The organism is Streptomyces sp. NPDC025793 (assembly GCF_055558375.1).
The window spans coordinates 1-47,853 of record NZ_JBVHMR010000046.1 but is presented as its reverse complement, the minus strand read 5'-3'; the positions used below and the strand labels follow the sequence as shown (position 1 = coordinate 47,853).

General features: G+C 68.2%; 47 protein-coding genes and 11 pseudogenes. 36 read left to right on the top strand and 22 right to left on the bottom strand.

The features are described from left to right. Positions 1–184, bottom strand: a 184-nt coding sequence (locus ACZ4MF_RS41785; protein WP_467498638.1) for a carbohydrate-binding protein, incomplete at its 3' end; no start/stop codon positions are given. A gap of 617 nt (positions 185–801) precedes the next feature. On the opposite strand from ACZ4MF_RS41785, the gene ACZ4MF_RS41780 reads away from it, so the two are divergent. Both ACZ4MF_RS41780 and ACZ4MF_RS41775 read left to right on the top strand, forming a co-directional pair. After that, positions 802–1,062, top strand: a complete 261-nt coding sequence (locus tag ACZ4MF_RS41780; RefSeq protein ID WP_467498636.1) for a hypothetical protein — start codon at positions 802–804, stop codon at positions 1,060–1,062. A 66-nt stretch (positions 1,063–1,128) separates the two neighbouring features. Beyond that, positions 1,129–1,575 (top strand): IS3 family transposase, encoded by a 447-nt coding sequence (locus ACZ4MF_RS41775; protein WP_467498634.1) that lies wholly within the window; start codon positions 1,129–1,131, stop codon positions 1,573–1,575. Between the two features lie 81 nt (positions 1,576–1,656). Here ACZ4MF_RS41775 and ACZ4MF_RS41770 read toward each other — a convergent pair. Together ACZ4MF_RS41770 and ACZ4MF_RS41765 are read right to left on the bottom strand one after the other, a co-directional pair. Beyond that, positions 1,657–2,043 (bottom strand): annotated as a pseudogene (locus ACZ4MF_RS41770) (winged helix-turn-helix domain-containing protein); the annotation flags it as partial. A gap of 12 nt (positions 2,044–2,055) precedes the next feature. Beyond that, on the bottom strand, positions 2,056–2,184 hold the full coding sequence (locus ACZ4MF_RS41765; protein WP_467498632.1) for a hypothetical protein: 129 nt from the start codon (positions 2,182–2,184) through the stop codon (positions 2,056–2,058). A gap of 1,157 nt (positions 2,185–3,341) precedes the next feature. On the opposite strand from ACZ4MF_RS41765, the gene ACZ4MF_RS41760 reads away from it, so the two are divergent. Beyond that, positions 3,342–4,814 (top strand): MFS transporter, encoded by a 1,473-nt coding sequence (locus ACZ4MF_RS41760; RefSeq protein ID WP_467498630.1) that lies wholly within the window; start codon positions 3,342–3,344, stop codon positions 4,812–4,814. An 86-nt stretch (positions 4,815–4,900) separates the two neighbouring features. Here the strand turns inward: ACZ4MF_RS41760 and ACZ4MF_RS41755 are convergent, their stop codons facing one another. Together ACZ4MF_RS41755 and ACZ4MF_RS41750 are read right to left on the bottom strand one after the other, a co-directional pair. Continuing rightward, entirely contained in the window at positions 4,901–5,554 is a 654-nt protein-coding gene (locus ACZ4MF_RS41755; RefSeq protein WP_467498642.1) for an IS3 family transposase, read from the bottom strand. Between the two features lie 253 nt (positions 5,555–5,807). Then, positions 5,808–6,143: a transposase gene (locus ACZ4MF_RS41750; protein ID WP_467498628.1), complete on the bottom strand. Its 336-nt coding sequence runs from the start codon at positions 6,141–6,143 to the stop codon at positions 5,808–5,810. A gap of 539 nt (positions 6,144–6,682) precedes the next feature. Here ACZ4MF_RS41750 and ACZ4MF_RS41745 point away from each other — a divergent pair. Beyond that, positions 6,683–6,883: a hypothetical protein gene (locus ACZ4MF_RS41745; RefSeq protein ID WP_467498626.1), complete on the top strand. Its 201-nt coding sequence runs from the start codon at positions 6,683–6,685 to the stop codon at positions 6,881–6,883. 127 nt (positions 6,884–7,010) lie between these two features. Continuing rightward, positions 7,011–7,424 (top strand): annotated as a pseudogene (locus ACZ4MF_RS41740) (RidA family protein); the annotation flags it as partial. 215 nt (positions 7,425–7,639) lie between these two features. Here ACZ4MF_RS41740 and ACZ4MF_RS41735 read toward each other — a convergent pair. After that, positions 7,640–7,816 (bottom strand): annotated as a pseudogene (locus ACZ4MF_RS41735) (transposase); the annotation flags it as partial. Between the two features lie 39 nt (positions 7,817–7,855). On the opposite strand from ACZ4MF_RS41735, the pseudogene ACZ4MF_RS41730 reads away from it, so the two are divergent. The 3 genes and pseudogenes from ACZ4MF_RS41730 to ACZ4MF_RS41720 form a co-directional block, all read left to right on the top strand. Next, positions 7,856–8,205: pseudogene (locus tag ACZ4MF_RS41730) on the top strand (transposase family protein); the annotation flags it as partial. A gap of 349 nt (positions 8,206–8,554) precedes the next feature. Then, positions 8,555–8,761 (top strand): hypothetical protein, encoded by a 207-nt coding sequence (locus ACZ4MF_RS41725; RefSeq protein WP_467498624.1) that lies wholly within the window; start codon positions 8,555–8,557, stop codon positions 8,759–8,761. Beyond that, positions 8,700–8,909, top strand: a pseudogene (locus ACZ4MF_RS41720) (IS110 family transposase); the annotation flags it as partial. The gene ACZ4MF_RS41725 and the pseudogene ACZ4MF_RS41720, both read left to right, overlap by 62 nt. 18 nt (positions 8,910–8,927) lie before the next feature. Here the strand turns inward: ACZ4MF_RS41720 and ACZ4MF_RS41715 are convergent. Continuing rightward, positions 8,928–9,275, bottom strand: a pseudogene (locus tag ACZ4MF_RS41715) (transposase); the annotation flags it as partial. Positions 9,276–9,479: 204 nt separating this feature from the next. Here ACZ4MF_RS41715 and ACZ4MF_RS41710 point away from each other — a divergent pair. Beyond that, a complete protein-coding gene (locus ACZ4MF_RS41710) occupies positions 9,480–10,274 on the top strand; it encodes an intradiol ring-cleavage dioxygenase (RefSeq protein ID WP_467498622.1) in 795 nt (264 codons plus the stop codon). A gap of 232 nt (positions 10,275–10,506) precedes the next feature. Here ACZ4MF_RS41710 and ACZ4MF_RS41705 read toward each other — a convergent pair whose 3' ends face one another. Both ACZ4MF_RS41705 and ACZ4MF_RS41700 read right to left on the bottom strand, forming a co-directional pair. Beyond that, positions 10,507–11,790 carry a cytochrome P450 gene (locus ACZ4MF_RS41705; protein WP_467498620.1) on the bottom strand — a complete coding sequence of 428 codons (1,284 nt, stop codon included), beginning with the start codon at positions 11,788–11,790 and terminating at the stop codon, positions 10,507–10,509. A 15-nt stretch (positions 11,791–11,805) separates the two neighbouring features. After that, positions 11,806–13,161, bottom strand: coding sequence for a glutamine synthetase family protein (locus ACZ4MF_RS41700; RefSeq protein WP_467498618.1), 1,356 nt, complete (start codon positions 13,159–13,161; stop codon positions 11,806–11,808). Positions 13,162–13,523: 362 nt separating this feature from the next. On the opposite strand from ACZ4MF_RS41700, the gene ACZ4MF_RS41695 reads away from it, so the two are divergent. The 7 genes from ACZ4MF_RS41695 (at position 13,524) to ACZ4MF_RS41665 (ending at position 19,804) form a co-directional block, all read left to right on the top strand. Continuing rightward, complete coding sequence (locus ACZ4MF_RS41695) at positions 13,524–13,712, top strand: ferredoxin (RefSeq protein ID WP_467498616.1); 189 nt, start codon at positions 13,524–13,526, stop codon at positions 13,710–13,712. Positions 13,713–13,717: 5 nt separating this feature from the next. Then, a complete protein-coding gene (locus tag ACZ4MF_RS41690) occupies positions 13,718–14,926 on the top strand; it encodes an NAD(P)/FAD-dependent oxidoreductase (protein WP_467498614.1) in 1,209 nt (402 codons plus the stop codon). A gap of 11 nt (positions 14,927–14,937) precedes the next feature. Next, positions 14,938–15,744, top strand: a complete 807-nt coding sequence (locus tag ACZ4MF_RS41685; RefSeq protein ID WP_467498612.1) for an acetoacetate decarboxylase family protein — start codon at positions 14,938–14,940, stop codon at positions 15,742–15,744. A 39-nt stretch (positions 15,745–15,783) separates the two neighbouring features. After that, positions 15,784–17,247 (top strand): aldehyde dehydrogenase, encoded by a 1,464-nt coding sequence (locus ACZ4MF_RS41680; RefSeq protein ID WP_467498610.1) that lies wholly within the window; start codon positions 15,784–15,786, stop codon positions 17,245–17,247. Further along, positions 17,240–18,169 carry a 3,4-dihydroxyphenylacetate 2,3-dioxygenase gene (locus tag ACZ4MF_RS41675; protein WP_467498608.1) on the top strand — a complete coding sequence of 310 codons (930 nt, stop codon included), beginning with the start codon at positions 17,240–17,242 and terminating at the stop codon, positions 18,167–18,169. Before ACZ4MF_RS41680 ends, ACZ4MF_RS41675 begins: the two co-directional genes overlap by 8 nt. A 20-nt stretch (positions 18,170–18,189) precedes the next feature. Further along, complete coding sequence (locus tag ACZ4MF_RS41670) at positions 18,190–19,035, top strand: fumarylacetoacetate hydrolase family protein (protein WP_467498606.1); 846 nt, start codon at positions 18,190–18,192, stop codon at positions 19,033–19,035. 142 nt (positions 19,036–19,177) lie between these two features. Beyond that, positions 19,178–19,804: a TetR/AcrR family transcriptional regulator gene (locus ACZ4MF_RS41665; RefSeq protein ID WP_467498604.1), complete on the top strand. Its 627-nt coding sequence runs from the start codon at positions 19,178–19,180 to the stop codon at positions 19,802–19,804. A gap of 85 nt (positions 19,805–19,889) precedes the next feature. Here the strand turns inward: ACZ4MF_RS41665 and ACZ4MF_RS41660 are convergent, their stop codons facing one another. The 3 genes and pseudogenes from ACZ4MF_RS41660 to ACZ4MF_RS41650 all read right to left on the bottom strand — a co-directional run. Continuing rightward, entirely contained in the window at positions 19,890–20,297 is a 408-nt protein-coding gene (locus ACZ4MF_RS41660) for a transposase (protein WP_467498602.1), read from the bottom strand. A 182-nt stretch (positions 20,298–20,479) separates the two neighbouring features. Then, positions 20,480–20,851 (bottom strand): annotated as a pseudogene (locus ACZ4MF_RS41655) (IS110 family transposase); the annotation flags it as partial. 277 nt (positions 20,852–21,128) lie between these two features. Then, positions 21,129–21,254: pseudogene (locus tag ACZ4MF_RS41650) on the bottom strand (IS630 family transposase); the annotation flags it as partial. Between the two features lie 88 nt (positions 21,255–21,342). Between ACZ4MF_RS41650 and ACZ4MF_RS41645 the strand changes: the two are divergent. Together ACZ4MF_RS41645 and ACZ4MF_RS41640 are read left to right on the top strand one after the other, a co-directional pair. Further along, on the top strand, positions 21,343–21,669 hold the full coding sequence (locus ACZ4MF_RS41645) for a hypothetical protein (protein ID WP_467498600.1): 327 nt from the start codon (positions 21,343–21,345) through the stop codon (positions 21,667–21,669). Beyond that, positions 21,669–22,631 (top strand): IS5 family transposase, encoded by a 963-nt coding sequence (locus tag ACZ4MF_RS41640; protein ID WP_467498598.1) that lies wholly within the window; start codon positions 21,669–21,671, stop codon positions 22,629–22,631. Before ACZ4MF_RS41645 ends, ACZ4MF_RS41640 begins: the two co-directional genes overlap by 1 nt. Here ACZ4MF_RS41640 and ACZ4MF_RS41635 read toward each other — a convergent pair. Together ACZ4MF_RS41635 and ACZ4MF_RS41630 are read right to left on the bottom strand one after the other, a co-directional pair. Then, complete coding sequence (locus tag ACZ4MF_RS41635) at positions 22,606–23,055, bottom strand: hypothetical protein (RefSeq protein ID WP_467498596.1); 450 nt, start codon at positions 23,053–23,055, stop codon at positions 22,606–22,608. The genes ACZ4MF_RS41640 and ACZ4MF_RS41635 overlap by 26 nt on opposite strands. Positions 23,056–23,148: 93 nt before the next feature. Continuing rightward, entirely contained in the window at positions 23,149–23,886 is a 738-nt protein-coding gene (locus ACZ4MF_RS41630) for a type 1 glutamine amidotransferase (RefSeq protein ID WP_467498595.1), read from the bottom strand. A gap of 117 nt (positions 23,887–24,003) precedes the next feature. Between ACZ4MF_RS41630 and ACZ4MF_RS41625 the strand changes: the two genes are divergently transcribed. Continuing rightward, the gene (locus tag ACZ4MF_RS41625) at positions 24,004–25,494 is read left to right on the top strand and encodes an aldehyde dehydrogenase (protein WP_467498593.1); all 1,491 of its coding nucleotides are present in this window, start codon (positions 24,004–24,006) and stop codon (positions 25,492–25,494) included. After that, positions 25,491–26,192 (top strand): gamma-glutamyl-gamma-aminobutyrate hydrolase family protein, encoded by a 702-nt coding sequence (locus ACZ4MF_RS41620; protein ID WP_467498592.1) that lies wholly within the window; start codon positions 25,491–25,493, stop codon positions 26,190–26,192. Before ACZ4MF_RS41625 ends, ACZ4MF_RS41620 begins: the two co-directional genes overlap by 4 nt. A 14-nt stretch (positions 26,193–26,206) precedes the next feature. Here ACZ4MF_RS41620 and ACZ4MF_RS41615 read toward each other — a convergent pair whose 3' ends face one another. Together ACZ4MF_RS41615 and ACZ4MF_RS41610 are read right to left on the bottom strand one after the other, a co-directional pair. After that, complete coding sequence (locus ACZ4MF_RS41615; RefSeq protein ID WP_467498591.1) at positions 26,207–26,779, bottom strand: MarR family winged helix-turn-helix transcriptional regulator; 573 nt, start codon at positions 26,777–26,779, stop codon at positions 26,207–26,209. Beyond that, positions 26,703–27,191, bottom strand: a complete 489-nt coding sequence (locus ACZ4MF_RS41610) for a hypothetical protein (protein WP_467498589.1) — start codon at positions 27,189–27,191, stop codon at positions 26,703–26,705. The genes ACZ4MF_RS41615 and ACZ4MF_RS41610 overlap by 77 nt, the downstream gene beginning before the upstream one ends. A gap of 262 nt (positions 27,192–27,453) precedes the next feature. Here ACZ4MF_RS41610 and ACZ4MF_RS41605 point away from each other — a divergent pair, with 262 nt between their 5' ends. Beyond that, positions 27,454–28,014: a helix-turn-helix transcriptional regulator gene (locus ACZ4MF_RS41605; protein WP_467498587.1), complete on the top strand. Its 561-nt coding sequence runs from the start codon at positions 27,454–27,456 to the stop codon at positions 28,012–28,014. A gap of 194 nt (positions 28,015–28,208) precedes the next feature. On the opposite strand, the gene ACZ4MF_RS41600 is transcribed toward ACZ4MF_RS41605, so the two are convergent. Next, complete coding sequence (locus ACZ4MF_RS41600; protein ID WP_467498585.1) at positions 28,209–29,051, bottom strand: transposase; 843 nt, start codon at positions 29,049–29,051, stop codon at positions 28,209–28,211. 827 nt (positions 29,052–29,878) lie between these two features. Beyond that, positions 29,879–30,043: a hypothetical protein gene (locus tag ACZ4MF_RS41595; protein ID WP_467498646.1), complete on the bottom strand. Its 165-nt coding sequence runs from the start codon at positions 30,041–30,043 to the stop codon at positions 29,879–29,881. Between ACZ4MF_RS41595 and ACZ4MF_RS41590 the strand changes: the two are divergent. The 10 genes and pseudogenes from ACZ4MF_RS41590 to istB all read left to right on the top strand — a co-directional run bounded on the left by ACZ4MF_RS41590 (position 29,984) and on the right by istB (position 39,548). Continuing rightward, positions 29,984–30,889, top strand: a pseudogene (locus ACZ4MF_RS41590) (DnaB helicase C-terminal domain-containing protein). The gene ACZ4MF_RS41595 and the pseudogene ACZ4MF_RS41590 sit on opposite strands and share 60 nt — an antisense overlap. 246 nt (positions 30,890–31,135) lie before the next feature. After that, a complete protein-coding gene (locus ACZ4MF_RS41585; protein ID WP_467498640.1) occupies positions 31,136–32,053 on the top strand; it encodes an NADP-dependent oxidoreductase in 918 nt (305 codons plus the stop codon). A 401-nt stretch (positions 32,054–32,454) separates the two neighbouring features. Continuing rightward, entirely contained in the window at positions 32,455–33,069 is a 615-nt protein-coding gene (locus ACZ4MF_RS41580; RefSeq protein WP_467498583.1) for a TetR/AcrR family transcriptional regulator, read from the top strand. Next, positions 33,069–33,635, top strand: a complete 567-nt coding sequence (locus ACZ4MF_RS41575) for an SRPBCC family protein (RefSeq protein WP_467498581.1) — start codon at positions 33,069–33,071, stop codon at positions 33,633–33,635. Before ACZ4MF_RS41580 ends, ACZ4MF_RS41575 begins: the two co-directional genes overlap by 1 nt. 358 nt (positions 33,636–33,993) lie before the next feature. Further along, positions 33,994–34,899 (top strand): ISL3 family transposase, encoded by a 906-nt coding sequence (locus ACZ4MF_RS41570; RefSeq protein ID WP_467498579.1) that lies wholly within the window; start codon positions 33,994–33,996, stop codon positions 34,897–34,899. After that, entirely contained in the window at positions 34,896–35,579 is a 684-nt protein-coding gene (locus ACZ4MF_RS41565) for a transposase (protein ID WP_467498577.1), read from the top strand. The genes ACZ4MF_RS41570 and ACZ4MF_RS41565 overlap by 4 nt, the downstream gene beginning before the upstream one ends. A 503-nt stretch (positions 35,580–36,082) precedes the next feature. Continuing rightward, positions 36,083–36,934 carry an alpha/beta fold hydrolase gene (locus ACZ4MF_RS41560; RefSeq protein ID WP_467498575.1) on the top strand — a complete coding sequence of 284 codons (852 nt, stop codon included), beginning with the start codon at positions 36,083–36,085 and terminating at the stop codon, positions 36,932–36,934. A gap of 305 nt (positions 36,935–37,239) precedes the next feature. Beyond that, positions 37,240–37,884 carry a hypothetical protein gene (locus ACZ4MF_RS41555; protein ID WP_467498573.1) on the top strand — a complete coding sequence of 215 codons (645 nt, stop codon included), beginning with the start codon at positions 37,240–37,242 and terminating at the stop codon, positions 37,882–37,884. Continuing rightward, the gene (locus ACZ4MF_RS41550; RefSeq protein WP_467498571.1) at positions 37,881–38,519 is read left to right on the top strand and encodes a Mu transposase domain-containing protein; all 639 of its coding nucleotides are present in this window, start codon (positions 37,881–37,883) and stop codon (positions 38,517–38,519) included. Before ACZ4MF_RS41555 ends, ACZ4MF_RS41550 begins: the two co-directional genes overlap by 4 nt. A gap of 231 nt (positions 38,520–38,750) precedes the next feature. Further along, complete coding sequence (gene istB / locus ACZ4MF_RS41545; protein ID WP_467498569.1) at positions 38,751–39,548, top strand: IS21-like element helper ATPase IstB; 798 nt, start codon at positions 38,751–38,753, stop codon at positions 39,546–39,548. A gap of 2 nt (positions 39,549–39,550) precedes the next feature. On the opposite strand, the gene ACZ4MF_RS41540 is transcribed toward istB, so the two are convergent. Together ACZ4MF_RS41540 and ACZ4MF_RS41535 are read right to left on the bottom strand one after the other, a co-directional pair. Continuing rightward, positions 39,551–40,336, bottom strand: a complete 786-nt coding sequence (locus ACZ4MF_RS41540; protein WP_467498567.1) for a GNAT family N-acetyltransferase — start codon at positions 40,334–40,336, stop codon at positions 39,551–39,553. Positions 40,337–40,555: 219 nt separating this feature from the next. Further along, complete coding sequence (locus ACZ4MF_RS41535) at positions 40,556–41,218, bottom strand: tetratricopeptide repeat protein (protein ID WP_467498565.1); 663 nt, start codon at positions 41,216–41,218, stop codon at positions 40,556–40,558. A 416-nt stretch (positions 41,219–41,634) separates the two neighbouring features. On the opposite strand from ACZ4MF_RS41535, the gene ACZ4MF_RS41530 reads away from it, so the two are divergent. After that, positions 41,635–42,009 (top strand): HTH domain-containing protein, encoded by a 375-nt coding sequence (locus ACZ4MF_RS41530; protein WP_467498644.1) that lies wholly within the window; start codon positions 41,635–41,637, stop codon positions 42,007–42,009. Continuing rightward, positions 41,894–42,377, top strand: a pseudogene (locus ACZ4MF_RS41525) (transposase). The gene ACZ4MF_RS41530 and the pseudogene ACZ4MF_RS41525 overlap by 116 nt, the downstream one beginning before the upstream one ends. 18 nt (positions 42,378–42,395) lie before the next feature. Here ACZ4MF_RS41525 and ACZ4MF_RS41520 read toward each other — a convergent pair. Next, positions 42,396–43,082: an NADPH-dependent F420 reductase gene (locus ACZ4MF_RS41520; protein WP_467498563.1), complete on the bottom strand. Its 687-nt coding sequence runs from the start codon at positions 43,080–43,082 to the stop codon at positions 42,396–42,398. A 74-nt stretch (positions 43,083–43,156) separates the two neighbouring features. On the opposite strand from ACZ4MF_RS41520, the gene ACZ4MF_RS41515 reads away from it, so the two are divergent. Together ACZ4MF_RS41515 and ACZ4MF_RS41510 are read left to right on the top strand one after the other, a co-directional pair. Further along, positions 43,157–43,537, top strand: a complete 381-nt coding sequence (locus ACZ4MF_RS41515; RefSeq protein WP_467498561.1) for a winged helix-turn-helix transcriptional regulator — start codon at positions 43,157–43,159, stop codon at positions 43,535–43,537. 373 nt (positions 43,538–43,910) lie between these two features. Beyond that, complete coding sequence (locus tag ACZ4MF_RS41510) at positions 43,911–45,023, top strand: ABC transporter substrate-binding protein (RefSeq protein WP_467498559.1); 1,113 nt, start codon at positions 43,911–43,913, stop codon at positions 45,021–45,023. Positions 45,024–46,022: 999 nt separating this feature from the next. Here the strand turns inward: ACZ4MF_RS41510 and ACZ4MF_RS41505 are convergent. Further along, positions 46,023–46,967 (bottom strand): annotated as a pseudogene (locus ACZ4MF_RS41505) (IS701 family transposase); the annotation flags it as partial. Positions 46,968–47,211: 244 nt separating this feature from the next. Between ACZ4MF_RS41505 and ACZ4MF_RS41500 the strand changes: the two are divergent. After that, positions 47,212–47,685 carry a hypothetical protein gene (locus ACZ4MF_RS41500; RefSeq protein WP_467498557.1) on the top strand — a complete coding sequence of 158 codons (474 nt, stop codon included), beginning with the start codon at positions 47,212–47,214 and terminating at the stop codon, positions 47,683–47,685. Positions 47,686–47,853: the final 168 nt, after the last annotated feature.

Genomic DNA, 47,853 nt, shown 5'->3' with positions numbered 1-47,853 from the left:
TCTCGCCCTGTGTCCACCACTTGGCCTGCCAATTGTCGCCGTTGTAGGAGGCGGTCATGCCGCCGGTGTAGACCGCGCCGGAGCTCCAGGCCGCGACACAGTCCGCCGCCGCCGCGGGGCTCGCGACGCCGAGGGCGGTGAACGCGCCGAGGAGGCCGGCCAGTACGGCCAGCAGTGCTGTCATGCGCCTGCCATAAGCGGGCTTGCGGGGCCTGCTAGGCATGGTTGTACTCATGCGCCACTCCCGAGGTGGGGGGTGAATGGTGATCCCGGCAAGCAAAGCGTGATTGGTCCAGACCAGTCAAGGGTCAGGTAAGGACTTCTGTGAGTGAACCTCTTTCATCCTGTCCCGGCCGGGTGAAATGGGCTGGTCAGGTGGGGGTGACGTGGCGAAGCCCCTCGTCGTTGGTGTGGTGTTCTCACTCAACACGCCATCGGCCGGGGGGCTTCGTTGGTTCCGTATCGTTCCATGCTCGACGTCGTGCACGAGCTGGTCGAGCACGTCTCGTGACTCATCTATGCCCGAAGGCGTGAACTCCGCTCGGTCTGGTGGAGGTTGAGCTGCTTCAAGCAGGCCCTGCTGGTTCTGGCACGCTCTGTCCTGCCCACCCCGCGCCCCGCTACACTCCACGCCACCAGGCCGCTGACCAGCCCAGATACCGAACTACGGCTGGAGTACTAGCTCTTCCTGCCCGTCTCGGCACCATTGGTGACCTTGCCGGGAAAGGTCTGGTCCGATCGGACCTGTCCTGTGGTGCGGCGCTGTTGGGCCTGACCGCGGTCCCGGCCGCTCATACGTGGATGGATCTCACCCGGGTCTATCTGATCGCCCGTGAGTATCTGGAACCTGCCGGGCGTGCGCGTGGGCGTGCATGGGGCCGCGACGCGTGGATCACCGCCGTGCTGGACATGTACCCCCGTGAGGAGTACATGTGTGCGGTGGCCGCACTCAACCATGCCAGTACCGACGACGCGCTGATGCTGGTGTACCAGGACCGCTACCTGGCGCGGTTGGCTCCGGATGCCGAGCGGCTTGCCCGCAGGGCTCTCGCCGGGGGTTGAGATTCCCCAGAGATGCGGAGCATGGTGACAGAGGGTCAGAGGGTTCCCATGAGAGGAGCATTGACCATGGCTGCGCCCAGGAAGTACTCGCTGGAGTTGCGTGAGCGTGCTGTGCGGATGTATCGCACTACGGCACCGAGGCCGCAGATCAAGAAGCTGGCCGTCGATCTCGGGGTGCATCCCGAGGCCCTGCGCGGCTGGATCCGTACTCGCCTGGTACGAGCGGGCGTTCAAGCACCGATGGGTTCCGTCGGGGACTCGTACGACAACGCCCTGGCGGAGAACTTGTGGATGCTGATCAAGACGGAGTGCGTACGTGGTCGCGTCTTCGCGACCAGGGCCGAGGCGCACCTTGCGCTCTTCGAGGACATCGACGGCTTCTTCAACAGCCGACGCATCCAGGAACGGCTCCGCTGGCTCAGTCCGATCGAGTTCGAGGAGAAGCACTACACCAAGCAGGCGGCGGCCGAACCGACGCACCTGAAACCCCGTCAACCCGCGCTGACCAGCTGATCAGCACCTCTCGCACAGCGGGGGAACCTCACAGCAGGGACACGCCCGATTCGTCGAAGAAGACGATCCGGGCACGTTTCTTCACCGCCCCTTTTTGATGCGGGGCCACTCGTGGGCGATCCACCGGGCGATCTCGGTGTCGTCCCGCTCGACGGCCCGGCGCTGGGGGCGCTGCAGGCTCCAGCCCAGCCGCCCGGTCAGGAGCCGCCACACCGAGGCCCGCGCCAGCTGCACCCCGGTCAGCCGTTCCACCACCACACCCACCCGCTCCAGAGTCCACAGATCGGCCTCGAACCCGTGCGCCTGGGCGCCCTGCACCAACGCCGTTTCCACCGCCGCGACCTGGGCGTCGTCGAGTTTGGGCGGCCGGCCGCCGGTCGGACGCGGTCGCAGTGCGTGGGTTCCGCCCTGTTCCCACACACGTTTCCAGCGCCGCACGCTCTCCAGGCAGACTCCCACCGCCCGCGCGACCTCGGCCTGTCAGTAGGAAGTCGGCTCCTGGAGGACCGCGCGGTAGGCGCGCGGGCGATCGGTGACCCGCTCGGCAAGGCCCTGATTGATGAGAGCGACGAGGGCGTCGGCGATGGCACCGGACGAGCGGCCGATCACGCGGCTGATCTTGGTGGCAGTGAACGCTTCGCCCGGATGGGCGTTGAGTGATCGATAACGAGCCGACGTAGGCCTCCCCGAGCGTGGCGCTCGGCTCCGTCGGGGAAGCAGGAGGGCTTGCTGACGCGGCGGGTTCCGGGTGCTGGGCAGGCAATGGCACGGAGGAGACAGTCTGTTCCAACGCCGGTGCACCTGAACTCTCTGCAGGGCTATGGGCGGTGGGCCCGTGGGACTGGGGCGTCGGATCGCTGTTGTCGACAACTGGTCCGCCGAGGGAAACAGCGCCGGTGGTCGGCTGGTCCGGTCCCTGGCCAGTGCGGGGTTCTTCGGGAGCGTGGCCAGGGTCGGTGTGCGTGGCGCGCCAGAGTCGGGGCAGCGGCTGAGGCCGTTCTGGATGCCTCGTTCGCGGTGGGCGAGTCCCCGCTTCTCGAGGGAGACGAGTGCCTTGAAGGTGCTGGAGTGGGAAGTTTCTGCGGCCTGGGCGATGTCGTCGACGGGGGCCGGATCTGTGAAGGCCGCAAGTTGGGTGTAGACGTGGATGACGGCGGGGGACAGGGCCGTGGGAGTACCTGGCCGATGGACCTGCTTGTCCTCCATGACTCGGGCCCGCAGCATCGCGCGCAACGTGCGTGGTCAAGTCGTGACATTGCTCGGCGTCCGAAGCGTTGCGTCATCAAGCATGGCGCTCTAGCATCCCCTCCACAGATGAACTTCTGTGCGGTAATCGAACCAAATTTCCCGTGACGCCCTGACGTCACAGCGTCCAACAACCTCTCCCTTGGTCGATCTCCCACCGTCCCGGACGGCGACTTGGCCACCCCGCACTCCGTTCGACCGACAAGATCACACCGCCTTACGGATCTCTTGACTAGCGTTTGCGAAACGAATCGACCATTCGCGAACTCACCCACTATGGTCGGCAGACTGAGCTCCCAGCCGCCGGCGGATTGGCATACCCCCGCCAACTCCAGCATTTTCATCTGGCCATTCTCGGTCGTGCATTTCCGCGCTCTCCGTGCACGCAAATTTCCTTTCGGGGAAATGCACCAAACAACGCAAACCTGCTCGCGGTCAAGGCCGATTACGACTGCACCAAATAGTCGGGCCTCGAAGCCTCGGCCATGCGGCCTCGAAACGATCAACTCTGGGAGAAAGTTATGGTGGCTCAGAATCACAAGGATGATCAAGCAGTCCTTGACCGCACTGCGGAGATCACTGCACGCCTCGACCGACTCGACGTTTGGAGCCTGTCCTATCTCTTCATCGGAGTCATTGGGGTTGGATTCCTCTTCACCTTCTACGATATCTTCGACATCAACGTCAGCTGGCTCCAAAGCTGCGTGCAACTGCGCCCCGGCTGTGCACCCGGCAACGCCGGTCAGACACTGAAGACCGTTCTTCTCCTCAATCTGGCCGGGTACGCCGTAGGTACGGTGATTCTCAGCCCGATAGCAGACAGGATCGGCCGCAAGCGCATGCTGATGGTCACCCTTGTGCTCACCGGCATCGGCTCCCTGTACAACGCACTGGCTCCGGACTACGCGAACTTCGTCATCGCGCGCACACTCACCGGCATCGGCATCGGAGCCGACCTGGCCATCGTCAACGCCTACATAGGTGAGGTTGCCCCGAAGAACGGTCGGGCACGCTACACCTCCGTCATCTTCGCGTTCTCGGCGGTGGGGGCCTTCCTCGGCGGCTTCATCGGACTTGTCCTGACCACCCCGTCTGCGCCCTGGCCGACGGGGCTCCCCTTCGCTGTCGCGGGCACCGCCCTGGAGGGTTCGGGCTGGCGATGGGCCTATGGGATCGGCGCGATGCTGGGCGTCTTCGGGCTTGTGCTGCGTTTCGAACTCCCGGAATCTCCGCGATGGCTGATGAGCCGTGGCCGACTTGATGAGGCCGAGCTCGTGGTGAGGGACATGGAGCTGCATGCCAGCCGCAAGAAGCCGTTGCCACCTCTGCCGCCCGCCGCAGCCGCGCCCGTGGGTCCGGTTGACAGGGCACCATTGAAGGAGCTGCTGGGCAGTGTGTTCTATCTACGGCGCATCGTGCTGCTTCTCACCATGTGGCTGTTCGCGTATGCCACGGTCTATGGATTCAGCTCTGGCTACACGGTTGTACTGGCGGGTCTGACCAAAGACGGAAAGGCCGTTTACTCGCCTCCGGAGGCGGGTTTGATCGCCGTAATCGGTGTACTCGGCATCGTCGCCGCAGCACTGTTTTCCGCCGTGTTTGCTGAACGCATTGACCGACGGTACTGGCTGCCCTTCGGTGCGGTGGTCACGTTCATCGGCTGCTATATAACAGCGATGGGTGGCCAACACCTCTATGTGGCATTCCTCGGGTCTGTGATTATCTTCTTCGGATTCGACGTGTGGGTCGGTCCGACGTACGCCTTGTCCGCGGAACTATTCCCCACAAGAGCTCGTGGCACGGGATTCGCATTGGTCGACGGCGTCGGGCATATCGGAGGCGCCTTCGCGATCCTTGTGATCGCGCCCCACGTCGGTAGCATGTCACCGCTGCGGGCTTTCCTGCTCATCGCTGCCTTCCAGGCAGTCGCGGCCATCATCCTTCAGTTCGCGCCGCGTACCCGCAACGTCCCGCTCGAACAGGTCTCGCCCTAACCTCGATCGTTCATGAGGGTCCGTCAGCTTGCCGATGGACCCTCATGGCTCGTTCGGTGTCAATCCCCTCGTAGCGTGGAGACGATCTATGCGGCCAGTCCCTCGGCGAGGGTGGCTCGATGGTCACGTTCGGAGTCGATCGGGCTCTTGAACCCGCATACGCTGTGTAGCCGCGTGGCGTTGTAGAAGTCGGTGATCCAGGTGACGATCCCGATCCGGGCCTCGGTGCGGGTGGCGAAGGTGTGCCGGTGGACGTACTCGACCTTGAGCACGCTGTTGAACGCCTCGCTCACGGCATTGTCGAAACACGATCCAACTCTGCCCATGGACTGGGTGATGCCCAGCTTGCGGCAGGCCCGCTGGAAGTTCCGGGAGCAGTACTCGCTGCCCCTGTCCGTGTGCATGATCACGTCGCGGACGTCGCCTCCACGGGTGGCCGCGGCCATGGTGAGTGAGGCCACCACCAACTCGGCGTCGTGCCTTTCACCCATCGCGTAACCGAGCAGCCGACGGGAGAACAGGTCGATCACGGTGGCGAGGCAGAGCTTGCCCTCGCCGGTTTCGGTCTCGGTCATGTCACCTGCCCGGACGAGGTCGGGCTCCTCGGCGGTGAAGTCCCGGCGTACGAAGTCCGGGGCCGCGGGCCGCCTGCCCGGCCTGGTCGGTGACCGGCGCCGGCGAACCTTCCGTCCGGCCGGCCCGAGCCCGGCTGTCAGCTTCGCGACGGTGTTCACCGACACCCGCCAGCCCCGGCGAATCAGCTCGATGAACACCTTCGGTGAGCCGTAGGTGCCCCGGAGCCGCGGAAGATCTCCTCGATGTCCTCCGCCAGGTGCTGCCGCCGCGTCTCCCGCGCGGTGGGCGGACGGCCGCGCCACTTGTAAAACCACGACTCCGACACCCCCAACGCCCGGCAGGCGGTGCGGAATGGAACCTTCTGCTCGGCCCTGCCGCTACTGATCACCCCGACCGCAACGGCCCGGTCCGCGTCAGCTACTTCACCCACAAGGCCACGAATCGCTTGCACACATCACGCTCCATCTCCAGCTCGCGGATGCGCTTGTCCTTCTCCCTGGCCTCGGCCCGCAGTCGCTCCAGCTCCGCCCGCTCACTCTCCCGCAGCCGGCCACCGGAAGCAGACGGCTCTGCCACCGGCCGGTCCGACGACGGCGACCCGTTGCGCCGTGCCCGCGACACCCGACTGTGCAGCGTCCCAGGGCGGATACCCAGGTTCTCAGCCACTTCCGGAATCGGCTTCCTGGTCTCCGTCACGATCCGTACCGCCCCCTCGCGGAACTCCGCATCGTAGAGGCGCTTCTTGGATGCCATGACCCCAACCATCCCTCCGGTCACGGTCTCCACAGCAGGAGGGGAACCTCACAACCCCGGGATGCGCGCATAGCCAGGCAGCCAGTTGCTCGGCGTCCAGTCCCGCCCGCAGCTCGATCGGCAACCGGGTATCGGCGTCCACCAGCAGCGAGCGTATGCGTCCGCGTGCAGCGCGAAGTCCTCCACGCCCAGCACTCGCGGAGTCGCTGCCGCGGGGTCGGACTTGCCGCACTGGCGTCGCACCCGGCGATCGGGCCGGTTGACCTCGCTCCATTGTCAGTGTGTCCACACCGGCAGGGTCGCCTCACCTGAACCTGCATCAGGCCAATCGATCGAGACCACGAGTGCGTCTCCCAACTATGGGAGTGATTCGGCCAGTTCAGGCGAACAGAACCGAAGACAGTCTTGAGGTATGCGCATTCGGGCATACCTTTATCGCAAACAGGCATTTGTTAGGCATCGCTCCTGCCGCAAGCATGGGCGCCGTGCCGCCTCGGACGAACGACGGCACTTCGGCCGCGCGACAGGAGGTGGCATGCATGGCGGACAACGCCTCAGCCGCCGGGTTCGTGCTCGGCCGCTGGCAACCGATGCCTGCCGGCCTCGACAACCGCGGCGTACTTCTTGAGGTCGACAGCCGGCTGGTGGCACACGGCTTGATCGCGGCGATACTGGACGATTCCCTGCGCGCCGCGTCCGCGGCCCTGCGCATGATTACCAGGTACGGGAATCCCCCTTGAAGCGGGAGCCGTCCTGCTCGCCCGTGCCGCAGCTCTCGCGACCGCTCTTGCTGCAGGAGCAGTTGTGTCCGGTCTCGGCCGTGTCTGCCTCACCGTCACCGGCCCCAGCCACTATAAGGAGGAAGCAGTGGGTGATGCCAAGAACCTCCCTGACAAGGTGCCCCCTCGTGGGCGATTCCCGCATCTGCGGGTGGCTGGAGGCTTCGTCTTCGTGTCGGGAACCAGCAGTCGCCGTGCGGACAATTCCATCGTTGGCGCCAAGGTCGACGAGTTCGGCGTCACGGCGCTGGACATTCGGGCCCAGACCAGCGCGGTGATCGAGAACATCCGTGACATTCTCGCATCCGTCGGCGCCGGCCTTTCCGATGTCGTGCAGGTGACCAGCTACCTGGTGAACATGAACGACTTCCGTGATTACAACGAGACCTACGCGAAGTTCTTCGACGAGAGGGGACCGACCAGAACCACCGTCGCCGTGCACCAGCTCTCCCATCCGCACCTGCTCATCGAAATTCAAGCCGTGGCACTACTGACGGCCGCGGCACGGCTCAGCACCGAGTCCGGTGTCGGCGCACGTGGAGGAGGGCTGATGGACGATCGGATGGCATCTGAACTGGCCTGCCCTGTGGGGCGGGTCAGAAAGATGTCGCTGGGCCGAAGCCGTATCCGGAAGATTTCCGCGAGGATGTGGTGCGGGCCGCGAGGAACCGCGGCCCGTGCGTGACGTTCGAGCAGGTGGCCGCCGATGTCGGTGTGCTCGTGGTGGCCGTTGCACCAGGTCGTGCGCGTCTCGGGGCGCTCACGCGGCGCGGCACCGATCACCTCGGTAGCCTCGGCCTCGATCAGCTCCTGCAGGATGCGCTCGCACACCACTCTGATCATTTCAACTCCATCGGCCCGACGTAGTGAGCCCTCTCCAACCTGCCGCAGGATCCGGGAGTTGGCCTGACGGTCGGGCGAAGTCCCTTGTGGATGGGTTTTCGACCAAGAGAACGGCGTCGACCAGAGGCTTCGCGTGCTTGTCTACCCGGCGTCAACGTGTCCAGTTCTACCCTCCGCCTCCTCGTAGCCCGCCTGAGAGAAGCCGCCCTCTCTGCACCCCATGGCGGCGCCTGAGTGCGGGTTGACAGGCCCTGCTCACTCTCGCCCACCTCTGCAACGGCCAGCTCTACGCCCAGCTCGCGGCCGGTGCCGGCGTCGGCACCACCACCGTCTACCGATACGTCACCGAGACAGTCGAGTTCCTGGCCGCCCTCGCCTCCACACTCGCCGAAGCCGTACGGGCCGCATCGATGAAGGCGCATCTGATCTCCGACGGGACCTTCTGTTCGGGGTCTGTACGGTCTTCGGCTCTGGCCCGTAGTCGGTGCTGGCTGTTAGTCATCCCGGGTCGCTGTCGCTCCCGCCCCGAGGCCGGGAGAAATCGGGGCTGGTGCCCGTCCGGATGACGTCGATCCCGCTTGGAGCTGACCGTTGAGCCCGTGAGTTAGTCGGACGCGGGGGCTGAGCGCAGGACTTCGGTGTTGTTGCCATGAGTTCGCAAGAGAGTCTGGTGAGGGAGCCGTCCGAGGGGCCGCGCACTGTCGTCTCGGGCACGCCGTTCAGCTTCTCCGCCTTCCCCTCACGCTCCCCGGGCAGCCCCGCCCGCACACGTGCGAGGGGAGGCTGAGCATGGAGGAGTTGAAGGAGGAGCACGACGACGGCACGGTGGCCCGGGTCGCGGCGATCGGCATCGCCAAGGCGTCCGGGATGGTGTGTCTGCGCGTCCCGCACGACACTCCCCTCGACGAGGGGGGTCGGCGCGTCCAGCGGGTGAGGCAACAAACAGGTCAAACGGGCCTTCTACCTCGCCGCATTCGCCTCACTGTCTCAGCCTGACCCCCGCGCCTCCTATGGCAGGAGACGACGCGAAGGAAAACACCACGTCGCGGCTCTCGTCTGCTTGGCCCGACGCCGCATCGACGTCCTCTTCGCCATGCTCCGAGACGGCACCTTCTACCAGCCACCCGTCCCGGCCGCCGCTTGACGGAAACCACAGGGGCACTTTTTTGGCGCGGACGTGAGTGGAGTCGAGCACCGCCCGGGAGAGGTCGACGAGGCCCTGGCGGTCGAGCAGTTCGAGCACCTTCTGGTGCAGCCGTCCCCAGACACCCGCACGCAACCAGATCAGGAACCGGCGGTGCACCGTGGACGTCGACGCCCCGAAACACGGGGGCAGGTCCCGCCAGGCACAACCGCTGACCAGGACGTAGACGATGGCCGCGAACACCGCCTCGTCATCGATGTTGGCCACCCCGCCGCCCTGCGGCCACACCCGCACCGACGGCAGCAAAGGTCTGGCGATCTCCCAGAGTCCGTCCGGCACGATCCATCCCCACCGCCCACTCCCCATGACCCGGCCACCGAGCAACTGACCATGCAGGACACGGTGTCAGTGGGCGGTTCACCGGTTCCCCGAGAGGACGGCAACCGAAGAGTCCGGTGTACCTGCTGTATGCGCCGCGCACCGACGGCGCATACCTGCACAGCGAGCAAATCGTTTGTGGCCAAAAGACTATCTAGTCATGGACATGTCTCTCGCCTACCTTTCCGAGCCATGAGCGATTCACCCAACCCCCAGAGCGACCCGTCCAGTGACCGTCAGAACACGTCCCGTCGCGCAGTCCTCACCGGACTCGGTGCCACCGCACTGGCACTTACCGCCGCAGGACTTGTGGTCCCCGAGGCTCTTCGGGCGAGCCCGCAAGACAAGCAGTCGCTGGTAGCCGCACAACTCGAAGCCGCCTGCGTGCTCACCCCCGAACAGACAGAAGGCCCCTACTACCTGGACTTGGAAACGGTCCGCAAGAACATCACCGAGGGCAAAGCCGGCGTGCCGCTCACCCTGCGCACGACTGTGATCGACACGCGAACCTGCGACCCACTGCCGAATGTTGCCGTCGACATCTGGCAATGCGACGCGGTCGGGATCTACTCCGGCTACGTCGCCGGCGGGTCGACACCGGACACCACCTTCCTGCGCGGTGTTCAGCTGACCGACTCCAGCGGCGTCGCCGAGTTCACCACGATCTACCCAGGCTGGTACGTCGGTCGAGCCCTGCACATTCACGTCAAGACGCATGTCGGCGGCACCGTCTCCGGCGGCACGTACCAGGGTGGGCATGTCTCCCACACCGGCCAGCTGTACTTCCCCGAGAACTACAACACCCAGGTGGCCGCCTTAGCCCCGTATCGGACCAACACCGTCCTCCGCACTCTCAACTCCCAGGACGGCATCTACCGCAAGGGAGGGTCGTCGACACTCCTCGCCATAACTCTGGCCGGCAGCACCCTCAACCAAGGCGCCATCGGCACCATCGTGCTCGGTATCGATCCCACCGCGACTCCCTGACGGGGCGCCCGGCCGGCACGCGTAACAGCGCAGCCGTCTCCAATGGCCGCGCTGGTATCGCGGCCGGCCGTGGCGCGATCAGGCACTGCGAACTACCGGTAGCCTCGCGCTTTCGAGGGGAGTGTCTATGCATCAACGGCCGTGAGATTTACATTCCCCGCCGCATCGCACACCCTGCTGGCCGCAGCGCCAACGCGCCCGGGGACGAGAGGCCGCGGGCGGCTTCGGTCGCTCAGGCGAGGGTGACCTCGACCGGGAGCTTCTTGATGCCGTTGACGAAGTTGGAGCGGACCCGGGGGACATCGCCGGCTAGCCGGATGGCGGCGATCCTCGGGATGAGTTCCTCGAACATGATGCGGATCTCGGTGCGGGCGAGCAGGTTGCCCAGGCACAGGTGGGGGCTGCCCTTACCGAAGGTGACATGGTCGTTGTTCTGCCGCGTCACGTCGAAGTCGTAGGGGTTGCCGAAGACTTCCTCGTCGCGGTTGCCGGAGGCGTACCACATTACGACCTTGTCGCCTTTCTTGATGTGCTTGCCGCCGAGTTCGACGTCACGGGTGGCGGTGCGGCGGAAGTGGTAGACGGGGGAGGCCCAGCGGAGGAACTCCTCGACCGCGACCGGGATCAGGGAGGGGTCCTCCTTGAGGCGGGCGAGCTGCTCGGGGTGCTGGAGGAGGGCCAGCACGGAGTGGGAGATGGTGTGGCGGGTGGTCTCGTTGCCGGCCACGACCAGGAGCAGGAAGTAGTTGTCGAATTCCTGTGCGGACAGGGGCACTCCGTCACGCGGGGTAGTGTTGACGAGCTTGGAGACCAGGTCCGTACCGTCCTTGCCTCGGCGTCGGCGGGCCAGCTCACGGCCGTACTCGAAGACCTCGATGGAGGCGGGGGAGCGAAAGGGCAGGTCGCGGTACTTCTCGCTCTCCTCACTGTGGAGAAGGACATCGGCGTAGTCGGGGTCGGTGTTGCCGATGATGCGGTTGCCCCAGTCGATGAGCTGCTGGTTGTCCTCCGGCGGCACGTCGAGCAGTCGGGACAGGACGTTGATGGGGAAGTCCGCCGAGACCTCCTTGACGAAGTCGAAGGAGCCCTTGGCGAGTCCCGCGTCCAGGGTTTTCGCGGTCAGGCCGCGCAGGAAGTCTCCGTAGCCGTTGATGACGTTTGCGCCGAACTGGCGCTGGATCACGTTGCGCAGCGCGCGGTGGCGGATGCCGTCCATCTCCAGGATGGAGGCGCGTTTCTTGATCTGGTCGTCGTCCACCTCTTCGAGGTTGACGAACTTCGTCGAGGTGAAGGTCTGCGGGTCGCGGTCGACGGTGGCGATGTCCGCGTGCCGGGTCACCGCCCAGAAACCGGAGTTCGGGACCTCCTCCGGCTGCCAGTGCACCGGGTCCTCATGGCGCAGGGTGTGGAACATTCGCCACGGCGTGACGCTGTCGGTGAAGTTGTCGAGGTCGGTGAGGTTCACGTCCGCCAGGGGCAACGGCTCGTTCGCAGCGGGGGTCGGGATCTCAGTCATCGAAGGCTCTCGGTGTCACAGGTGGTAGGAGTACTCGGTGAACTCCCAGTCGGTGACGTACCGTTGGAAGCGTTCGACCTCGTCGCGCTTGTACGTGAGGAAGGAGGTGGTGAAGGCCTTGCCGAGGATGTCGGTCAGGGCGGTGTCCGCTTCCAGTGCGTCCAGAGCGGCGGTCAGGGTCGTCGGGAGCAGGGCCGACCGGGCGGTGTCGTAGCCATAGCTCTCCAGCGGCGTCGGCGGCTCCTCGCCCGCCTGGATGCCGAGCAGTGCGGCGGCGATCGCCCCCGCGATAAGCAGGTACGGGTTGGCACTGGCATCGCCGAGGCGGAGTTCGAGACGGGCCCCGCCTCCGCGCTCGGGCGGGATACGGACCATGGCGCTGCGGTTGTCGAGCCCCCAGTCGATCAGCCAGGGCGCGAGGGTGTCGGGGCCGAAGCGCTTGTACGAGTTGATGGTCGGGTTCGCCAGCGCGGCGACTGCGGGCGCGTGTGCGAGGACACCGGCGACGGCATGCCGTGCGGTGGCCGAGAGGCCGTACGCGCCCGTCGGGTCATCGAAGGCGTTGCGGCCCTCCTCGTCCTCGCAGGAGAAGTGCAGGTGGAAGCCGGAGCCGCCCGCGTCCGTGAAGGGCTTGGCCATGAAGGTGGCGAGGTTGCCCTCCTTGCGGGCCAGTTCCTTGACGGCGGCTTTGAAGCGGAAGGCGCGGTCGGCGGCGTCGAGGGCGGCGGAGTGGGTCAGGTTGATTTCGTACTGTCCGCCGTCGAACTCGTGGTTGCCGGTGACGACACCGAGCCCCAGGTCGCGCAGCGAGCGCAGGGTGCGCAGCAGGTGGTTCTCGGGGTCGGCGCGCAGGCCTGCGGTGTAGACGGCGCCGGTGGCCTGAGGGGAGCGGCGCCAGCCGGTGGACGTGCCGGGTGCGGGCTCCAGCAGGAAGTACTCTAGCTCGGGGCCGAGTACCGGGCGCAGCCCGCGCTCCCGGCATCGGGCCAGGACGGCCCGCAGCAGGTCGCGCGGCGACTCGGCGGCCGGGCTTCCGGTGGCCGGGTCGACGATCTCGCCGAGGCAGGTGGCGACCCCGGGCTCCCAGGGCAGCGCGGCCAGAGTGCTGAGGTCCGGCCGTACGGTGATGTCGGGCAGGCCCGCGTCCAGACCGCCGCTGACCGGGACCACGTCTCCCCGGGGGCTGGTGTGGTAGACGGCCTTGCAGAAGGCCAAGCCGTGCGCGATGGCCGAAGGTAGATGGTCGAGCAGGACGTCGCGGGCGCGGTCGGTACCGATGAGGTCGGGAAATACGACCCGGACCACGTCGATGCCCTCGGCGGCGAGCCGTTCCATGTGCCGGCGGGTGTCTGGGGTGTCGGATGCGCTCACCGATGTCTCCTTGGGCGGAAGGGTGAGGACATCCCCATGCCCTGAGGCGCTGGGGATGGGGCGTGCAGAGGACAGGACCCGGGGTGCGGGAGCGTAGAGGCGGGCAGACCCCGGAGTCTCTCGTTTGATCCCGAACGGTATGGAGAAGGGTTGCCGGGCCGCAAGGGGGTGGCCGAAAAATTTATCCACCTGGACAGGTATTGACCGGCGCCCGCCGGTTTCCTATGTTGTTTGGAGTCAAATGAGTCGGCGTTACGGACTCCGTATCCCTGGGCCGAGGGACCCCGACGACGGTCGGGCTCCCCTCACTCCCTCCCCTTCCCCCTTCCTGCTCCGACGCCCACATCCAGGAGGCCCGGCCAATGAAGGTCGTCGTCGACATGAAAAAGTGCCAGGACCACGGTCAGTGCGTCTTCGCCGCCCCCGATGTCTTCTCCATGGACGACGACGGCCACCTCGTCCACGTCTCTGACCCGGGAGAGGCGCTGCGCGACGACGTCGAGGAAGCCGCCGATGTATGTCCGCTGCAGGCCATCCGGATCGAGGACTGAGCCGCATGACCGGACGCATCCTCGTCGCAGGCGCCTCGCTGAGTGGGCTGCGCGCCGCCGAGCAACTGCGGGCCGCGGGCTGGACCGGAACCGTCACCGTCGTCGGCGACGAGCCCCACATGCCCTACAACCGGCCCCCGTTGTCCAAGGAGGTCCTAGCGGGCAAAAAGCGCTTCGAGTCGCTGAGCTTCACGCCGAAGGCGGCCGCCGCCGACGTGGAGTGGCGACTGAGCACAAAGGTCGTCGCGGCCCGGCTCGCCGAGCGGACCGTCGCACTCGACGACGGTTCGGAGATCTCGTACGACGGACTGGTCGTCGCGACCGGCGTGCGGCCCCGACGGCTGCGCTGCCCCGGCCCGCTCGCCGGCCGGCACACGGTCCGCACGCTGGCCGACGCGCAGGGGCTGCGGGACGAACTGGTCCGCCCCGGTGCGCGGGTGGTGGTCGTCGGTGCCGGCTTCATCGGCTGCGAGGTGGCCGCCACCGCCGTGGGACTCGGCGTGCGGCAGGTCACCGTCGTCGACCCGCTGCCCCTGCCGATGGTCGGTCCGCTCGGCGAACTGCTGGGCCGCGCGCTGCTGCGGCGGCACGAGGAGCGCGGGGTGCGCTTTGCCCTTGGCACGGGAGTCACCGACTTCGAGGGCGAGGACCGCGTGACCGGTGTGGTCCTGAGCGACGGCACTGTGCTGCCCGCTGACGTGGTCGTTGAATCGGTCGGCTCCGTCGCCAACGTCGAGTGGCTGGAGAACAACGGCCTCGACCTCGCCGACGGCGTGCTCACGTGCGAGCACTTGCGGGTCGGCGGACGGCCGGAGGTCGTCGCGGTCGGCGACGTCGCCCGCTTCCCCAACGCCCGCTACGACGCCGTACCCCGCCGCGTCGAGCACTGGTCCATCCCCACCGACACGGCCAGGCATGCCGCGAAGGTGCTCGTCTCCCACCTCACCGGCGCGGACGGGGAGTCGGCTCCCTTCGCGCCGTTGCCCACCTTCTGGAGCGACCAGCACGAGTTCCGTCTGCAGTCCTTCGGGGCACCGGTCCTCGGCAAGGGCGACGTAAGGATCCTGGACGGCGACCCCGAGGGCGATGTCCTCGTCGGGTACCACGCCGGGGGCCGGCTCGTCGGCGTGGTCGCGCTCGGCGGCCAGACCGCCACCAGGGGAGCCGCCCGCTACCGCGCCCAGTTGCTGAAGATGCCCGCCCACACCGCGTAAGGAATTGCGTCATGTCTGTTGTCCGTGGTTACTTCCATCCCAAGACGGCGACGGGTGCCTCGTCGCTGATCCCGTCCCCGCCGTGGCGCTACTCGGGCGACCTGCTCACCGTCGAGTACCGCACGGATCCCGCGCGGGTGCGTGAACTGCTGCCCGAACCGCTGGAGCCGGCGGACGAGGACCCGGGCGCGGTTGCGCTGATCTGGGCCGACTGGCAATCCTGCTCCACTTCCGGCGAGGAACTGCTGGACCCGGTGCTCTCCCAGTACAAGGAGGCGTTCGCGGTCGTCCGCTGCAAGTACCGCGGACAGACGTACACCCGGTGTGTCCACATCTGGGTTGACAAGGACTTTGCCATCGCCCGCGGCCTGCACCAGGGCTACCCGAAGAAGCTGGGCTCGATCCATCAGACCCGCCCGCACCCCTACGGCCCCGCCCCGCGCATCGAGGCCGGTGCCCGCTTCGGAGCCACCCTCGCCGCCGCCGACCGGCGCCTCGCCCAGGCGGTGGTGACCCTGCGGGAACCGTCGGAGACGAACGGCTTCGTCAACGGCCACTCCATGGCCCACCACCGCTGGCTGCCCTCGATCGAGAAGGGCAGGGGGCTTGCACTCGACGAGCTGATCGAGTCGGGCGCCGCGTCCTTCGAGGGCGGGCAGCCCTGGGTCGGCGACGCCGAACTGGAGCTGTTCGAGGCGCCCACCGAGGAACTGGCCCGCCTGGAGATCCGCGAGCCGATCGCCGCGTACTACCGCCAGGTCGGCGTGGTGTGGGACGGTGGCCGGCTGCTGGAGTCCGGCACTTCCGGCGCCGAGTGACACGACATCCGTAAGCATCTCAGGACCTGGAGACCGGACATGACCGAACACAGCCTCACGGTGGCCGGAGTGGCCGTCGACACACGGCACTGGATCGGCGGCGAACGCGTCGCCTCCGCCGAAACGTTCACCGACGTCTCACCGATCGACGGCAGCATGATCGGTGAGATCTCCCGAGGCACCGCGACGGAGGCCGTGGCCGCGGTGGCCGCCGCGAAGGCAGCCTTCCCCGCCTGGGCCGCCACCACCCACGCCGAGCGCGCCCGCATTCTGCGCGCGATCGCCGACGGGGTCGACAAGCGGCTCGAAGAGCTGGCGATCGTCGAGACCACCGACAATGGCGCCCTGCTACGCTCCCACCGCCGGGGTGTGATGCCCCGTGTGGCGCACAACTTCCGTTTCTTCGCCGACTGGCTGCTGAAGCTGGACCACGAGGACTTCGACACCCGCGGTCACACCAACCACGTCAGCTGGGACCCGGCCGGCCCGTGCGTGCTGATCACCCCGTGGAACGCGCCCCTGATGCTGGCCACGTGGAAGGTCGCCCCCGCGCTGGCGGCGGGCGATACCGTGGTCCTCAAGCCCGCCGAATGGTCCCCGCTGACCGCCTCTCTCCTCGCGGACATCGCCGCCGAAGCCGGGCTGCCCGCCGGGGTACTGAACGTGGTCCAGGGCTACGGCTCCGAGATCGGTGATGTGCTGACCTCGCACCCGGACGTGCGCCGGATCAGCTTCACCGGGTCTGTGCCGACGGCCAGGCGGATCGCCGCGTCGGCGGCGATGAATCTGACTCCACTCAGCCTGGAACTGGGCGGAAAGTCGCCGCTGCTGGTGTTCGCCGACGCCGACTTGGATCTTGCCGTCGACCTTGCGGTGGAGCAGTACGACAACGCCGGGCAGGTCTGCTTGGCCGCCACCCGGATCTTGGTTGACGAGTCGATCGTCGAGGAGTTCACGCACCGGTTCGTGGCGAAGGCCGCGCTGCTCACACAGGGCGATCCGCGCGACGAGACCACTGACATCGGGCCCAACATCCACTCCCGTCAGCTGCAGAAGATCGACGGCTTCGTGCAGCGGGCGCTCGCCGCCGGGGCCCGCGCGGTCATCGGCGGGCACCGCAAGGGCGGGCAATACTACGCGCCGACCTTGCTCACCGACGTCGCCCCGGACTCGGAGATCGTGCAGGAGGAGGTCTTCGGGCCGGTGCTGACGCTGCAGACCTTCGCCGACGAGGAAGAGGCCGTCCGGCTGGCCAACGACACCCGGTTCGGGCTAGCCGCCACCGTCGCCACGAGCGACCCCGAGCGCGCCCGACGCGTCACCGCGCAGCTGGTCGCGGGCACCGTCTGGGTCAACTGCTTCTTCGTCCGCGACCTGCAGGCCCCGTTTGGCGGCTCCCGCCAGTCCGGCGTCGGGCGCGAGGGCGGCACATGGAGCTTTGACTTCTACTGCGACCTGAAGAACACCGTCACCGCCCCGAAGGGATGGAAGGACCATGGGTGAGATCGTCGGGGCGGCCCTGCTCGCCCACGTCCCCACTATCGTGCTGCCCGAGGCCGAGCGGCTGGAGCTCAACGAGGGCAAGGAGATCACCCTCGTCACCGGCCTTCAGCAACTGCGCAAGGACGTCTTCGAACGGGATGACTATGACACCGTCGTCGTCCTCGACTCGCACTGGGCCACCACCGTCGAGTTCGTCGTCACGGCCCAGGGCCGCCGTGCGGGACTGTTCACCTCCGAGGAGCTCCCGCGCGGCATGTGCCGCATGCCCTACGACTTCCCCGGCGATCCCGAACTCGCGCACAACGTTGCCTCGTTCGCCGACAGGCACGCCACCTGGATCACTGCGATCGATGACGCGTACCTTCCGATCTACTACGCCACCGTGAACCTCTGGAAGTTCCTCGGTGAGGGGCTGCCGGGCAAAAGGTGGGTGACCATCAGCGTGTGCCAGAGCGGTGACATGGAGGATCACCTGCGGCTCGGGCGGGCACTGGCCGATGGCATCGCCGCCACCCCCGGCCGACGGGTCCTGCTCATCGCCTCGGGCGCCCTCTCGCACACCTTCTGGCCGCTGCGCGAGATTCGCGACCACGAGGCCAGCGACCCGGTGCACATCTTCACGCCGGAAGCCCGCGAAGCCGACTACGAGCGCATCGGCTGGTTCAAGGAGGGTCGGCACGACCAGGTCCTCGGCACAATGGACGAGTTCTGGAAGTTCAGGCCTGAGGCGAAGTTCTTCCACTACCTGATGATGGCCGGCGCGCTCGGCGAACAGGCCTGTGTCGCCAGGGCCCGCCAGTACGGCGAGTATGAGAACTCCATCGGCACCGGCCAGGTCCACCTGTGGTTCGACCGCCCCGCCGATGGTTGGACCGGTACCGGTCTCCCGATGTCCCCGCGCACCCCGCACAGCCGTATCTAGTCGGATCCAGGAGCCCAGCCATGCCCGAGTACCGCCGCATCCTCCTCGACGGCGCCGCCGTCCAGGTCACCGTCGACGGCGACGAACTCGTCGCCGGGGACGGTCGCCGCATCAAGACCGACGAGGCGCGGCACCTGCCGCCGGTGGTGCCCTCGAAGGTGATCGCCGTCCACCTCAACCATCGCAGCCGCGTGGACGAGTTCCGGATCGATCTGCCGGACACGCCTACCTACTTCCACAAGCCGACCTCGGCTCTCAACTCCCACAAGGGCGCCGTCGTCCGCCCCGAGGGCTGCAAGTGGCTCAACTACGAGGGCGAGGTCGCCATCGTCATCGGCAGGACCGCGCGGAACGTCTCCCCGGCTGAGGCGGGGGAATATATCGCCGGATACACCATCGCCAATGACTACGGCCTGCACGACTTCCGCGACACCGATGCCGGCTCTATGCTCCGGGTGAAGGGCTCGGACACCCTGTGCCCGCTCGGCCCGGGGCTGGTAACCGACTGGGACTTCCACGGCAAGCGGCTGCGCACCTACGTCAACGGGCAAGTGGTGCAGAATGGTTCGACCGACGAGATGAAGTGGGACATGAACTACCTCGTCGCCGACATCGCCCGCACCATTACCCTGTACCCGGGAGATGTCCTGCTCTCCGGCACTCCGGCCAACTCCCGTCCCGTCCAGCCGGGTGACGTCGTCGAGGTGGAGGTCGAGGGCCTGGGGCGGCTCACCAACCACGTCGTCAGTGGCCCGACCTCGATCCGCACCGACGTCGGCGCGCAGCCCACCGAATCGGAGGAGGTGCTGTCCACCGCGCTCGGCGGTGACTGGGAGTTCCGCGGCATCCGCCCGCCCAAGCGCTGATGCCGCCCCAGGGGGGCGCCGCGCCGGGCTCGATGGAGCAGGCTGCCCGGTGGAGCACTCGGGCGGGCGGCGCCCCGACGCGGACATCGGGCCGGTCGGGCGTACGACCGGACGCGGAAGCGGTCCGGGTAGGGTCGCAGCCATGACTGAATCCGCCGAGGCACCGGAAGGCCGCAGGCCGCGCAGGCGCATGAACTACGGAGAGGGCCGGGAGGCCCTGCTCAATGCTGCCGTGCGGGTCGTGGCCCGGGGCGGGCTGCGTCGACTCACCTATCGGGCGGTCGCGGAGGAGGCGGGGACCACGCACGGCCTCGTGGTGCACCACTTCGGCTCGCGGGACGCCCTCATAGAGGAGGCGCTGGCGCACGCCATCCGCACCTCGCTGCATATCAGCGCGCTGGAGCCAGGGACCGGTGAGGTCGCGGACTTCTCGGTGGGCGTGTCTGAGATGGTCACAACCGATCCGGACATACAGGCCTTCCAGTACGAGCTGCTGCTGGAGGCCCGGCGCCGTCCGGAGCTGCTGACGCACCTGCGGGGGCTGTACGACCAGTACTTCGACGCCACGCATCGCGAATTGCTCCGCATGCTGCCGGACAGCGCCGGTTGCCCGCTGACCCGGCTCGTCTTCGCTGCCCTCGACGGGCTCGTGCTGCACCAGCTCGTCTTCGGCGGCCCCGAGATCACCGACGGCGCCATCGAAGAGCTGCGTGCCCTGCTGCGGCTCCTTGCCGCCAACGGCAAGGAGGACATCGAGCGAGGCGGCTGACGTCGCTGCAGCGTCGTCCGAGGCTCTGGACATCGCTTGGCCAAGGGCCTAGGTGTCTGACACGAAAAATTCAGAGTGTGTCAGGTCAGATCGCTGAGATGGGTTCGAAGCGGAGGGTCAGGCCGAGGCTGTTGGCTTCCTTGATCATGCGGCGCATGGCGCGTTCGGGGTTGCCCTTGGCGAAGTAGTCGGCGCCCAGTTCGCGGTGGGGGACCTGGTCGTGGAGCACGTGCCAGATCGCGATGGCGAGCTTGTGCGTGACGGCGACCAGGGGGCGTTTCGCGCCGCGGCGGGCGGCGATGCGGCGGTGGAGCACAGCGAGGTAGGAGTCCTTGTTGCGGACCGCCGCCATGGCGGCGACCCCGAGCAGCCGTTTGAGGTTGGTGTTTCCGTGCCGGGTGCGCCCGGAGCGGTTCACGCCGGCGGACTCGCTCTGTCCGGGGCAGACCCCGATCCAGGAGGCGAGGTGGTGGGCAGTGGCGAACTGGGCCATGTCCCCGCCGGTCTAGGCGATGACGATCTCGGCCGCGAGGCGGCTGATGCCGGGGATGGTGTCCAGCAGGTCGAGGTCGTGTTCCTGGGCGGCCAGCAGTTCGGTGATCCGCACGTCGAACATCGCGACCGTCTCAGATCCCGCAGTTCCCGTACGGTGCCGGGCGGAACGAAGGAACCCATCACCATGCCCGAGGCCCCTGCGCGGGCCAGGAACGCCGCGTCGCTCGGATCGGTCTTGCGGCCCCGGATGCCCTTCAGGTGGGAAGGGTTGACCAGCATCAGGTTCAGGTGCGGCTGCAGCAGGTAGTAGACGCTGCGCCAGTAGTCCGAGGTCGCTTGCATCACCACGACCTCGACCCGGCGTTCGACCAGCCAGGCCAGCAGGCGGCGGATCTCGTCCTGGGTGGTGCCGAACCGCTCGGTCTCCAGGCTCCACCGGCCCGCGTGCGTGGTCCTGGGGGTGCGCACGCAGCCGACCAGAAACCGTTTGCCCAGGTCCACCCCTGCCGACCGCAGATGGATGACCTCGTCCTTCTCGTCCAGCCGGGCCATGACCGGCACCCTCCCCCCCCGCAGTGACGCATGAACGCGACGGGCGGCCCGGCGGGGGGTCAACGGGACGGAGCGGAGACTGACACGCGTGCTCCCGGCGCCGAACGGCGGCCCTGGCACAAACCGTGGTTCCCTCAGCGACCCCCAAAACCATCCTGACTTACGAGCCCACCGGCATCGCAGTAGCACCGGCCTGACCGGGACACCCAGGCCCAATTTCCCAGCCACGGGGTGATCACGTCAGTGACTCTGGATTCCTGACTTCGGCGTATTAGGGTCAGTTCGGTCTGTCGAGAGCGAGGCCTGCGCCGGTGAGGAATCCGCCGAGGATGCTGTGCCGGTACTGCAGTGCCTTGAGTCGCCTGCGGAGCAGACTCTCCAGCTCGCCGAGCGTGCGGGTGGCGGACTGCTGTCCTGCAATGCTGGCCATCAACCGCCGCCACTCGTCCGGCGTGGCCAGCCGGGTCCAGACAGCGACTGCCGTGCTGTTCATGACGCTTTCTCGCTGGTGGGCCCTGTTCTCCTGGGGCAGCGGGGTTGGCGTCCTGGGGATCATGCTGTCGTACCTGCTGACCTCGCTGTCGGTGGTCGCCTTGTTCCGCCGCGAGCGCCTCGCCACTTGCCCGTGGAACCCGCTGGTCGCCCCGGCAGTGGGCGCGCTCGGCAGCGCCGGGGCGAGCTGGCTTATCTTCGAGAACTTCGCCACGCTCATCGGTGGCGGGCAGAGCACCGCCAGGTGGCTGGACTTTACCCTGGCGGCCCTGGGCGTCGCTGCGGCCCGGACCAGCCGCGGCAGGACCGCGCCCTCCGCGGGCTGATGTATGGGTCGGTCGGCTTAGCAGGGTCGGGGACCGGCGCGGTGGCTTCCGCTCCGCTTCCAGCCCCCGCCACTTCAAACCGTACGTGCGTGTCTCCCGCATACGGCTTTCCGATCAGCGGGTTTGTTGGTCGAACAAGGGTCTGGATCGGGCGATCGCGGTGGGGTCGGTGCATGAAGGCAGGGCCTCGCGGTAGCTCGGGGTTGTCGAAGCCAACGAGCACTGGGAGGCCCTGTTGCCACCGCGTCATGCCGGACGCGGTGCGCTACGTGGTCGACAACGGCGTCAAGTGGGCCAGTCTGCCTGCGGATTTCCCGCCGTACCGGCGCGTGCACGCTTTCGCCCGCCGCTGGCAGGTGACGGGACTGCTCGCCGAGTTCCACGCCCGGTTGCGCGACCGCGTGCGGGACCAGGGGGGCCGTGCGGCGGACCCGACGGCCGCGGTCGTGGACTCGCAGTCACTGCGGGCGGCGGCGAACGTCCCGCGCTCGACCTCCGGCTGGCACGGCGGGAAGAAGGTGGGCGGCCGCAAGAGGCATGTGGTGGTCGACTGCCTCGGCCTGGTCCTGGCCGTCACCGTGACCGCGTCGAGCGTCCAGGACCGCGATGCCGCTGCCGGCCTGCTCGAGCGGCTGCACACGATGTACTTCTCGGTCCGCCTGGTGTGGGCGGACGGCGGCTATGCGGGACGGCTGGTCGACTGGGCGGCCGAGAACCTCCAGCTCAGCCTGGAGATCGTCAGACGCTGCGATGACAGGGCAGGCTTCGTGGTGCTGCCCCACAGGTGGGTGGTGGAGAGGACGCTGAGCTGGCTGATGCGTTCTCGTCGCCTGGTCCGCGACTACGAGACGCTGCCCGTCATGCACGAGGCCACGGTGCTGTGGTCGATGACCACGCTCATGAGCGGCCGCCTTGCCGGCCGGCACCCGACCGGGATCAGCCGGCCTGCGACAGCGCGGTGAACACTCCCGGTCGCACCTGTCTGATCCATCCCCGTTCCGCCAGTCGTCTCGCCTTCGACCGCAGCCCCTCCACCTTCACCGGCACCACCTCGAGCCCCAGCGCCGCAGCCAGTTGTTGACAGCGCATGCCCTCCCGCCCGGCGTCCCACTCCAGCAGGCCCACGATGTGCTGGTAGTCCACTGGCAGCACGGATGCCGCCATGCCCTCGGTCCGGTGCGGCACCGTGGATCCCGCAACCGCCCCCTTCAGCACGGACTCCTGCGCCGCGGCGGGCTCCCCGGCCAGCACCTCCGTCACCGTGACCCGGGCATCCACCAGACACTGAAGAGCACGTTCCGCCTCATCGAGCGCGGCACGCAACCGCGCCACCTCCTCCCGGACCTTCTTCTCCCTGGCCTCCAGCAGACCAATCACCGACGGCACCAGGCACCTCCACGACCAGGACGAGCGCACGGAACACACCCATCTCTCCCGCCGTGAGCCGAAACCCATGCCCACCCAGCCCGAACCGACCCATCACGTTCGGAAAGCGGATGGCGTCTGGGAAAGGCCCAGGCCTGCCGACTGGTCGAGGAACCCGTCGACCAGTCGGAAGGCGTTCGCCCGGGCCGCAGGCTCCATGGCCCGGCTCCGGGCGAGCAACTCGTCGACGTCCACGCCCTCCTGCACGCACTGCTCCGTCCCGCCGGCCTCCAGCCAGCCCCGCACCATCCTTGTGGTGATCTCAGGATGGAACTGCACCCCGAGGCTACGCCCGATCCGGAACGCCTGCACGCATGCGGCGCTGCGGGCCAGCTCCTCGGCGCCGGACGGCAGCATGCAGCGGTCGTAGTGCCACTGGAACCACGGGCCGGGGCCGACGAGTGAGGGCTCGCTCGTCTCGATCTCGACCCAGCCGATCTCGGGCCGCGGCGCGGCCTCGACGTAGCCTCCGAGGGCGGTGGTCAGCGCCTGCGCGCCGAAGCAGACCCCGAGCACGGGTATGCCCAGGTGGTGGGCCTTGCGCAGCAGTGCCAACTCGCCGCCGATCCAGGAGCCCACGGCCGTCTCGTCGTACACCGACCAGGGTGCGCCGAGCGAAGCGATCAGGTCCCAGTCGTCGGCGTGGGGGAAGTCGAACGACACGTCCGGGGCGTGGTGGCGGTGCTCGGGTACGACCGTCACGACCGTGAGGTCGTATCCGCGTTCCGCGAGCCGGGCACCGACCAGCCCCGGCTCCGTTACGTGGTCGTGCTGGACGATGAGTGCGCGCACGACGGCACTCCCTTCCCCGGGGCCCGCGGACCTGCCGGATCGATCCCGTGAACCCTTGTGAAGGCTCCTCACCTCACTTTATCGTTTGGATTCAAATAATCACCTGGGAGGTTCCGCATGCTGGACTTTACCCACGAGGAGTGGCTGCGCCGCGCCAAGTCCCTGGCCCTGCTCGGCGCCCATCACTTCGACGGCGTCGACGAGGGCGGGGGAGGGGCGAGCTTCACTGCCGTCTCGCCCCGTGACGGCCAGGCGCTCACCCAGGTCGCAGACGGTGGCGCCGCCGAGGTGGACGCGGCGGTGGTCGCCGCTCGGCGGGCCTTTGACATTGGCCCGTGGCCACGGATGGCGCCCGCCGAGAGGGGCCGCGTGCTGCTGTGCATCGCCGACCTGCTCCAGGAGCGCCGGGCGGAACTGGCGCTGACAGTGAGCCTGGAGATGGGCAAGCCGATCACGGACGCCTACGACATCGAACTGCGTGCCGTCATCAACACCTTCCGCTGGTACGGGGAACTGGCCGACAAGCTAACCGACGAGTCCCCGCGCACCACGCCGGATGCCCTCGCCCTGGTCACCCGGGAACCGGTCGGGGTGGTCGGCGCCGTCGTACCGTGGAACTTCCCGCTCACGCTGGCCGGTTGGAAGGTAGCCCCGGCGCTGGCGGCCGGCTGCACGGTCGTGCTCAAGCCGTCGGAGAACTCCCCCCTGTCGGCGCTGCTGCTGGGCCGGATCGCCACCGAGGCTGGACTGCCGCCCGGTGTGCTAAACGTCGTCAACGGCGAGGGGCCGGTTGCCGGACGGGCCCTGGGCCTGCACCCCGACGTGGACGTTCTGGCCTTTACCGGCTCAACGGCCGTCGGTCGCCACTTCCTGCACTACGCCGCCGACTCCAACCTCAAACGCGTCTGGCTTGAGCTGGGCGGAAAGTCGCCCAACATCATCCTCCCGGACGCCCCCGACCTGGATCGGGCCGCCGCCACCGCCGCCTGGGGCATCTTCTTCAACCAGGGTGAGATGTGCACCGCCCCCTCCCGGCTGCTGGTGCACTCCTCCATCGCCGGACAGGTCACCGAGGCCGTCGTGCGGCGGGCTCGTGAGCTGCGCGTCGGCGACCCCCTCGACCCGGCCACCGAGATGGGCGCGCTGGTTCGGGAGAGCCACCTGGAGCGCGTACTCGACCACATCCATCGGGGAGTGGACGACGGTGCCCGTCTGCGCACCGGCGGCTCGCGGACCCTGACCGACAGCGGGGGCAGCTTCCTCCAGCCCACCGTGTTCGATCAGGTCGGCTCGGCCGCCAGGCTGGCCCGCGAGGAGATCTTCGGACCAGTGCTGTCCGTGCTCACTTTCGACGACCTCGACGAGGCTGTGACTCTCGCCAACGCCACCGAGTACGGTCTCGCCGCCGCCGTGTGGACCTCGGACCTGTCCACCGCCCACCGGGTTTCTCGCGAGCTGAAGGCCGGTACCGTCTGGGTCAACTGCTACGAGGAGGGCGACCTGACCGTGCCCTTCGGGGGTGTGAAGCAGTCCGGCAACGGCCGTGACAAGTCCGCGCACGCCATTGAGAAGTACACCGACCTCAAGACCACCTGGATACAGCTGTGACCCGCCCTCTGATCGCCGTCCCGGCCCGCTTCAGTGCCACCACCTCAGCCCTGCGTTACGCCGCCGAGGTCAATGCTCGCGCTCTGATCGAGGCAGTGTGGCGGGCCGGGGGAGAGCCCGCGAGCATCCATCCCGCCGAGTCCGACGTGGCCGCCCGGCTTAGGCGGTTCGACGGCGTCCTGCTCCCCGGCGGCGGTGACCTCGCCCCGTACCGCTACGGTGCCCCCGATACACATAACAGCGTCTACGACGTCGACGACCTCCAGGACACCTTCGACCTCGAAGTCGCCAGACATTCTCTGGACTTGGGCCTGCCCCTGTTGGCGATCTGTCGGGGACTCCAGGTCGTCAACGTCGCCCTCGGCGGCACCCTGGAACAGGACATGGGCGGCTCCGACCGCGACCACCGGCACGTCGTCCACCCGGTGGCGATCCGGCGCGGCTCCCTGCTCGAACAGGCCGTCGGCGCCGAGAAGGCAGAGGCCTCTTGCTACCATCACCAGCGGGCGGACCGTCTCGGCGCCGGCATCGAAGTGACTGCCCGGGCGGCCGACGGCACCGTGGAAGGCATCGAACTTGTCGGCGTCCACGGGTGGTTCACCGCCGTCCAATGGCACCCCGAGGACACCGCAGCCGAGGACCCGGCCCAGCAGGGCCTCTTCGACGCCCTTGTGCGAGCGGCAGGCAAGGGCCACTGACCCCCGTGGGGGGGTCAGGTCTTCGGTCGTCGTCCGCTGCGGCGCGGCGCGGGCTCAGCGCCGTCCAGCAGGGCGAGCCGCCGCTCCTCGCCCTGCTCCTCGACCTGGAGCACGACCTTGCGCAGCCCGTCCGCGACGCTGTGGCACTCTTCGTCGCTGAGCCGCTCGGCGACGAAGGCCTCCTCCGCGTTGAACTTCGGGAACAGCCGCTCCATCAACGCCTCGCCCTCTTCGGTGACGCTGAGCAGCACCAGTCGGCCGTCGCTGGGGTGATCGGCCCGCTGGACCAGTCCCCGCCTCTCCAGCGTCCGCGAGACCCCAGTGAGCGTCCCCTTGGAGATCCCCGCCTCCTCCGCGACATGCCGGGTCTCGGATTCGCCCCACACCCAAACTACCCAGAGCACGACGAACGCCGTCCAGGTCAGATCGGCGCTGCGCAGCACCGAGTTCTCCAGATGTTGACGGACCGCCGAGGCGGCGCGGTAGATATTGGCGACCACCGCCATCTGCTCACGGTGGATCGGGATCCCCCCGAGCTTCGCCGCCGCTAGCTTCTCCGCTTCGATGATCGACCGTTGGCCGGGCACAGGCACACTCCTTTGACCGTTCGAAGCCAAATTGTACGAGAGCGAGGACGGCCGGCGGGCGGTCGGCGCCTCCGGCGTCGAAGTCACCAAGCACTCCGGCCAAGTACGCGGCGCGCAGCGGCCGCTCCGCGAGCTGCTGGCCGCCTGCGGCCGCGCCCAAGTCGACCTGATGGACCAGCTGATGACCGGGCACTACTGCCACCTGGTCGCCGACCACGCCACTGCCCACCAGGTCGCCAATGCCGCTGTGGTGCACTGCCGCGACCGCGGCGTCGGCGGTTGGCTGCCCACCACTTTGCACCTGCTCGCTCAGGCGGAGCTCGCGCTCGGTCGGCGCGACGACGCCCTGGCGCATGCCGCCGAGGCGCTCCGGCTCGCCGACTACTACGACCTCGACCACCGGGTCGCCCATCTGCGAGCCCTCCTCGCCGTGCCGGCCGCGGCCCGCGGTGAGGAGGACCGCACACGTCAACTCGTCGACCGGGCCTGGGAGTACACCCGCCCACGGGGCGTCGGCCGGACCACTGCAGACGCGCTCTGGGCGCTGGGCCTGCTCGATCTCGGCTCCGGGCAGGCCCAGCGGGCGCTGGACCGGCTGGAGGCCGCACGGGACTCGGCCAGTCACCCGCTGATGGCCCGCCACCTGCTCCCCGACCTGGTCGAGGCCGCCGTGCGTGCCGACCACCCGGAGCGGGCGAAGGCTTCCCGCGGAAGCTCTCGCGGCCTGCGCGGACGCCCTCGGGCAAGCCGCGGTCAGCGCGCGGTCCCGACGCTGCACGGCCCTGACCGCACCGACTCCCCGAGCCGAGGAACACTACCTCGCCGCCCTCGACCTGCATCCGGCCGACGACAGCTTCGAGCGAGCCCGCACCGAACTGCTCTACGGCGAATGGCTGCGCCGACAGCGCCGCAAACTCGACGCGCGCGACCGGCTGCGCGCCGCGCTCGAGCGCTTCGACCGGGTGGGCGCGCAGCCATGGGCGCGGCGTGCCCGGACCGAGCCACGTGCGGCGGGCGGGCACCACGACCCGGCGCTCGCCGCGGACTCGCCGCTCGCGCGGCTGAGTCCGCAGGAGCGCGAGGTCGTGCGACTCGCCGCGACCGGCGCGACCAACCGGGAGATCGCCACCCAACTGCTACTGAGCCCGCGCACGGTGGGGCACCACCTCTACCGGGCCTTCCCCAAGCTCGGCATCGGCTCCCGCACCCAACTCGCCGACCTGCTCGGCGGGTAGTCGGTGCGGGCACAAGCGGCTCAGTGGAGCAGGTCGACCTGGGATCAAGCCGGTGCCCGTCGCGATATCCGCCTCGGCGAGGCAGCCCGCGATGCCCCGGTGGACGAAGCCGGGGAGTCGTCAACGGCGAGCACAAAGTGGGCGGCGGACATGGAGAGGGCCGCGCGCCGGCGCGGGTCGGGGTGACGAGGAGGCTAACGGGCTCTCCCGCGATTGAGTTCGAGGCAGGCTGGCCTGGAGGTTCGGCTGGTAGGTGATTCAGCAGGCCGTTGTGCGGGCGAGGTCGAGTGCGGTGCTCGGCTTGCGGCGTGGTCGGAGACGAGACCGGCGACCGCGGCGTAGGTCTCGGCGTAGGTCTCGCGTCGTCCGGTGTACCGCTGGAGTGGGCGCCACTGGCGGTGTCCGGCGTTGGCGTGCTCGACGCAGATCCGGCGCGAGGACTGGCGGCGTTTCGTCTCGCGCCAGCCGTAGTACTCGGTGACCGGCATGTCGTCCAGGTCCTTCGGCCGCCGGGGCGTTGCGGAGACCTGGTCGGGGAACTCGTCCGCGAGCCCCCGGTAGCCGTCGTCGACTTCTGCCTTCACGCCGGGGCGGAGGCGGAACTGCTCGGCGATGCCCTCCGTACGTACGGCACTCTGGTCATGCATCCTGCCCGGAGGCACCGCGCCAGACCACAGCGTGCGGCCCTGGCCGTCGCTGATCGTGGTCGTCTTGATGGTGTTCTGCGTGCGCTTGCCCGACACGAACGCGCGTCGGCCGGGCCGGTCTGCTTTTGGGCGCCTCACCTGCGTCTCCATCCCGTCGATCCGCAAGGTCACCTCCTCGGCCTCGGCATAGGCGAACACGTCCCCCAGGGTGCGCAGCCGCAGCCCGGGATGCTGCGGCACCGCGAAGCCGCGCTCGGCGAGCAGCGGGCGCACCTCCGCTATCGTCCGCCCGATCGTCGACTTGCCCACCTGGTAGATGACGCCCGGCGCCTCGTACGTGAGCCCGGTCCGCAGGTGCACCAGCGTGGCCAGCAGCCGGTCGGTGAACACCAGCTCGTACTTCGGCCCGGCCCCGCCTCACGGCGCCGTGAACCCTGACGACGGTCATGACGTTCGGACTCGCAGCGCGCCTGCCAGCGCGGAGCGAGCTCGGCGACCAGCTCACCCAAGAGCCACTCCGGGACACCGCAGAACGCGGAATGCGCCATCACCGCACGAACCTGATGACATCACGCCCCGCACAACTCACACGACCACCCCAACGTCCCCGGTCGTGACGAAGATCATCAATCGTGGGAGAGCCCGTTAGGGATCGCGGCATCACAGCAGGTCAGGACCGAATCGCGGGTTTCCAGCGATCCCCAGAGCTCCGAACCGCTGGAAACCCGCGTTTCGCCTGGTCAGAGCCGGAATGCGGAAATCCCGCGATCCACTTCGTCCCCCCCCGCACCCCCCGGAGGAGGAATCCTCCTCCCCTCAACCCCCTCGCTGGCCTCACGAGGTCGCTCCCCTCACAGAAGCACCAGCAGGGGGAGGAACGGACACCAGAGTTCTCTCCGGCGGAGCTGCGCGACGGGATCGAGTTCCTACAGTGCATGGAGGGTGGCAGGCGGGGGCATCGACGGCCAGGAGCTGCGCGCCGAAGCTGCTGCGTGCGATGCGGGCACAGGGGTGGCCGGCTCTGGCCGAGATGGATGCCTGCACGGGGTGAGCCGTCCGACGGGCACGCCGATGGTCGAGGCCGAACTTCGCAGTACCGGGGACCTGAAGCGCGCCGGCGGCATGGTCCGTCTCGTGGAGATGGCCTCGGCCGCTTGCGGTCCCGGGGACGTCGAGACCTACGCCGACCTGGTCCAGGGCTACGCGGCCGCGCGCCGTTACCAGGCCGCCCTCGCCCGTGCCCAGCAGATGGCCGCCCTGGTCGCCCCGACCGACGTGCCCGACGTCATCCGCGCCCACAGGCCGGACTCGACGCCCTCGCGATCGGTGACAGCGAGGCCGACGCGACCTTCGGCCGGCTCGGCGACGACCTCCACGAGCATCTCAAATCCCTGGAAAGCACGGTCGAGGCGGAGGCCGTCACCGGCCTGGCGGACCTGGACGAAGTCGTCAAGATGCGTCCGGGCAACGTGATCGTGGTGGCCGGCCGCCCGGCCATGGGCAAGTCCGCGCTCACGCTCGGCGTCGCGCTCGCCAACGCCGCTTCGGGGCGGCCGACGCTGGTGCACTCCATGGAGATGGGCAAAGCCGAAGTCCTCAACCGGATCCTGGCCGCCCGAGCGCGGGTGGGACTGCATCACCTCATGGACGGCGGCCCGGCCATCGTGGACGACGACTGGGCGCGCATGCTGCGGGTCGTGCCCGACCTGTCCGCTTTGCCGTTGTGGACGGACTACACCGCCCGCGTCTCACCCAGCCGCGTGCGCCACCGGATCAAGGCGCTCATCCGGGAGACCGGTTGGGCGCCAATGGTGATCACCGACTACCTCCAGCTGATGGAGACCGACCAGCGCAACGCCCGTCAGTTGCCGTACGAGCGGGTCTCCGAGATCAGCCGCGAGTTGAAGATCGTCGCGGGGGAGACCTGAGCGGTGATCATCTGCTGCGCTCAGCTCAACCGCGGTTCCGAGCACCGTGAGGACAAGCGGCCGATGGTCTCGGACCTGCGGGACTCGGGGCAGATCGAGCAAGACGCCAGCGCGGTCGTCCTGCTCCACCGAGAGGATGCCTACGTGCCCGAGAGCGCGAAGGCGGGCGAAGTCGATCTGATCGTCGGAAAGAACCGCGACGGACCCACGTGCACCGTGACCGTTGCGCACCAGCTGCACTTCGGCCGGATCCGGGACATGGCCCGCGACGACTGCCCCCATGTTGGGTCTTACGGCTGATGTCGTAATCACACGAGCCGTGTCGTACCGATGTCGTATACGACATCGCCGTGAGACTAGCGCGTGGGTGGGTGTTGCTGCCCTGGGTGTGTGGTGCTCGTCGAGCTCCGGTTGGACTCGACGCGTTTCAGTGGTCCATCCGTCTGTGGTGACGGATCTTGTGCCGTTCCTCTGTGGGCTAATCAGCCCACTCCATGGCTCGGGCGGCGCACAGAGCCGGCGAGCACGAGATATACGGAGGTACCAGTGAAGGCAATCGTCGCGACGGATCCGGCCGCGGAAGCAGCCGGGCTCACACTCGCCGATCGGCCTGAGCCGACGCCGGCGATCAACGATGTCGTCGTTGAAGTCCATGCGTCGGGCTTCGTCCCCGCGGAGTGGGAGTGGCCCTCGACGTGGGTCGATCGCGCCGGTCACGATCGAGCCCAGGCGATCATCGGCCACGAGTTCGCCGGAGTGGTCACCTCCCTCGGCTACGGCACGACGGGGCTCTCGCTGGGACAGCGGGTGTTCGGGATCACGGACTGGCACCGCGATGGAACCCTGGCCGAGTACGCGGCCGTGGAGGCACGCAACCTGGCGCCGCTGCCGGGGAACGTCGACTTCACGGTGGGTGCGAGCCTGCCGATCTCCGGCCTGACCGCGTGGCAAGGTCTGTTCCAGCACGGTCGTCTTCAGGCGGGGCAGAGCGTCCTCGCACACGGCGCCGCCGGCGCAGTCGGGTCCGTGGTTACGCAGCTCGCCCGGGAGTTCGGCGCCTACGTCATCGGTACCGGGCGGGCGGCGGACCGCCAGGCGGCGCTCGACTTCGGCGCGAACGAGTTCCTCGACCTCGCCACCGAGGATCTCGACGACATCGGCGGGGTCGACGTGGTCTTCGATGTCATCGGCGCTGACATCCAACGGCGCTCGGCGAGAATCATCCGGCCCGGCGGGACGCTGGTGTCGGTGGTCGGGCCTGTTGAGGCCCGCCCTGTCGACGGCTTGGCGGTCGACTTCGTCGTCGAGTCCGTTCCGAGTCAGCTGGTGGAGATCGTCGACCGGGTGCGGGACGGGCGCCTTCGCACGCACATCGGAACCGTCGCGACCCTCGACGACGCCGTCCCTGCGCTCAACCCGACCGAGCGGCGCAAGGGCAAGACCGTCATTCGAGTGCGCCCCTGAGCGCCCTGGCATGGGCCGGTGGTGGGCTGGACGACCGCTGACCCGCCCGTGTCGGACGAGGAAATGCCACGGACTTGAGACTGATCATGGTGACACGGCCGTGAGACAACCAAGAAGGCCCAGGTCGCAAAAGATCGACATGTCGGACGCGGCGAGATCCTGCACACGCGGTTGCAGCATCAGTTCCTGATGACATGCACGCCATGCTCGAAGCGGCCGCAACCAGCTCCGCTCTTCGCACCCACTTGCTTGCGGCCTCAACCGGGGGGCGTGTCCACAAGCTGTTCTGACGTCCCATTGATCCGAGACAGATATTTCGCTACGGCAGTTGCGTAAGACCTGGAGGCGTCGTACGGTCGATTTACGAAACGGTAGTAGCGGAAAAATGGTGGGGTGTGGACGTGGCGCAACGGGGACGGCCTCGGGATGCGGAGACGGATGAGCGGATCCTGCGGGCGGCGCTGGAACAGCTCATGGAGTACGGCTATGTCGGCTTCGTCGTGGACAAGGTCGCCGAGCAGGCCGGAGTGGCCAAGACGACCCTGTACCGGCGTTGGCCCACCAAGGATCACCTGGCTGTCGCGGTGATCGCCCGGATGCAGGACGACGTGGCCGTCCCGGACACCGGGGACGTCTGCGCGGATCTCATCGACTACGTGGAGCAGATCGCTCTCGGACTCAACCGCATGCGGCGCGCCGGACAGGAGGACGAGGCGGACGACCCCTCGGCCGGCGTGGTCGCCGAATTGGTTGCCGCGGCCGCCCGGCATCCCGACATAGGCGCACTGGTACGGGCCGTCTTCGCCCGCCGCAACCAGGTCGTCCTGGGGCTGATCGACCGCGCCCGGCAGCGCGGCACCTTCCACCCCGCCACCGACCCCGGCGTGCTGTTCGACCAACTCGCCGGCGCGCTCTACTACCGGCTCCTCATCACCGGCCAACCGATCGACCGCAGCTACGCCGAACGCCTCGTCACCGCCGCCGTCAACGGCGCCCTTCCCACCCGGGAGAGCTGATGACCGTATTACCGGAAACCCCTGTTCGCGCGCCCCGGAAGCGCCTCCGGCGCCGTCGCCTGCCGATCGTGCTCGCATCCCTCCTCGCCCTGCTGGCGGTCTACACCATCTGGACGAACGCCCGCCCCTACACCCTGAGCTCCTCGATCGAGCTCGAAGCCACCCCTGATGAGGTCTGGCGAGTCCTCACCGACCTGCCTGCCTATGACGAGTGGAACCCGTTCATCGTCTCCGCCGACGGCACGGTCGAGAGGGGCGCCACCTTGCACCTGGTGATGCACGATGAGACCGGAGACACCACCTTCACTCCCACCGTGCTGGTCGCCGATGCCGGCAAGGAATTGCGCTGGATTGGCCGGCTCGGCCCCGGCTGGATCTTCGACGGTGAACACCGTTTCCGGATTGAGTCGTTGGGAAAGCGCCGGGTCAAGCTGACCCAGAGCGAGAACTTCAGTGGCGTAATGATCCCGTTCTACCGCGGCACGCTGAACGCCAACACCCTGCCGCAGTTCCGCGCGATGAACCAGGCGCTCGCCGACCGGATCGCCGCCCTCCGGGCTTCATGACCTACCGCACTCGCTAATACTGCGCATGATCTTGTTCAACGATGCGTCGCGGCTCAGCCCGAGGGTCGTCGCTCGCACCGCGTCAAGGTGCCAACGGCGGACACGTCCGGCAACGGTGCCGCGCCGAGGACCGTCCCAGGTGGTGGGAGCCACTGCCCGGGGCTGCGGCGGGTGCCAGCCAGGAAGCCAGAACCAGAAGATGACCAGCATCAGCCCACCTCGCGGGGTGAGGAACAAGAGCAGGTCTGAGCAACGACCAGCGCGCGGGTGGGGAATTTCAAGACTCTGACCGGAGTTCCGTGAATTCCCAGGTCAGCGGCATGTATGCAGGATCGTTTCCCTGCGGGATGACCTGCGCGTGGCTCTCCGCTCGATCGAAGATGTTCTGTTCCCCGGAGTCGATGTTGAACTGGAACGGTTGACCGCCGGCCCGGAGGTCGTGCTGGTGGAGGTGGCCGCGTGCGGCCCGCCGGACCGTTGGCCGGGCTGCGGAAGCCCGGGGAGGCGGAGGCACTCCTCCTACGGGCGAACGCTGGCCGAACGCCCGCTTGCCGGACGAAGGGTGGCGATACGCCTTGGTGTTCGCCGGTTCTTCTGCGGCCGCGCCCGGTGCCGGCGGACGACGTTCGTCGAGCAGGTTCCCGGGCTGAGCGAGCGCCACCTGCGTTCCAGCGTCGGGCTGAAGCAGTGGCTGCGGGCCGTTGCCACGGAGCTGGGCGGCCGGGCCGGCGAACGGCTATGCCACAAGCTCGGCATCACCGCGGGCCGGACCCGCCTGCTAGGGCTGCTCGAAGCGCCCGACGTGCCCGAACGGGCGCCGCGGGTGCTCGGGGTCGACGAGTTCGCCTTCCGCAGGGATCGCACCTACAGGACCGTCCTCGTCGATGTCGAGACCGGCCGCGTTGTGGACGTGCTCCCGGACCGCACCTCGGAGACCTTCGCCGCCTGGCTGTGTGAGCACCCCGGCGCGGAGATCATCTGTCGTGACCGCGCCACCGCCTACACCCGGGCGATCAAGCAAGCCGCCCCCGACGCGATCGAGGTCGCCGACAGGTGGCATCTGCTCCAGAACCTCTCGGCCGCTGTTGAGAAGACCTGCCACCAGCACCGCTCCTGCCTGCGCAAACACGCCGAACAGGAAGAACCGCCGCCCGAACCTCCGGTGGTCGACCTGCCGGTGCTGGAACTGCCCCGCACGCCTCTCGTCGAACGCACCCGTGACCGCTTCGCGGACTCCACCGGCTGCTGGACCAGAAGTGGATGATCAGTGCCATCGCCCGCCACCTCGGCCTGGACCGCAAGACCGTGCGCCGCTTCCGGACCACCCCGTTGAATGAACTTCTCGCCTCCGCGAAGGACTTCGGCGTCCCCAACGCCAAGCTCCTGGAACCGTTCAAGCCCTACCTGAACAGCCGGTTCACCGCCGGATCCACCAGCGGCACCCGGCTGTTCCACGAGATCCGCGAGCGCGGCTACACCGGCAGCATCCAGGTCGTGCGCCGCCACCTGGCCAAGCTCCGCGAAGGGACGGCCGAGCCGGTCCGCGCCGACATCCCCAGCCCGCGCCGCATCACCTCGTGGATCATGCGCCCGCGCGAGACCCTGACGGACCAGGGGGAGAAGCTGCTCGACGTCAGGCTCGCCTGCCCGGACATCGCCCGGGCCTGCGACCTAGCCAGATGCTTCCGCGACCTGCTGGTCAACCGGCGCGGCAGCATGCTGCTGGAGTGGATCCGCCAGGCCGAACAGGACGCTCCCGCACCGGTCCGCTCGTTCGCTGGCTCCTTCCGCCAGGACCTCGACGCCGTCACCGCCGGCCTCCCCCTCGAATGGAGCTCCGGCAAGGTCGAAGGCAACGTAAATCGTGTCAAAACGCTCAAGCGAGCCATGTACAGCCGGGCCTCGTTCCGACTTCTCCGGATCCGCATGCTCACCCGGCCATGACAACCTGTGCCAGAACCCGAGTTCGGATGTCACTTCGCGATGGACGGGGTACTCCTTCAGCATGTCGTTGCCGCGCGTAGCCGTCGCGCGGGTCCTGGTACGGCTGGTACGACACCTGCGGGTCGCGGGGTTGCGGGAACTGATTCGACACGTCGCCGCCGGGGGATTGGTGTCCGCTGAATGCCTACTGCCCCATAGGAGCCAGGCCTTCGAAGTCGGACCAAGGTTGCCGGCGTAGGAGATCCGACTGCCTCGTCAAGGCCTCGCCAGCCAGCGGACGCTGGCTCATAAGTGCCCAGCCGACGTCCGAAGGGCGCGCGGGTTCATCCCAGTCGTACGCGTCCCTGCCGTCCCGCTCGCGCATCCCTTACCCTCCCGATTCGAAACACGCGTCCCCACGATGACGCATGACCGTGTCCCGGCTTGCCTCCCGTGGCGCAACCGTGATCAGCATGGACGGGAGCGCCTTGCGAAGATCAACAACCGGGTGGAATGCTCGCAGCATGCCAACCTTCTCTTCCTACGACGGTACCGAACTGGCCTACCACGTCATCGGCGAGGGCGAGCCGCTGATCTGCCTGCCCGGCGGCGCGATGCGCGCCTCGGAGTACCTCGGCGACTACGGCGGGCTGTCCGCCCACCGGCAACTGGTCCTGCTCGACCACCGCGGCACCGGCGATTCCCCCGAGCCCGCCGAGGTCGAGAGCTACCGCTGCGACCGGGTCGTCGCGGACGTCGAGGCCCTGCGCGCGCACCTGGGGCTGGAGAAGGTCGACCTGCTCACCCACTCGGCCGGGGCGAACCTCGGCGTCCTCTACATGCAGCGCCACCCCGAGCGCGTCGCGCGCCTCGCGCTGATCACGCCGGGGATGCGGGCCGTCGGGATCAGGATCGACGAGGGCAGCCGCGAGGCCGCGACCTCGCTGCGGAAGGGCGAGCCCTGGTACGACGAGGCGATTGGCGCGTTCCGCAGGGACTGGACCGGTGAGGGGTCCGACGAGGACGCCGCCCTGGCGGGCCCGTTCTGGTACGGCCGGTGGGACGAGATCGCGCAGAAGCACCATGCCACGTGCGCCACGCAGCTCAACCGTGACGCCCGCGCGGCGCACTACGCCGAGGGTGCGTTCGACCCCGAGGCGACGAAGGCCGCGATCGCGGGGCTCGAGATCCCGGTCCTGATCCTGGCCGGGGAGCTCGACTTCAGTCCTAGCCCGGTCCTCGCGACACAGCTCAGCGAGCTGTTCGCGGACGGCTGGGTGCAACTCGTCGTGCAGCCCGGGGCTGGGCACTACCCCTGGCTGGACGACGCAGCCTGGTTCAGCGGCGTCGTCACGCGCTGGCTCGCCGAGAGCTGACCAGCCCTCCGGCGGATCCCGGTCCGCTACCGGCTCAGCCCTCGTCCAGCTCCGGCGGCGCGATCGACGCGAACGCCTCGCCGGGGCCCGGGTTCTCCGGATGCGTGAACGGGGTGCTGTGCGTCGCCGGAAACATGTCGCGCCCGGTCATGCGCCGTCGACCCTGCGGAGGAAGGCCAGGGTGGCTTTATCGAGCAGTAGTGACGTCACTTGTCGATGAGTTTGGGAGGCGCCCAGAACCACGGTCGGGTGATGTTGATGAGTTTGGGAGGCACCGGGGTTCCTGACGGACGGTTCGGAAGGCGTTGGATTCGTCCTGGCCGGAGCCGCGCAGGAAGCTGCCGCCCCGAGCCACCACGCTGGACCCGTACAAAGCGGTGATCGACGAGATCCTGTGGGCTGATCTGGACGCGCCGCGCAAGCAGCGGCACACGGTCACCCGGATCTTTCACCGGCTGGTCGAGGAGCACGGCGCGGACGTCTCCTACGGGGTGGTGCGCTACTACGTCGCCAGCCGGAAACCGGAGATCCTGGTCGAGTCCGGCAAGGCGCCGCTGGAGGCATTCGTCCCGCAGACCCACCTGCCCGGTCACGACGCGGAGGTCGACTTCGGCGACGTGACCGTGCGCCTGGCCGACGAGTTGGTGACCTGCTACCTGTTCTCCTTCCGGCTGTCCTACTCGGGAAAGGCCGTCCACCGCGTCTTCGCCTCCTGCGGCCAGGAAGCCTTCTTCGAAGGCCACGTCCATGCACTGCGGACCCTGGGCGAGGTCCCGCGCACCAAGGTTCGCTACGGCAACCTGAAGGCCGCCGTCGCCTGCTGGGGCAGAGCCGGGGAAGAGTTGAGGCCGACCGGTGGATCGCCTTCCGCTCGCACTTCGGCATCGAAAGCTTCTACTGCCGTCCCGGCATCGAAGGCGCCCATGAGAAGGGCGGAGTCGAAGGGATGATTGGCTACTTCCGCCGGAATCACTTCGTTCCCGTCCCCGAGGTCGCCTCGCTTGCCGAGCTGAACGAGATGGTGGAACAGTGGGACCGGCAGGACGACGCCCGCCGCATCGGCTCCCGGCCCAAGACGGTCGCGGAGTACTTCGCACTCGAACAACCGCTGCTGATGCCGCTGCCCGAGAAGCCGTTCGAGACGGGCCGGCTGTTCACCCCGCGGGTCGACCGCTACGGCCAGATCCCGGTCCGCACCAACCGCTACTCGGTCCCGATCCGGCTGATCGGCAAACGCGTGCGCGTCGTGCTGCACGCCTCTCATCTGGTGGTTTACGACCAGAATGTGGAAGTGGCCCGGCACGAGAGGCTGATCGCGGAGGGCGCCGTCCGCCTGGACCTGGACCACTACCTGGAAGTCCTGGTCCGCAAGCCCGGCGCCTTCCCCGGCTCCACAGCACTCGAACAGGCCCGCTCGGCAGGCAGGTTCACCCCGGTCCACGACGCCTGGTGGGACCAGGCCCGCAAGATCCATGGCGAGCGGGACGGCACCCGGGCCCTGATCGAGGTGCTCTTGCTGGGCGTCATCTGCCCCATGAACATGTCGTCGCTGGCCTGGCTGCCGCCCTACGGGCAGGGGCGATGACCGTGGACGCGGTCGCTCTGGAAGCCCGCAAGGCCGCCCAGGCGGAGACCGAGCCGCTCTCGCAGCGGAGCGGCCGGTTTCCGGCGAGCCGTCGGCGACGGTGACGTCCCTGCACGAGTGGCGGCTCGCGCACCTTCCCGCGGACACCAGGCCACTGCCCTCGGTGGCGCCCTATGACCAATCGCTCCGACGCCGCACCAGCGGCAGCGACCACCGTGAGAGAGAAGCACAGTGACCCTGCCCCGCCAGCGAGGCTTGACCGAGCAGGCCGCCGTCGCCGCCATCGACACCGCCTGCCGAATGCTGCGGCTGCCTTCGATCCGCAACGAGTTCTCCGACATCGCCGACCGGGCGTTGAAAGACCAGATGACCTACCGAGGCTTCCTCGCCGAGCTGCTGATGACCGAGTGTGACGACCGGTCTCGGCGCCGCTCGGAGCGGCGGATCAAGGCGGCCGGATTCCCGCGGGAGAAGTCCCTGCGGGCCTTCGACCTCGCCGCGAACCCCAACATCGACGCGGCCCCCATCCACACTCTGGCCAGCTGCGAGTGGATCAAGAAGAGCCAGCCGCTCTGCCTGATCGGCGACTCCGGCACCGGCAAGTCCCACATGCTCATCGCCCTGGGCACCGAGGCCGCCATGAAGGGCTACCGCGTCCGCTACACGCTCGCCACGAAACTGGTGAACGAGCTGGTCGAAGCGGCCGACGAGAAGCAGCTGAACAAGACCATCGCCCGCTACGGCCGCGTCGACCTCCTCTGCATCGACGAACTCGGCTACATGAAACTGGACCGCCGTGGCGCCGAACTTCTCTTTCAGGTTCTGACGGAACGCGAGGAGAAGAACAGCGTCGCCATCGCCTCCAACGAGTCCTTCGGCGGCTGGACCAAGACCTTCACCGACCCCCGCCTCTGCGCGGCCATCGTGGACCGCCTCACCTTCAACGGCACCATCATCGAGACCGGCACCGACTCCTACCGCCTCGCCAGCACCCGCGCACGAGCCGAAGAGCCCGCCAAGGCCGGCTGAGCTCAGGGTGACCACACATACGGTGTCGTCGTGGTGACCGCGTGCAGGCCAAGGCGGGTGAGGATCGGGGCGCTCTCGGCTGAGGCGTCGACGTAGACGTAGGGGACATCGCGGGCAGCAGCGAGTTGGGCTCGGTGGGCGACCATGGCCCGGTAGATGCCCCGTCCGCGCCATTCCTTGAGCGTTGAGCCGCCCCAGAGGCCGCCGAAGTCGACGCCGTCGTTGAACACCAGCCAGGCGGCGCAGACGACTTCGGCGCGTGCCTCGGCGACGAGGACGATGGTGTTCTCTGGGGCGTTCTCGACCCGGGCGGCCAGGTCGTCGGCGAGCCAACTCCAGTCCTCGCCCCAGACGGTGCTCTCCAGAGCGGCGATGCGCTGGAGATCTGATCTGGCGGTGACACGGCGGAGGGTCACGCCGTCGGGCAGGACGGGGTCGGCGGCAAGGTCTGCGGCCTGCCCGATGAGCACCGTCTCGCTGTCCTCGGCGACGAAGCCAGCCGCGGTGAGCCGGTCGGTGAGGTCGGTGGGGAGATCATGGGCGCGAGTCTTCCATTCGACCGCCTCACCACGGGCAGCATAGAAGTCACGCTGCCGCGCTATGAGCGTGTCGAGTTCTGCCCCGTACACACCGAGGTCGCGTGGGCCCGTGACGAAGCCACGGTGCCAACCGACGACACGGGTCAACGGGCCGTCCTTGTCGACGCGGACGCTGCCGCCAGGCGGGGTGACACCACGGAGTTGGGCGTCATACGCGGTGCGGAGTTCGTCGATCAGAGTGTCCTTCACTCAAACACCGTACGGACCGGGTCAAGTGAATAATCGCCGGTCGAAACCACGCGAACATCAAGGGCTGCACTGCCTCACCCGGCCACCGGCGATCAGAACACGTACTGACCTCTGCTGCTACCTGCCTCGACGGCCAGCCGCCCTTCGGGCGGCTGGCCGTCGCCACGTTCGCATCCACGCAGCGCTGTCATTTCGCATCCACATTCCAGAGCCGGTTGATCACCAACTGCCTCCGGCAACCGTCGACAAACGCTGTTCTTGGAGATCAACGAAGCCAGCCAGGACCTCGGCAGTGCGGTAGTGGTTCGGACCGAAGAGAGCCACGCAGGCATCGTGCGCGGCCACGGCCAGGGTGTGGGCCTGGGCCACGCGGCCCAGGCCGAGAAGGGCTGCGGCCATGGACAGTTCCACGGCGCCAGTCGATGTACGGCGCCGCTCCTCGGGCAGCCCGCGGCGCACCTCGTCGGCGCGTTCCGCCTCCGCGAGGGCTTCCTCATGGCGGCCCTGGCCGTTGAGACTGCGGGCCAGATTGCTCCGGAGAACTACAGTCGCGCCCTGCGAGAGCTGAGCGGCCAGCGGTTCGCGCGCGAGTGCCTCCGCCTCCTCATGGCGGCCCTGCCCGTTCAGGGCGTAGACCAGGCCGCTGCGAGCTACCGTCGTGATCAACGACATGTTCGCCCCTTGGCCGCGAGTCGCGATCTGGATGACGGCTGCACACTCCGCCTCGCACTCGGTGTGCCGGCCGAGCGTTGCCAGATGTTGGGCACGGTTCGAGCGCAGCTTCAGGGTCTGCGGGTGCTCAGCGCCGAAGATCCTTCCGAAGACCGGCAGCATTGCATCGTATTCGGCGGCTGCCTCAATTCCGCGGCCCAGGCGGGACACCGCCAGGACGGCAACACTCAGTGCCACTGCTGCCAGTGGGTCATCGCTCGCCCGAGACCGTGCAGCGGCCACCGCGCGGGCCTCAGCCTCCGCCTCGGCATAGCGCCCGGCCTCGGAAGAGGCCAAGGCCCTTGCCAGGGGGGATCTCGCCTTCTGGCCAGCGTCACTTCGGCCGCGAGACCGGAAAAATTTCATGCCCGGATCATAGAGATGACACGCACGCCTGTTCGGCGAAGGGCGCGAGTCTGGGCAGTCCGTCCGCGGAGGAGGCTCCGAATCACAAGCTGAGCGCCAGAGCGGCCAACTGAGATGCACAGTGGCCAACTCGCGTGCTCAGTCACACCTGCGATCGCTGCCCCATGATCCCCCTCGTCGGGAGTCCTCTGTCCACAGGCCGGCACAGGTCTGCTGATCACATGACCGATGACGACGCGCAGCGCGCGGCCCGGGTCCGCGCCAAGATCATGGACGGCATCGACCGCGCAGAGCGTGCCCTGTTCACCCGGCCCGCGCCGAAATCCGCGCGAGCCCAGATGAATTTCCTTCGCACGCGGGAGAAGGGCTCCAGCAAGACCCTGGCGAAGCGCCTGGGCGTCTCCCGCAAGACAGTGGAGCGCTACCTCTCCGGAGCGTCTAAGACCGTGTCCTATGTGGTGATCGCTCGTTGGGCTGTCTGTGGGGCGGGGTACGTGGAGTTGGATTGTTCCGGACGGACGGTGGGAGATCGCCGAGCCGCTGATCCCGCCGTCGAAGGTGCGGCCGCAGGGCGGCGGGACGCAGGGCACGCCTGATGAGACGCTGTTCGCGGCGATCATCTACGTGCTGGTCAGCGGTTGTGCCTGGCGGGCTCTGCCGCCGTGTTTCGGGATATCGAAGTCGACCGCGCACCGCCGGTTCCTGATCTGGTCGCGGGCCGGGGTGTGGGGCCGGCTGTATGAGGCGGTGCTGCACCGACTCGATGACGCCGGCCTCATCGACGTCTCGCGCGTGGTCCTCGACTCCGCTCACGTGCGGGCTGATCGAGCGGACGGTCTCGTGGCTGTCCGGCTACCGCCGACTCAGCCCCCGCTACGAACGCCACCCCCGCAACTACCTCGCCTTTCTCGGCCTCGCCGCCGCCCTGTGCCGCTACAAGCGACTGCTCCGCCCCATCACATAGGACACCGTCTTGGAACCCCTAACGGAAAGCCCCCGTGCCGCCTTCCGTTTCCTGGTGGCTCGGTCCGGCCGCGTATGCCAGCGGAGGTGCGATTGCTTGCGCATCCGCTCCCTCGCCGACCCACAGGGCAATGAACAGCGCGGCGGTCGCTTCCAGGAGTCCCGCCCGCTCGAGACCGCCGCCAGCCACGGGTTCACAGCCCACGTCCTGCACCAACTCGCGTACACGCGCGATGGCCGTCTCGTCGTCCCCGCAGACCGGCACGGCCAGTGGGCGCCCGTCGAAGACGGGCGGTCGCATGCGCCACACGTCCTCGTGGCAGAGGTTGAAAGCCTTGATCACGTGGGCTCCCGGTGCCGCGGCAGCCAGTTGCTGCGCGGCTGAGGGGCCTCCTTCCGTCAGCAGCCGGAAGCCCGGCCCGACCGGGTTGGAGCAGTCGAGCAGGACCTTGCCCTCCAGGGGCGCGCGCAGTTCCCATGCCACATCTACTCCCGCCCCGAAGGGCAGCGCGGCCAACACCACCTCCTGACCGGACTCGGCCGCCGCGCGCAGACTGGCAGGCTTCGCGCTGCCTCCGATGCGCGTCGCGAGCCGCTCCGCCTTGTATGCGTCCCGTCCCCCGATGGTCACCTCGTGTCCGGCCCGCACCCAGTGGGTGGCGAGCGCGTCGGCCATGTTGCCCGTGCCCAGTACGCCGATTCTCATCACGCGTTCCCTCTCCGTCCCTGCTTCGACCGTTCACACCGACGCTAGATTGCGGTTCGGGCACCATTTGGTACGTGACGACCGATGACTTTCTCGCCGACTGCCGCGCCCGCCTCGCCTTCGACCTGCTCTCCAACACCTGGAACGCCGTGGTGCTCTGGGCGCTGCGCGACGGTCCCAGGCGCCCGGTCGAACTACGGGAGCGGATCGGAGGCATCAGTTCCAAGGTCCTCACCGAGACTCTGCGGCGGCTGCAGTTCAACGGACTGGTCGACCGGCAGGCACACCCCGACGCACCATCACGGGTCGAGTACCAACTCACCGCTCTGGGCCGCAGCTTGTTGGCGCCCATCGACGCCGTCGGCGCATGGGCCTTCGAGTACGGCGATGAGGTTATGGCAGCCCAGGAAGCAGCATGCACTCCAGCCGCGCAGTCCCCGCCTCCTACTCGCTAGACCGGTCAACAGCGGGAGCCCAGACGTCGCCAGCAGATCAGGGCACAGCCCAGGGTGAGGAAGGCTTCGTGGATGTCGTCGCGCGGGCGTGGACGATCAGGCCCCGGAAGTCGCGCCGACGGAAGCCGTTCGCTCAAGAGCGGACCCGACGGGGCAACGTGAGCTTCTTTCTCAGATCGATCCGGCAGCAGGTGCCCGGGAGATGGGATGAGCGTCAGAACGGGCTCGGGTCCCCGTGATCATGGAGTTCCCTATGCTGAGTGATCACCCGGGCGCGCCCGCCGCAGCGAGACGTTGTGAGCGCGAACCGCCGGCCCCAGCCGGCGCGCGAACCGGTGACCGCGACCGCATCGTCCCAGGGAGACTCCACCCGATGAACACGCCACCATCACCGTCCAAAGAGGACCACGCAGACGGGGCGCCCGTCCCCCTGGGCGCTCTCGTCCCGCTGACCCGCCCCGGCTGGGTTGAGGCAGGCCGCCACCTGCTCGCAGGACTCGACCTGGCCGTTCGCGAGGTCAACGACGCCGGCGGGATCGGGGGCAGACCACTGGAGCTGCTGGTGCGGGACACCGCAGCCTCTCCGGAGCGCGCCGCGGCGGCCGTTGACGAGCTGGCCGGCCTGGGCGTGGCCGCCGTGGTGGGCGAGTACCACAGCGTGGTCGCCCGAGCCGCCGCCGCCCGGGCCGACACACTCGGTATGCCGTTCCTGTGCTCGTCAGCAGTCCTCGACACACTCACCGAACAGCCGACACCATGGGTCGCGCGCCTGGCACCCGCGCAGTCCCACGGCTGGCGGATCTACGCGGACTTCCTCCTCGGCGCGGGCTGCACGCGGATCGCCGTGGCGACCCAGCCGAGCATTTACTGGGAGTCGGGGACCCGTGTCCTGCGAGACCATCTCGCGCACCACGGCGGCACCGTCGTCGAGCTCGACGCCACCGCACTCGCCCCCGAGGCCCTGTGCGACGCGCTCGTCGACCACGGCGCGACGGCGCTCCTCCTGCTGGTCGGCCACCCGGAGCCGGCGGTATCGATCGTCAGGGCCGTGCGGGGCGACCAGCGGCTCGCCGAGATCCTGATCGGCGCTCCGGCCGGACAACCCGAGTTCGCCGAATGGGCCACAGCACTGGGCCAGCAAGGCACAGGGATCCCGTTCCTGCGCTACCTGCCCGAACGCCTCGGCCCGCTCGGCCGACACGTCGCGAAGGAGCTCCGCGAGCGGCTGGGCGAAGCGCCGTCCTTCGTCGCCTTCGAGGGCTGGGACACCATCACCGTCCTCGCCGCGGCGCTACGTTCCCACGGCACGGACCGCGCCACCATCGCCGAGGCATGGCCACGCATCACGGTCGAGGGCACCCGCGGGCCGATCCAGTTCACCCGCACACCAGGCATCAGCGTTTGGCAGTGGGCTTGGACACCCATCGAAGTCGTAGATCGAGACCCGGCGCAACCCGATCGCTATCGGATACTCCACACTGGATGACTCCCCCCGCTGGCGAGGAAACGCGGATCGCGGCCCGTGACCCGGTGCGGGAGCAGGGACCGGCTGAGCCGGGCGTTGTGACATACGGGCCTGGCTCAATCGGGGTCTACAAGAGGCGGAGCAAGACGACCGCCCGGGCAAGGAGAGCGCCCGTGAGGCACCATGTCTGCCACCAGGCCCACCACCAAGGCACGCTGCGGCGCGGCGGACGGCGACGGCGCTGCCCCGTTACGGTCACGGGTCGGCATCCGCCAGCTCCGAGTCGGCCGAGACCAGAGCCAGGGCGGTTGCGTTCGGGGGCGCGACCCACGGATCGGGATCACCGGCGACGAGTGCCCGCACAGGCACGTCGGCTCAGCTGTCCCGTTCCGGCAGCGCCACGGCGAGCGGTGCACCCGCCGTGCGCGTGGCAGGACCAACGGCACGTTTGCCGCATCGGACGCGGGTCAGCAGGCCTCGACGAGTTCTTCGATCTGGTCGGCGAGGTACCGGTCGGGGTGGTGGAACTCGCCGACAGCTTCCTCGACGCTGAGACGGTCCACGGCTTTGCGAAGGACGCCGCATGTGGCGATATTGAGGTGCATCCATGCCGGCGGCGCAGTGAAGTCCTCGCGTGTGGGGCCTAGAGCGAGGTACTGGTGCCACCAGTGGCCGGCGTCTCTGAGGTCGCCGCGGCGTGTGTGGAACAGGTACAGACAGTAGGCGGCGATGGCGTTGCCGGCTCCCGCAGCGAACTGCCACCACCACAGGGCTCCGTCGTGTTTCCCCGCGAGGTCGAGCAGGCAGCCGAAGGACCCAAGTGAAATCGCGAGGCTAATAGACGTCGTGTCATTTGGTGAGTCGGCGGTGGCGGATGAGGAGCGCGGGAGCGTTCCTCTCAGGTGTCGAGATTGGGTGCGCCCGTGGAACGGATCTTGGTAGACCCCCGACACCAGCGCCTGGACAAGCCGGTCGAACACGACCGCGTCCCCGATCCGCGGGTTGTGGCACTCCAGCCACCAGTGTCTTCGAGCTCTGGAATATCTCCTCCATCGTCCAGCGGCTTCCTGCGATCTTGACCAGCGTGGACAACGGGACCGGGCGGGGCGAGTAGCAGCGGTAGTAGGCCAGTTCACCGGTGCTTCGGGCGCGGCGGACCAGCAGATGCTGGTGGCTCGCCGGGTCGCCGATGGTGATGGCGACGTGCGCCCAGTCGTCGTAGCGGTGACCCTTCGCGCCGTGTCCGGCGGACAGCTTCTGCCACGCCCTGCGCGGGATGCGCTTAGCAAGGTGGTCGACACGCTGGGGACCGGCAGGGGTGGGGACGCGGTGCGTGCGGGAGACCGCGAGCACGTGGCCGAGCCCGCGCTTCTCCAGGGCGGCGCGCAGGTGCGGGTTGTCGCCGTAGACCTCGTCGCCGGCCGCCCAGGCGGCCGGGGCTCCGGAGTCCAGGGCCCGTTCGATCATCTGCCAGGCCAGTTGCGGCTTGGTCGCGAAGCCGACGTCGTCGGGCACGGCCGCCCGCTTGCAGCGGTCCCGGTCGCCGGTCCAGGACTGGGGCAGGTAGAGGGCGCGGTCGATGGCGGCGTGGCCGTGCCGGGAGGTGTAGGTGAGGTAGACCGCGACCTGGGAGTTCTCGATCCTGCCCGCGGTGCCGGTGTACTGGCGCTGGACGCCGACGGTCTGCGTGCCCTTCTTCAGGTCCCCGGTCTCGTCGCCGACGAGCACCGCCTGGTCGTCCGCCAGGTGCTCCAGGACGAAATCGCGCAGGTCATCGCGGACCCGGTCGGCGTCCCACTTGGCGCGGCCGAGCAGATGCTGCAAGCCATCCGGGGTGGTGTCACCGGTGTGCTCGGCGATGGTCCGGCAGTTCTTGCACGGCAGGTCCGACAGCATCCCGAGGACCAACTGCCTCGCCCGGCGGCGGGGTTCGACCCGGGAGAACCGGCCGGCTATCCGGCCCATCAGGCCCTCGAATGCGTCCTGCCATCGGGTAGGCGCTACGCTGGCGCCCGAGGCCGCCGCGTGATCATTGGTTGTCCACACAACATCTAATGATCAAGGGCGGCCTCACCTGCTCGGACGCAACCGGAACCAGTAGTCGACCCCCTCTCCTCGGTAGCGAGCGCCTGCGGGGACGGTTCGATCCGCCGATACGAGGCGATGTGCACGCTGATGGGCAAGGACTTGTCGTAAGGGGAGAGTTGGCATGGCGGTGGAACTGTGGGCGTCGACTTTCTCGCTCGTAGGTGTTCTGCTCGGTGGTGCACTGACGGCGTTCACGCAGCGCGCTGCCCAGCGGTCGGCTGACCGAGCCGAGGAGCGGCGCCAGTCGGCGGCGACCGCCGAGACGCGCCGGGGCGAACAGGTGCAGGCGATCAAGGAGTTCCTTGTGTGTGCCCAGGATGCCGAGCGGGCCGCCTACAGTCGTCCGGAACCCTGGGGCGACGACGAAGACGGCTGGATGACCCGAACACAAACAGTAATGACCAAGCTATGGACTGCGGATCGCGGTGTCGTCCTGCTCTGCGACCCAGCCCTTGAGGCTCCCGCTCGTGCTTATGGGCGAGCGCTCAACCAGACGGTCTGGCGGGAGATCGGTGGCATGGAAGTCAACGAGCACCTCGAAGAGCACAAGAATGCCTTCATGATCGCAGCTCGCGCGAGCCTGTCCCTTACATGACCCCTTGCGGGGCCGGGCCTCACTGAAGCTCCTGTGAGACGAGACCGCCCACACTCAGCCTTCGGTGAGATCACTCAACCTTCCCTACGTTGCTCTGCGGGACAGGGTGAGCCCTTCGTATGGTTCATCTACCCAGGGACGTCGGGTGTGGCTTTCAACCTTCTGCCA

Excerpts from the sequence above, each read along its gene's own strand:
- ACZ4MF_RS41760 (WP_467498630.1), top strand. The coding sequence starts at position 3,342 with ATGGTGGCTCAGAATCACAAGGATGATCAAGCAGTCCTTGACCGCACT.
- ACZ4MF_RS41685 (WP_467498612.1), top strand. The coding sequence starts at position 14,938 with ATGTCTGTTGTCCGTGGTTACTTCCATCCCAAGACGGCGACGGGTGCC.
- ACZ4MF_RS41745 (WP_467498626.1), top strand. The coding sequence starts at position 6,683 with ATGGCGGACAACGCCTCAGCCGCCGGGTTCGTGCTCGGCCGCTGGCAA.
- ACZ4MF_RS41670 (WP_467498606.1), top strand. The coding sequence starts at position 18,190 with ATGCCCGAGTACCGCCGCATCCTCCTCGACGGCGCCGCCGTCCAGGTC.
- ACZ4MF_RS41550 (WP_467498571.1), top strand. The coding sequence starts at position 37,881 with ATGATTGGCTACTTCCGCCGGAATCACTTCGTTCCCGTCCCCGAGGTC.
- ACZ4MF_RS41665 (WP_467498604.1), top strand. The coding sequence starts at position 19,178 with ATGACTGAATCCGCCGAGGCACCGGAAGGCCGCAGGCCGCGCAGGCGC.
- ACZ4MF_RS41680 (WP_467498610.1), top strand. The coding sequence starts at position 15,784 with ATGACCGAACACAGCCTCACGGTGGCCGGAGTGGCCGTCGACACACGG.
- ACZ4MF_RS41640 (WP_467498598.1), top strand. The coding sequence starts at position 21,669 with ATGTATGGGTCGGTCGGCTTAGCAGGGTCGGGGACCGGCGCGGTGGCT.
- ACZ4MF_RS41645 (WP_467498600.1), top strand. The coding sequence starts at position 21,343 with ATGACGCTTTCTCGCTGGTGGGCCCTGTTCTCCTGGGGCAGCGGGGTT.
- ACZ4MF_RS41775 (WP_467498634.1), top strand. The coding sequence starts at position 1,129 with ATGGCTGCGCCCAGGAAGTACTCGCTGGAGTTGCGTGAGCGTGCTGTG.
- ACZ4MF_RS41500 (WP_467498557.1), top strand. The coding sequence starts at position 47,212 with ATGGCGGTGGAACTGTGGGCGTCGACTTTCTCGCTCGTAGGTGTTCTG.
- ACZ4MF_RS41725 (WP_467498624.1), top strand. The coding sequence starts at position 8,555 with ATGGAGGAGTTGAAGGAGGAGCACGACGACGGCACGGTGGCCCGGGTC.
- ACZ4MF_RS41750 (WP_467498628.1), bottom strand. The coding sequence starts at position 6,143 with ATGGCATCCAAGAAGCGCCTCTACGATGCGGAGTTCCGCGAGGGGGCG.
- ACZ4MF_RS41710 (WP_467498622.1), top strand. The coding sequence starts at position 9,480 with ATGAGCGATTCACCCAACCCCCAGAGCGACCCGTCCAGTGACCGTCAG.
- ACZ4MF_RS41695 (WP_467498616.1), top strand. The coding sequence starts at position 13,524 with ATGAAGGTCGTCGTCGACATGAAAAAGTGCCAGGACCACGGTCAGTGC.
- ACZ4MF_RS41520 (WP_467498563.1), bottom strand. The coding sequence starts at position 43,082 with ATGAGAATCGGCGTACTGGGCACGGGCAACATGGCCGACGCGCTCGCC.
- ACZ4MF_RS41675 (WP_467498608.1), top strand. The coding sequence starts at position 17,240 with ATGGGTGAGATCGTCGGGGCGGCCCTGCTCGCCCACGTCCCCACTATC.
- ACZ4MF_RS41560 (WP_467498575.1), top strand. The coding sequence starts at position 36,083 with ATGCCAACCTTCTCTTCCTACGACGGTACCGAACTGGCCTACCACGTC.
- ACZ4MF_RS41565 (WP_467498577.1), top strand. The coding sequence starts at position 34,896 with ATGATCAGTGCCATCGCCCGCCACCTCGGCCTGGACCGCAAGACCGTG.
- ACZ4MF_RS41610 (WP_467498589.1), bottom strand. The coding sequence starts at position 27,191 with ATGGGCGACCCGGTGGTCGAGGTCGTAGTAGTCGGCGAGCCGGAGCGC.
- ACZ4MF_RS41575 (WP_467498581.1), top strand. The coding sequence starts at position 33,069 with ATGACCGTATTACCGGAAACCCCTGTTCGCGCGCCCCGGAAGCGCCTC.
- ACZ4MF_RS41705 (WP_467498620.1), bottom strand. The coding sequence starts at position 11,790 with ATGACTGAGATCCCGACCCCCGCTGCGAACGAGCCGTTGCCCCTGGCG.
- ACZ4MF_RS41530 (WP_467498644.1), top strand. The coding sequence starts at position 41,635 with ATGACCGATGACGACGCGCAGCGCGCGGCCCGGGTCCGCGCCAAGATC.
- ACZ4MF_RS41690 (WP_467498614.1), top strand. The coding sequence starts at position 13,718 with ATGACCGGACGCATCCTCGTCGCAGGCGCCTCGCTGAGTGGGCTGCGC.
- ACZ4MF_RS41780 (WP_467498636.1), top strand. The coding sequence starts at position 802 with ATGGATCTCACCCGGGTCTATCTGATCGCCCGTGAGTATCTGGAACCT.
- ACZ4MF_RS41510 (WP_467498559.1), top strand. The coding sequence starts at position 43,911 with ATGAACACGCCACCATCACCGTCCAAAGAGGACCACGCAGACGGGGCG.
- ACZ4MF_RS41625 (WP_467498593.1), top strand. The coding sequence starts at position 24,004 with ATGCTGGACTTTACCCACGAGGAGTGGCTGCGCCGCGCCAAGTCCCTG.
- ACZ4MF_RS41660 (WP_467498602.1), bottom strand. The coding sequence starts at position 20,297 with ATGGCCCAGTTCGCCACTGCCCACCACCTCGCCTCCTGGATCGGGGTC.
- ACZ4MF_RS41595 (WP_467498646.1), bottom strand. The coding sequence starts at position 30,043 with ATGCTCGTGGAGGTCGTCGCCGAGCCGGCCGAAGGTCGCGTCGGCCTC.